At 60.1% G+C, this 57,671-nt stretch carries 45 protein-coding genes, 1 pseudogene and 1 riboswitch (1 of these 47 only partly in view); of the genes and pseudogenes, 22 read left to right on the forward strand and 24 right to left on the reverse strand.

The features are described from left to right. The 4 genes from asmA to alkA all read right to left on the reverse strand — a co-directional run. Positions 1-830 carry the beginning of an outer membrane assembly protein AsmA gene (gene asmA, locus ABLX76_RS12040; protein WP_348874556.1) on the reverse strand. 1,018 nt of this gene lie to the left of the window's left edge, so 830 of the gene's 1,848 nt are visible here — the first part of the coding sequence; it begins with the start codon at positions 828-830; its stop codon lies beyond the left edge, outside the window. 30 nt (positions 831-860) lie between these two features. Then, entirely contained in the window at positions 861-1,442 is a 582-nt protein-coding gene (dcd, locus tag ABLX76_RS12045) for a dCTP deaminase (RefSeq protein WP_004151145.1), read from the reverse strand. Positions 1,443-1,532: 90 nt separating this feature from the next. Then, positions 1,533-2,174 carry a uridine kinase gene (gene udk, locus ABLX76_RS12050; protein ID WP_002912442.1) on the reverse strand — a complete coding sequence of 214 codons (642 nt, stop codon included), beginning with the start codon at positions 2,172-2,174 and terminating at the stop codon, positions 1,533-1,535. 114 nt (positions 2,175-2,288) lie between these two features. Continuing rightward, entirely contained in the window at positions 2,289-3,137 is an 849-nt protein-coding gene (gene alkA, locus ABLX76_RS12055) for a DNA-3-methyladenine glycosylase 2 (protein WP_072420686.1), read from the reverse strand. Between the two features lie 137 nt (positions 3,138-3,274). On the opposite strand from alkA, the gene yegD reads away from it, so the two are divergent. The 5 genes from yegD to ABLX76_RS12080 all read left to right on the forward strand — a co-directional run bounded on the left by yegD (position 3,275) and on the right by ABLX76_RS12080 (position 8,598). Further along, positions 3,275-4,627, forward strand: a complete 1,353-nt coding sequence (gene yegD, locus ABLX76_RS12060) for a molecular chaperone (protein WP_023290387.1) — start codon at positions 3,275-3,277, stop codon at positions 4,625-4,627. Between the two features lie 289 nt (positions 4,628-4,916). After that, entirely contained in the window at positions 4,917-6,773 is a 1,857-nt protein-coding gene (locus ABLX76_RS12065; protein ID WP_101992260.1) for a sensor histidine kinase, read from the forward strand. Between the two features lie 14 nt (positions 6,774-6,787). Next, positions 6,788-7,492, forward strand: coding sequence for a response regulator transcription factor (locus ABLX76_RS12070; RefSeq protein WP_101978519.1), 705 nt, complete (start codon positions 6,788-6,790; stop codon positions 7,490-7,492). A 237-nt stretch (positions 7,493-7,729) separates the two neighbouring features. Next, complete coding sequence (locus tag ABLX76_RS12075; RefSeq protein WP_004146563.1) at positions 7,730-7,870, forward strand: small membrane protein; 141 nt, start codon at positions 7,730-7,732, stop codon at positions 7,868-7,870. 116 nt (positions 7,871-7,986) lie between these two features. Next, positions 7,987-8,598 (forward strand): transcriptional regulator, encoded by a 612-nt coding sequence (locus ABLX76_RS12080; protein WP_023290390.1) that lies wholly within the window; start codon positions 7,987-7,989, stop codon positions 8,596-8,598. Positions 8,599-8,872: 274 nt separating this feature from the next. Here ABLX76_RS12080 and ABLX76_RS12085 read toward each other — a convergent pair whose 3' ends face one another. Further along, on the reverse strand, positions 8,873-10,147 hold the full coding sequence (locus ABLX76_RS12085; protein WP_032453470.1) for a dicarboxylate/amino acid:cation symporter: 1,275 nt from the start codon (positions 10,145-10,147) through the stop codon (positions 8,873-8,875). A gap of 300 nt (positions 10,148-10,447) precedes the next feature. Between ABLX76_RS12085 and ABLX76_RS12090 the strand changes: the two genes are divergently transcribed. From ABLX76_RS12090 to yegS, 8 genes are all read left to right on the forward strand, one after another. Next, positions 10,448-11,686, forward strand: coding sequence for an MdtA/MuxA family multidrug efflux RND transporter periplasmic adaptor subunit (locus ABLX76_RS12090; RefSeq protein WP_023290392.1), 1,239 nt, complete (start codon positions 10,448-10,450; stop codon positions 11,684-11,686). After that, a complete protein-coding gene (locus ABLX76_RS12095; RefSeq protein ID WP_348874559.1) occupies positions 11,686-14,808 on the forward strand; it encodes an MdtB/MuxB family multidrug efflux RND transporter permease subunit in 3,123 nt (1,040 codons plus the stop codon). The genes ABLX76_RS12090 and ABLX76_RS12095 overlap by 1 nt, the downstream gene beginning before the upstream one ends. Next, complete coding sequence (gene mdtC, locus ABLX76_RS12100; protein ID WP_348874561.1) at positions 14,809-17,886, forward strand: multidrug efflux RND transporter permease subunit MdtC; 3,078 nt, start codon at positions 14,809-14,811, stop codon at positions 17,884-17,886. A gap of 1 nt (position 17,887) precedes the next feature. Then, entirely contained in the window at positions 17,888-19,303 is a 1,416-nt protein-coding gene (locus ABLX76_RS12105) for an MFS transporter (protein ID WP_086076036.1), read from the forward strand. After that, positions 19,300-20,796 (forward strand): two-component system sensor histidine kinase BaeS, encoded by a 1,497-nt coding sequence (gene baeS / locus ABLX76_RS12110; protein ID WP_172740246.1) that lies wholly within the window; start codon positions 19,300-19,302, stop codon positions 20,794-20,796. Before ABLX76_RS12105 ends, baeS begins: the two co-directional genes overlap by 4 nt. Next, entirely contained in the window at positions 20,793-21,515 is a 723-nt protein-coding gene (gene baeR / locus ABLX76_RS12115) for a two-component system response regulator BaeR (protein WP_023290397.1), read from the forward strand. The genes baeS and baeR overlap by 4 nt, the downstream gene beginning before the upstream one ends. Positions 21,516-21,835: 320 nt before the next feature. Then, positions 21,836-23,197, forward strand: a complete 1,362-nt coding sequence (gene yegQ, locus ABLX76_RS12120; protein ID WP_032428934.1) for a tRNA 5-hydroxyuridine modification protein YegQ — start codon at positions 21,836-21,838, stop codon at positions 23,195-23,197. Between the two features lie 242 nt (positions 23,198-23,439). Continuing rightward, positions 23,440-24,336: a lipid kinase YegS gene (gene yegS, locus ABLX76_RS12125; protein ID WP_348874564.1), complete on the forward strand. Its 897-nt coding sequence runs from the start codon at positions 23,440-23,442 to the stop codon at positions 24,334-24,336. Here the strand turns inward: yegS and ABLX76_RS12130 are convergent, their stop codons facing one another. The 12 genes and pseudogenes from ABLX76_RS12130 to dalD all read right to left on the reverse strand — a co-directional run bounded on the left by ABLX76_RS12130 (position 24,337) and on the right by dalD (position 37,670). Then, positions 24,337-24,807 carry a hypothetical protein gene (locus tag ABLX76_RS12130; RefSeq protein WP_080901730.1) on the reverse strand — a complete coding sequence of 157 codons (471 nt, stop codon included), beginning with the start codon at positions 24,805-24,807 and terminating at the stop codon, positions 24,337-24,339. After that, positions 24,794-25,604, reverse strand: a pseudogene (locus tag ABLX76_RS12135) (winged helix-turn-helix domain-containing protein). Before ABLX76_RS12135 ends, ABLX76_RS12130 begins: the two are co-directional and overlap by 14 nt. 418 nt (positions 25,605-26,022) lie before the next feature. Further along, a complete protein-coding gene (locus ABLX76_RS12140) occupies positions 26,023-26,796 on the reverse strand; it encodes an ABC transporter ATP-binding protein (RefSeq protein ID WP_348874581.1) in 774 nt (257 codons plus the stop codon). Between the two features lie 10 nt (positions 26,797-26,806). Next, complete coding sequence (locus tag ABLX76_RS12145) at positions 26,807-27,670, reverse strand: ABC transporter ATP-binding protein (protein WP_004103764.1); 864 nt, start codon at positions 27,668-27,670, stop codon at positions 26,807-26,809. Then, positions 27,642-28,547, reverse strand: coding sequence for an ABC transporter permease (locus ABLX76_RS12150; RefSeq protein ID WP_004103766.1), 906 nt, complete (start codon positions 28,545-28,547; stop codon positions 27,642-27,644). Before ABLX76_RS12150 ends, ABLX76_RS12145 begins: the two co-directional genes overlap by 29 nt. Beyond that, a complete protein-coding gene (locus tag ABLX76_RS12155; protein WP_049592941.1) occupies positions 28,544-29,581 on the reverse strand; it encodes an ABC transporter permease in 1,038 nt (345 codons plus the stop codon). Before ABLX76_RS12155 ends, ABLX76_RS12150 begins: the two co-directional genes overlap by 4 nt. Further along, entirely contained in the window at positions 29,578-31,200 is a 1,623-nt protein-coding gene (locus ABLX76_RS12160) for an ABC transporter substrate-binding protein (RefSeq protein ID WP_080901727.1), read from the reverse strand. Before ABLX76_RS12160 ends, ABLX76_RS12155 begins: the two co-directional genes overlap by 4 nt. A gap of 119 nt (positions 31,201-31,319) precedes the next feature. Continuing rightward, positions 31,320-32,474, reverse strand: a complete 1,155-nt coding sequence (locus ABLX76_RS12165) for a mandelate racemase family protein (protein ID WP_032728516.1) — start codon at positions 32,472-32,474, stop codon at positions 31,320-31,322. A gap of 297 nt (positions 32,475-32,771) precedes the next feature. Beyond that, positions 32,772-33,434 carry an HAD-IA family hydrolase gene (locus ABLX76_RS12170; RefSeq protein WP_348874583.1) on the reverse strand — a complete coding sequence of 221 codons (663 nt, stop codon included), beginning with the start codon at positions 33,432-33,434 and terminating at the stop codon, positions 32,772-32,774. Positions 33,435-33,482: 48 nt separating this feature from the next. Further along, positions 33,483-34,760, reverse strand: coding sequence for a D-arabinitol transporter (dalT, locus tag ABLX76_RS12175; protein WP_087849493.1), 1,278 nt, complete (start codon positions 34,758-34,760; stop codon positions 33,483-33,485). Positions 34,761-34,829: 69 nt separating this feature from the next. Next, positions 34,830-36,293: a xylulokinase gene (gene xylB / locus ABLX76_RS12180; protein ID WP_348874567.1), complete on the reverse strand. Its 1,464-nt coding sequence runs from the start codon at positions 36,291-36,293 to the stop codon at positions 34,830-34,832. 9 nt (positions 36,294-36,302) lie between these two features. Continuing rightward, entirely contained in the window at positions 36,303-37,670 is a 1,368-nt protein-coding gene (dalD, locus tag ABLX76_RS12185) for a D-arabinitol 4-dehydrogenase (protein WP_241516546.1), read from the reverse strand. Between the two features lie 206 nt (positions 37,671-37,876). Between dalD and ABLX76_RS12190 the strand changes: the two genes are divergently transcribed. Continuing rightward, the gene (locus ABLX76_RS12190) at positions 37,877-38,818 is read left to right on the forward strand and encodes a sugar-binding domain-containing protein (protein WP_348874570.1); all 942 of its coding nucleotides are present in this window, start codon (positions 37,877-37,879) and stop codon (positions 38,816-38,818) included. Positions 38,819-38,839: 21 nt separating this feature from the next. Here ABLX76_RS12190 and ABLX76_RS12195 read toward each other — a convergent pair whose 3' ends face one another. After that, the gene (locus ABLX76_RS12195) at positions 38,840-39,841 is read right to left on the reverse strand and encodes a LacI family DNA-binding transcriptional regulator (protein ID WP_032453485.1); all 1,002 of its coding nucleotides are present in this window, start codon (positions 39,839-39,841) and stop codon (positions 38,840-38,842) included. 255 nt (positions 39,842-40,096) lie between these two features. Here ABLX76_RS12195 and ABLX76_RS12200 point away from each other — a divergent pair, with 255 nt between their 5' ends. The 3 genes from ABLX76_RS12200 (at position 40,097) to ABLX76_RS12210 (ending at position 43,846) form a co-directional block, all read left to right on the forward strand. Continuing rightward, entirely contained in the window at positions 40,097-40,846 is a 750-nt protein-coding gene (locus tag ABLX76_RS12200; protein WP_004180592.1) for an SDR family oxidoreductase, read from the forward strand. A 27-nt stretch (positions 40,847-40,873) separates the two neighbouring features. Further along, a complete protein-coding gene (locus tag ABLX76_RS12205; RefSeq protein ID WP_064154334.1) occupies positions 40,874-42,481 on the forward strand; it encodes an FGGY-family carbohydrate kinase in 1,608 nt (535 codons plus the stop codon). Between the two features lie 81 nt (positions 42,482-42,562). Beyond that, positions 42,563-43,846 (forward strand): RbtT/DalT/CsbX family MFS transporter, encoded by a 1,284-nt coding sequence (locus tag ABLX76_RS12210; RefSeq protein ID WP_087849500.1) that lies wholly within the window; start codon positions 42,563-42,565, stop codon positions 43,844-43,846. Between the two features lie 60 nt (positions 43,847-43,906). Here the strand turns inward: ABLX76_RS12210 and fbaB are convergent, their stop codons facing one another. The 3 genes from fbaB to thiM all read right to left on the reverse strand — a co-directional run bounded on the left by fbaB (position 43,907) and on the right by thiM (position 46,677). Then, positions 43,907-44,959, reverse strand: coding sequence for a class I fructose-bisphosphate aldolase (gene fbaB, locus ABLX76_RS12215; protein ID WP_004201578.1), 1,053 nt, complete (start codon positions 44,957-44,959; stop codon positions 43,907-43,909). A gap of 147 nt (positions 44,960-45,106) precedes the next feature. Beyond that, positions 45,107-45,907, reverse strand: coding sequence for a bifunctional hydroxymethylpyrimidine kinase/phosphomethylpyrimidine kinase (gene thiD / locus ABLX76_RS12220; RefSeq protein ID WP_009307429.1), 801 nt, complete (start codon positions 45,905-45,907; stop codon positions 45,107-45,109). Continuing rightward, entirely contained in the window at positions 45,904-46,677 is a 774-nt protein-coding gene (gene thiM, locus ABLX76_RS12225) for a hydroxyethylthiazole kinase (RefSeq protein ID WP_348874572.1), read from the reverse strand. The genes thiD and thiM overlap by 4 nt, the downstream gene beginning before the upstream one ends. Before the next feature lie 34 nt (positions 46,678-46,711). Next, positions 46,712-46,809: riboswitch (TPP riboswitch) on the reverse strand. A 238-nt stretch (positions 46,810-47,047) separates the two neighbouring features. Here thiM and ABLX76_RS12230 point away from each other — a divergent pair. Beyond that, positions 47,048-49,024 carry an alkyl sulfatase dimerization domain-containing protein gene (locus ABLX76_RS12230; RefSeq protein ID WP_023290409.1) on the forward strand — a complete coding sequence of 659 codons (1,977 nt, stop codon included), beginning with the start codon at positions 47,048-47,050 and terminating at the stop codon, positions 49,022-49,024. Positions 49,025-49,089: 65 nt separating this feature from the next. Here ABLX76_RS12230 and ABLX76_RS12235 read toward each other — a convergent pair whose 3' ends face one another. Next, on the reverse strand, positions 49,090-49,725 hold the full coding sequence (locus ABLX76_RS12235) for a helix-turn-helix domain-containing protein (protein WP_080901721.1): 636 nt from the start codon (positions 49,723-49,725) through the stop codon (positions 49,090-49,092). Positions 49,726-49,926: 201 nt separating this feature from the next. Here ABLX76_RS12235 and ABLX76_RS12240 point away from each other — a divergent pair, with 201 nt between their 5' ends. Beyond that, positions 49,927-51,903: an alkyl sulfatase dimerization domain-containing protein gene (locus tag ABLX76_RS12240; protein WP_023290411.1), complete on the forward strand. Its 1,977-nt coding sequence runs from the start codon at positions 49,927-49,929 to the stop codon at positions 51,901-51,903. 140 nt (positions 51,904-52,043) lie between these two features. Next, positions 52,044-52,466, forward strand: coding sequence for a universal stress protein (locus tag ABLX76_RS12245; protein ID WP_023290412.1), 423 nt, complete (start codon positions 52,044-52,046; stop codon positions 52,464-52,466). On the opposite strand, the gene ABLX76_RS12250 is transcribed toward ABLX76_RS12245, so the two are convergent. Continuing rightward, positions 52,463-53,377 carry a LysR family transcriptional regulator gene (locus ABLX76_RS12250; protein WP_241516552.1) on the reverse strand — a complete coding sequence of 305 codons (915 nt, stop codon included), beginning with the start codon at positions 53,375-53,377 and terminating at the stop codon, positions 52,463-52,465. The genes ABLX76_RS12245 and ABLX76_RS12250 overlap by 4 nt on opposite strands. 120 nt (positions 53,378-53,497) lie before the next feature. Here ABLX76_RS12250 and ABLX76_RS12255 point away from each other — a divergent pair, with 120 nt between their 5' ends. Next, a complete protein-coding gene (locus ABLX76_RS12255; RefSeq protein ID WP_243806100.1) occupies positions 53,498-55,309 on the forward strand; it encodes an adenine deaminase C-terminal domain-containing protein in 1,812 nt (603 codons plus the stop codon). Positions 55,310-55,311: 2 nt separating this feature from the next. Next, entirely contained in the window at positions 55,312-56,655 is a 1,344-nt protein-coding gene (locus ABLX76_RS12260; protein WP_023290415.1) for an NCS2 family permease, read from the forward strand. On the opposite strand, the gene ABLX76_RS12265 is transcribed toward ABLX76_RS12260, so the two are convergent. After that, the gene (locus ABLX76_RS12265; RefSeq protein WP_032453496.1) at positions 56,645-57,544 is read right to left on the reverse strand and encodes a LysR family transcriptional regulator; all 900 of its coding nucleotides are present in this window, start codon (positions 57,542-57,544) and stop codon (positions 56,645-56,647) included. The genes ABLX76_RS12260 and ABLX76_RS12265 overlap by 11 nt on opposite strands. Positions 57,545-57,671: the final 127 nt, after the last annotated feature.

Here is a 57,671-nt window from a genome sequence, read left to right on the forward strand (position 1 = left end):
CCCAGCACCACGCTGCCGTTGCCGGTGAGGGTGCTGCCGCTGGCCATCAGGTTCAGATTATCAAAGCGCAGGGTCTTGCTATCTTCCTGCCAGCTGGCCTGCAGGCTCCCCTGACCATTGATGCCGTCGGGGGGCAGCTCGGCGCCGCGCAGCTGCCAGCTGAGCTGGCTAAAGTCGGCTTTTAACGAATGCGGATAGTCGCCGCCCTGCACGGTGGCGGAGAAGTTCAGCGCCAGGTCGCGCTGGTCGCGGTTGACGCGGCCGGAGAAATCGACGGTGGCCCGGTGGTTCTCATCCTGCTCCATCTGCAGGCGGATATCGCGCACCGTCACCTGCTCGCCGTTTTCATGCTGGAAGAAGAGCACGCTGTCGGCCACCTGCAGCTGGCGCACGTCGTAGGACCATCCGCGGTCCTCCGGGGCCAGCGGCAGGATGTTGTCATGCGGCACCACTGGCGCGGCGCTGTCGCGAACCGCCTCGGTTTTCGGGGTCAGCTGGATCACCGCCCCCTTGAGCATCACCTGCTTCACCTGCAGCTGATGCGAAAGCAGCGGCAGCAGCGCCACGTCGAGGCGCATGTTGTCGGCGCGGATCACCGGCTCTTCAGCGCCTCTGGCGGTCAGCGTCATGCGCCCGCTGAGAATGCTGAGCTGCGGCCAGACGTGCCAGCGCAGCGGGCCATCGAGTTCAAGCTGATAACCGCTGCGCTCTGCCACCTCATGCACCATATAGGCGCGAAAATCGTTGGGATTGACCAGCAATACCAACGAGGTAAGCCCGGCGACAATGACCGCCAGCAGGATCATCAGCGTTGTCAGTATTCGTCTCATGGCACCCTCAGCAACACCCCGTTGACGTTATCAATCCTTGTCGATTCGGCTCGCCACCGCGCCCTGCTGGTCGCGATATTTGGCGTCTTCACGGCGGTTATATGGCCGGGCCGCCGGGCCCGATAATGGTTCAAAGCTCAGCGCGCCGATGGGCATCCCCGGGCGCAGCGCCAGCGGCAGCTTGCCGGAGTTGTAGAATTCCAGCACGATGCAGCCGGACCAGCCCGGGTCGATGCGGTGCGCGGTCACGTGCACCATCAGCCCCAGGCGCGCCAGCGAGGAGCGCCCGTCAAGCCAGCCCACCAGGTCGGCAGGCAGGGTGACCGACTCATAGGTCACCGCCAGCGCCAGTTCGCCCGGATGCAGGAAAAAGGCCTCCCCTTCCGGCAGAACGATCTCTTCGCTCATCACGCGGTCCAGCGCGGCGCTCACCTCCGCCTTCGGGCCGCTTAAATCGATAAACGGCGCCGTGTGGCCGCGGAAGGTGCGGAATTTATTACCCAGCCGTACATCAACCGTCGCGCCATTAATACGCTCAACGGGCGGGCGCGGATTGATGGCCAGTCGCCCTTCATCCAACCAGGCTTCGATATCTCGGTCACACAGACGCATGGGCTTTCTCCTTATAAGGCTGCTTCCCGCACGCTTCGCGGCGGAGAGGGCAACAGGGCTACTCTTTGCACGTTACACAATTCGGCCAGGTTATTCAAAGAACTGACTGATTTTGGCCTTCAGAATATCAATCGCGATGCGGTTTTTGCCGCCGCGCGGCACGATGATGTCGGCATACTGCTTCGACGGCTCAATAAACTGCAGGAACATCGGGCGCACGGTCTTCTGATACTGGGCCATCACCGAGTCCATGGAGCGGCCGCGCTCGTTAACGTCGCGCTTAATGCGGCGCATCAGGCAAATATCGAGCGGGGTGTCGACGAAAATAGAGAAGTTGAGCTCGTTACGCAGGCGCGCATCGGTCAGCAGCAGGATCCCTTCAAGAATAATCACCTTCTTCGGCTCGACGTGAATGGTGTTCGGCGTGCGGGTATGCTCGACGTAGCTGTAGACCGGCAGTTCAATCGGCTGGCCGCTTTTCAGCATCTGCAGGTGCTGGAACAACAGACTGTGGTCCATTGAGCTCGGGTGGTCATAGTTAGTTTTGACACGCTCTTCCATCGACAGATGACTTTGATCTTTGTAATAGCTGTCTTCCGGAATGACGCCAATATGTTCGTCGCCAACTTGTTCACGCAATTCGCGATAGAGAGTACTGGCAATAAGACTTTTGCCAGAAGCCGATGCGCCGGCGATGCCTACAATGACGCACTGATGGGACATATCAGTCATAAATTTTTGCGACCTGATTAACCTGGATAGAGATGGAGGGTGGCGGCGGACCGCCAAACGCGGCAATTATAGGGATTTCAGCGTCCCGATACCAGTGGTATGCGCCCCGGACGGCTATTCCGCCGCCGGCGCCCAGTCATCGGTATACCAGATATGCAACAGCGCATAAGATCGCATCGGCTGCCAGCGGCGAGCATAGCGGGCGATGGCGGCCGGGGTCATTCCCGGAAAGCGCTGTTTAATCAGGTAGTCGTCCGGCAAAAAGATATCCTTCGCCTGCCAGCCGCGCAGGGCAAAATAACTGGCCGTCCAGCGGCCAATCCCGGGCAAAGTCTGCAATTGACGCAGCCCGGCGTCGATATCCGCCGGCGCGGTCAGGGGCAGCTCGCCGCTGAGCGCCGCCCGGGCGAGGTGGATCAGCGCCTCCGCGCGGCGAAGCGGCATCCCCAGCGCCTTCAGCGCCTGCGGATCGGCCCGGGAAAGCGCCTCCGGCGTGGGGAATAAAACATAGCCGGGGGCATCCGCCAGCGGTTCGCCCCAGCCGGCCGCCACTTTGGCGGTGAGCCGGGCGGCCATCGCCACGCTCACCAGCTGGCCGAGCACCGCGCGCACCGCCTGTTCGAAAGCGTCCAGCGCCCCGGGCAGGCGCAGCCCCGGCCGCGCCTGCGCCAGGTCGCCCAGCGTACGAGCGACCTGCTGCGGGTCGCAGGCCAGATCAAACAGCTGGCCAATTCGCGCATAGCAGATCTCCGCCACCGGCTGCAGCCCCGGGGAGAGCGTCACCCGCAGGCCCTGCGCCTCCTCGTCCGGCGCCAGATGAATCAGCCCGCCGTGGCCTGCTACGCGAAAGCTGCGGCTGTAGCCTCCGTCATGAAAACGCTCGACGCCGGCGACTGCGCGCGCCTGCAGAAAACCAACCATCCACCCCCAGTCGTAGGGCGGGGTCCAGGGTAACAACACCATAAGCTCTCCTTTATATAGCGTTTCAATGATAGTCGCCCTTCACCGTCAGCGCCTTGCTTTTAAATTCCGGTTGTCGGCATGACGGCGATCCGCTAAAGTCGCCCCCCTTCTTCACCGGCATGGGGATTTTGCAGACGATGTTTATTGGTTTTGACTACGGCACCGCCAACTGTTCGGTGGCCGTGATGCGGGAAAACAAGCCCCAGCTGTTGACGCTGGAAAACGGCAGCGCGCTGCTGCCCTCCATGCTCTGCGCGCCGACGCGCGAAGCGGTCAGCGAGTGGCTCTATCGCCATCACGAGGTGCCGACCCACAGCGACGAAAACCAGGCGCTGCTGCGCCGGGCCATCGCCGCCAACCGCGACGAAGACATCGAGGTGCTGCGCAACAGCGTGCAGTTCGGCCTCGCCTCCCTGCATCAGTATGTTGAAGATCCAGAAGAGGTCTACTTCGTCAAATCGCCAAAGTCCTTCCTCGGCGCCAGCGGCCTCAAGCCGCAGCAGGTGGCCCTGTTTGAAGACCTGGTCTGCGCCATGATGTTGCACATCAAGCTGCAGGCGGAAAGCCAGCTGCCCGAGCAGATCGACCAGGCGGTGATAGGCCGGCCGATCAACTTCCAGGGCCTCGGCGGCGACGAGGCCAACGCCCAGGCGCAGGGGATCCTTGAGCGGGCCGCCCTCCGCGCCGGTTTCCGCGATGTGGTCTTCCAGTTTGAACCGGTGGCCGCCGGGCTGGATTTCGAAGCCACCCTCAGTGAAGAGAAGCGGGTGCTGGTCGTCGATATCGGCGGCGGGACCACCGACTGCTCCCTGCTGCTGATGGGCCCGCAGTGGCGGGAGCGCGCCGACCGCCAGCAGAGCCTGCTCGGCCACAGCGGCTGCCGCATCGGCGGTAACGACCTCGATATTGCCCTGGCCTTCAAATGCCTGATGCCCCTGCTCGGCATGGGCGGCGAAACGGAGAAAGGCACCGCGCTGCCGATCCTTCCGTGGTGGAACGCGGTGGCGATCAACGACGTCCCGGCGCAGAGCGACTTCTACAGCACCGCCAATGGCCGTCTGCTTAATGACCTGCTGCGCAGCGCCCGGGATGCCGATAAAGTGGCCCTGCTGCTGAAGGTCTGGCGTCAGCGCCTGAGCTATCGTCTGGTGCGCAGCGCCGAAGAGAGCAAAATCGCCCTCTCCAGCGCGGACAGCGTCGAGACCGCGCTGCCGTTTATTCAGGACGAGCTGGCCACCGCCATCGCCCGGCAGGGGCTGGAAGCGGCGCTGGATCAGCCGCTGAGCCGCATTATGGAACAGGTGCAGCTTGCCCTCGACAGCAGCCAGACCACCCCGGACGTGATCTATCTGACCGGCGGTAGCGCCCGCTCACCGCTGATCAAAAAGGCGCTGGCAGCCAAGCTCCCGGGTATTCCGCTGGCCGGTGGCGATGATTTTGGCTCAGTAACCGCCGGGCTGGCCCGCTGGGCGCAGGTGGTTTTCCGCTAGCCCTTGCCCGGCGCTGCCGCGCAGCAGGTCTGTCCTGATCGCGGCGCTGCAGATTACGCTGGAATATTCCTGGTCTCCCACGCAAAATGGCCTGTTCGTCCGGACAGGCCTGTCCACTTTCCTCCGCTTCCGGGGGCGTATTATCCATACCGTAGCCAGTCGTCTGCGGTCAGTAATCTTTGCATGCCGCAAGGGGGCGTGATTGAAAAGGGTGTCTGCGATCTTCGCAGCGGTCCGGCGTTGCCGGCCGCGGTTCCTGGCAGGCTGGCTGGTCAGCTGCGGATTGCTCTTGCTGCTGATCGCCCCGCAGGCGCAGTCGGCGCCCCGACAACTGGGAACAGATATCCCCGTCGAATGGTACGCGGACGACAGCGGCCAGATGACCATCGATCGCTTTGCCGACCTGCCCGTGGACCAGCTCGCCACCACCCGGCAAATCCCCTCTTTCGGCTATTCACGCAAAACCCTGTGGCTGCGCAGCGAGCTGCCGGGTGATTGGTTTGCCGGCGAGTCGCGCTGGCTGCAGATTGGTCCCTCTTTCGTCGACCACCTGACTCTCTATTACCGGCCACTGGGCAGCGACGCGCCGTGGACCGCACGGACCTTTGGCGACCGTGACATCGCCCGGGAGAGCGATCTCCACTATCGGGAAAGCGTGCTGATCCTCCCTCCGCCGCCCACCGCCGCCGGCTATGAGATGGTCTTTCGCCTGCAGAGCACCAGCACCCTGATCCTGCTGGCCTCCCTCTCTTCTCCGCAGGCCTATCTGCAGCGGGCCACCGCCGACACCGCCTTCTGGAGCTTCTATTTTGGCCTCGCGGCGGTCGCCAGCGGCGTGGCGCTGTGGCTGGCCCTGGCCCTGCGCCGGCGTCTGCTGTGGGGCATCTGCTTCTTCTCGCTCAATTATCCGCTGGTAGCCGCCCTGCACGGCTTCCCGGAGTGGTTTTTCGGCCACGCCGCGCTGCCCTTCCAGGACTTTATGATCAGCAGCCTCTCCCTGTTCAGCTATGCCACCGCCCTGTGGCTGCACAGCGAGATATTTGATTTGAAGAAAAATATGCCGCGGCTTTACCGGCTGCTGATCGCCGCCGTGGCGCTCAACCTGCTGCTGCAGGTCAGCATTCCGCTGGGGTTTTACGGCCTCGCCATGCAGATTGAAGGGGTGATCTTTATCATTATCACTCCGGTGCTGCTGTTCACCTCCTGGTGGCTGTGGCGCAAAAAAGCTATCGACCGCAACACCCTCCTGCTGGGGCTCCTGCCGCCGTTTTATGTCGCCGCCGCGGTGCTGGTGCAGCTGTCGATCCACGGTATTATCCCGTTTCATATGGCGATCTATTCCCTCTGGCAGTATGCGCTGATCGTCCACATCATTACGGTGCTGATCATTGCCATCCTGCGGGTGCGCGCTGAAAACCGCCAGCTGGAGCAGAAGCAGCGCCTGGCGCGCGAGCTGCAGATCGAGCGCGAGGCCAGCTTCCACCAGCGGCAGTTTATGGGCATGGTGGCGCATGAATTCCGCACCCCGCTGGCGGTGATCCAGGCCGCGCTGGAGAATCTCCGCCTCTCGGCGGCGTCGGACAGCCAGGAGGCGCGCTTCGATCGCATCGGCCGCGCCGCCACCCGTCTGGTGCAGCTCACCGATAACTGCCTCGCCGACGCCCGCCTCGCTTCCCACGATCTGCACGTCGACCGCCAGCAGACCGCCCTGCTGACGGTGATCACTATGGCGGCCTCGGTAGTGGCTATCTCCCACGACCATTACCTGAACATTCGCCATCACGGCGCGGTGGAAAGCCCGCAGCTACAGGCCGACGCCGGCCTGCTGTGCATCGCCATCGCCAACCTGCTGGATAACGCGGTCAAGTATTCGCCGCCGGGCGAAATCACCATCGATATTCACGCCGATGCCGGGCAAACAGAGCTGCGCATTCGCGACTACGGTCCTGGACTCCCCGCCGGGCAGGCGGAACTGATCTTTGAGCGCTATCGGCGCGGAGAACATACGTCGCCAGTGCCGGGCGGCACCGGTCTAGGACTGTATGTTGCGCGCCAGATCGTGCAGGCTCATGATGGCAAACTGTGGCTGGCCGAGCATGGCCCGGACGGCTGCACCTTTATTCTCACCCTCCCCACGGTTGCTTAAGAGGAGAACGACGCATGGCTTTACGGCTGGCGATAATAGAAGATAACCCCGATCTGCTGGATGAACTGCTGGCCTGGCTGGGCTATCGCGGCTTCGAGGTCTGGGGGACGTGCAGCGCCGAAGCCTTCTGGCGGCAGCTGCACAGCCATCCGGTGGACATCGTGCTGATAGATATCGGTCTGCCCGGCGAGGATGGCTTCAGCGTGCTGAGCTACCTGCATGAGCTGGGCCACTACGGTCTGGTGGTGGTCAGCGCCCGCGGCCAGCAGCAGGATAAACTGCAGGCGCTGAGCCTCGGGGCGGATGCTTACCTGATCAAGCCGGTTAACTTCGCCCACCTCGCGGAGACCCTGACCGCCCTCGGCGCCCGCCTGCAGCAGGATCGCCCGGCGGCCTCCCCGCCGCCGGAGACGGCCAGCGCCCTCTCACCCCCCGCCACCGGGCTCTGGCGTCTGCACGAAGATAAACTGATCTCACCCGACGCCCGGACGCTGGAGTTAACCCAGCAGGAATATCGCCTGGTGGAACTCTTAATGCGCAATCGCAACGAAGTGTGCAGCAAGCTGGATCTCCATGCCTGCCTGTTCGCCCATGAAAGCGAGCCTGACCTGCACCGCATCGACGTGGTGGTTAGCCGCCTGCGCCACAAGGCTCGCCAGCAGGGGATCCACCTGCCCGTACGCGCCATCTTTGGTAAGGGGCTGGCCTTTATCTCCTGATGGACGGGGTATGTCGGCGGCCATGCTGGATATGAATGACTCGCAAGTGTTAATTTTTCTCATTTTCTGAGAGAAATGAGAGGAATGAGACTGACGATGACCTTAAGAACTTTCTTATAGTGCTACTACATAAGGATGATGTCGTATGATTTTCATTGGACAGAAAAGCATATAACAAAACGTATTAGCCGTTCGCGGCAAATTCTGACACCATGCAACACAAACAAGGTATAAACAATGGCCATGCAAACGTGGTTAGTTTTATTGCTATGCATTTTTTTCTTCAGCATCTCTGTATACAGTTTTATTTCCTATCTGAAAGACAGGAGACGGCAGAAATTTACCTTCAACGATAAGCGTTCAATGCGTCGTAAATAATTCACTTTAGAATAATAAAAACATATTGCAGGTACTTTAATACAGTCAACACACCGCATACGCCCGGAGGATGTGTCACAGCATGGCGTTATGTTTTTGCGTAAGGAAATAACGCCATGAGAAACATTAATGTCACCATCAATACCCGTAACACCTTTGTCCGTGAATCGCTGGTCGCCATGGTCAATGACCTCACCCGGGGCGATCAGCGGGCACGCTTTTCCTGGCGGAATAATGACCTGTCAGGGGAAGACATCATCATTTGCGAAGTGATCCCCGGCGAAATCTACCTGTGCAATACGCTGATTAAAAACAGGAAAAAAGGCAGTTCGCTGATTATCCTCCACAGCTACGACCAGCTGCCGGAAGAGGATTTCATGATTAACTGCCTGAAAGGGGTCATTTTTGTCTCGCTAAAGACGGCCAGTATTCCGCAACTGCTGACGATCATTAAAAGCGAGCTCCAGCATTGTATGGCGCCTTCGGCCACCGACGACGCAGGCCGGGAGCTCAGCTGCGCCAGCTGCCCGCATCGCGTGCTGTCGCGCTCCCAGACCGCCGTGGTGCACGGTATTCTCGAAGGTCTCGATATGAGTAAAATCGCCGCCCTGCAGCGCGTCAGCCCCCGCACCGCCGCTTATCATAAGAATAAGATTATGGAAAAATACAGCCTGAATAATAACCACGACTTTTTCCAGTTTATGAATCTGTTACGTGAGCGCTGGTAGGCAAATAGCGTGCAGAAGAAAATAAGATTTTCACCTGACTATATTGTCGGAAATCTGAAAATAGCCGCTGAATGCTAAAAAAGCGCCAGCGCTGCCAGACATAACGTTAAACTCTGACGCTTCCTCGGTATAAAGACGTTACCGCGCGCCTTTATATAAGAAAAAAGACTATTTACGAGGAAAACTGATACTTCGTCACATTGCCCCTGACGTGCCTGTCAGGGGTCTTTTTTTCCGTGTGGAATGGCGCCCTCTGCGCGAGGGCGCGGCAGGATCAGGCTTCCACTTTCTCCGCTTCCCAGTCCGGCTGCGCTTCCTCGTCGGTGAGCAGACCTTCGTTTTTCGACAGCATGGCGGTGGCGATGCCGTTGCCCAGCACGTTGATGGCGGAGCGCCCCATATCGAGGAAGTGGTCGATGCCCATCAGCAGCAGGATCCCGGCAACCGGAATATGGAAGCTGGGAATGGTGGCCGCCAGCACCACCAGCGCCGAGCGCGGCACCCCGGCGATGCCTTTTGAGGCCAGCATCAGGGTCAGCATCATGACCGTCATCTCGCTGAAGCTCAGCGACACGTTATAGGCCTGAGCGATAAACATCGCGGCGAAGGAGCAGTAAACCATCGAGCCGACGAGGTTAAATGAGTAACCAATCGGCAGGACGAACGAGACGATATTGCGCGAACAGCCAAACTTCACCAGCCGCTCGAGGGTCTTCGGATAGGCCGCTTCCGAGCTGCTGGTGGTAAAGGCCACCAGCACCGGATCTTTCAGCATGTTCAGCAGACGGAAGACCTCTTTCTTGAGCACCATATAGCCGACGGCAATCAGCACCGCGCTGGTCAGCAGCACCGCCAGGTAATAACCGCCAATGAACGAAGCGTAGTTGAGCAAAATTCCCAGCCCCTGCGAGGCAATCACCGACGAGATGGCGGCGAAGATGGCCAGCGGCGCAACGTACATCACATAGCCCGTCACCTTCAGCATAATGTGCGACACCACGTTAAGGGCCGCCACCAGCGGCGCATTAAACTTCTCCCCCAGCGACGCGCCGGCGATGCCAAAGAACATCGAGAACACCACAATCTGCAAGATCTCGTTGTTGGCCATCGCCTCGGTGATGCTGGTGGGAATGGTATGCGACAGGAACCCTTTCAGGGTCATGCCGCTGACCGCCAGGCCGGTATCCACCGCCTCTTTCGGTACCGTCAGGTTTAGCCCGGCGCCCGGGTGCTGGAAGGTAACGATCACCAGCCCGACGAGAATGGACAATACCGAAGAGGTGATAAACCACACCATCGCCTTACCGCCCACCCGGCCAATGGTCGCCGTCTCGCCGAGGCGCATAATACCGACCGTCAGGGTGCTGAACACCAACGGCGCGATGACCATTTTGATTAAGCGCAGAAACAGATCGGTCAGCAGCGTGATGTTGTCTGCCCATGCGGAGATAGTGGTCGGCGTCGCGTAGGCATGGATAGCCGCGCCGGAGAGGATCCCCATCAGCATAAAAATGACGATGAAGAGCGTGAGTTTGTTTGCGTTTGCCACAGCAATGACCCCTGATTATTCAACACGTTGATTTTTAAGTGCATATTTTATTATTATGGAAATGCACTGATTTATTCACCGCATAAATCTAATTAAAGCCCTTGCGGATACAACTATTTTTTACTTTTTTAAACTAAAAGTTGATATCACCCCGGAAATCGGCGGCGAGACCGCCCGCCATCGCCGCCGTTATCCAGACATTTCTCAACCTTCTTTTCATAATTCCTCCATTTTTACGGCCCCTTCCCTCACTAAACTAGTATCATTCAGCGAAACGCTTCAGGATGAGACCGTAAACTAATGAAAGGCAGTAACATACGTCGTTGGGGCGCCGCGCTGGCGGTAGTGATTATCGCCGGGACCGCCTACTGGTTCTGGCACGATCGTGGAACGAGCGGCAGCGGGACGCCCGCCGCCGGGCAGGGTCCGCAGGGGCCGGGCGGCGCGCGCCATGGTCGCTTTGGCGGCGCGCTGGCGCCGGTGCAGGCCGCCACCGCGACCGAACAAGCGGTGCCGCGCTATCTTACCGGACTGGGTACCGTGACGGCGGCCAATACCGTCACCGTCCGCAGCCGGGTCGACGGCCAGCTGCTGAGCCTTCACTTCCAGGAGGGGCAGCAGGTCAAAGCCGGCGATCTGCTGGCGCAGATCGACCCCAGCCAGTTTAAGGTGGCCCTCGCCCAGGCGCAGGGTCAGCTGGCGAAAGATAACGCCACCCTGGCCAACGCCCGCCGCGATCTGGCCCGTTACCAGCAGCTGGTGAAAACCAACCTCGTCTCCCGCCAGGAGCTCGACACCCAGCAGTCGCTGGTGGTGGAATCCGCCGGCACCGTGAAGGCCGATGAAGCGGCCGTCGCCAGCGCCCAGCTGCAGCTCGACTGGACGCGCATCACCGCGCCGATTGACGGCCGCGTCGGCTTAAAGCAGGTGGATATTGGCAACCAGATTTCCAGCGGGGATACCACCGGGATTGTGGTTCTCACCCAGACGCACCCGATCGACGTGGTCTTTACCCTGCCGGAAAGCACCATCGCCACGGTGGTGCAGGCGCAGAAAGCGGGCAAAGCGCTCAGCGTCGAAGCCTGGGACCGCACCAATAAGCAGAAAATCAGCGTCGGGGAGCTGCTGAGCCTCGACAACCAGATCGATGCGACCACCGGGACCATCAAGCTGAAGGCGCGTTTTAGCAATCTGGACGACGCCCTGTTCCCCAACCAGTTCGTTAACGCCCGCCTGCTGGTGGACACCCAGCAGAACGCGGTGGTCATCCCTGCCGCCGCCCTGCAGATGGGCAACGAAGGGCATTTTGTGTGGGTGCTGAACGATGAGAATAAGGTCAGCAAACACAGCGTCACTCCGGGGATCCAGGACAGCCAGAAAGTGGTCATCAGCGCCGGGCTTTCCGCCGGGGATCGCGTGGTCACCGACGGGATTGACCGCCTGACCGAAGGGGCGAAAGTGGAAGTTGTCACCGCCAGCAGCGGCGAGCAGGCGCAGCCCGCCCCGCGCCAGAGCGGTAAACACGGAGCGCGTTCCTGATGCAGGTGTTACCCCCAGGCCGCACCGGCGGCCCGTCCCGGCTGTTTATTATGCGTCCGGTGGCCACCACGCTGCTGATGGTGGCGATCCTGTTAGCCGGGATCATCGGCTACCGTTTTCTGCCGGTCTCCGCCCTGCCGGAGGTCGATTACCCGACCATCCAGGTGGTCACCCTCTATCCGGGCGCCAGCCCGGACGTGGTGACCTCCGCCATCACCGCCCCGCTGGAGCGCCAGTTCGGACAGATGTCCGGCCTTAAGCAGATGTCGTCGCAAAGCTCCGGCGGCGCCTCGGTCGTCACACTCCAGTTCCAGCTGACCCTGCCGCTGGACGTCGCCGAGCAGGAAGTGCAGGCGGCCATTAACGCCGCCACCAACCTGCTGCCGAGCGATCTGCCCAACCCGCCGGTCTACAGCAAGGTCAACCCGGCGGATCCGCCGATCATGACCCTCGCCGTCACCTCCTCGGCCATTCCGATGACCCAGGTGGAGGATATGGTGGAGACCCGGGTGGCGCAGAAGATTTCTCAGGTTTCCGGCGTCGGTCTGGTGACCCTCGCCGGCGGCCAGCGCCCGGCGGTGCGGGTCAAGCTGAACGCCCAGGCCATCGCCGCCCTCGGCCTGACCAGCGAAACCGTGCGCACCGCCATCACCAGCGCCAACGTCAACTCGGCGAAAGGCAGCCTCGACGGCCCGGCCCGCGCGGTGACGCTTTCCGCTAACGATCAGATGCAGTCCGCTGAGGATTACCGCCGGCTGATTATCGCTTATCAGAACGGGGCGCCGATCCGCCTTGGCGATGTCGCCAGCGTCGAACAAGGGGCCGAAAACAGCTGGCTGGGGGCGTGGGCCAACCAGCAGCGGGCCATCGTGATGAACGTCCAGCGTCAGCCGGGGGCCAACATTATCGACACCGCCGACAGCATTCGCCAGATGCTGCCGCAGCTCACCGAGAGCCTGCCAAAATCGGTGAAGGTGCAGGTTCTTTCCGACCGGACCACCAATATTCGCGCCTCGGTGCGCGACACGCAGTTTGAGCTGATGCTGGCCATCGCCCTGGTGGTGATGATCATCTATCTGTTCCTGCGCAACGTCCCGGCGACCATTATTCCCGGCGTCGCGGTGCCGCTGTCGCTGGTGGGCACCTTCGCGGTGATGGTGTTCCTCGACTTCTCCATCAACAACCTGACGCTGATGGCCCTGACCATCGCCACCGGCTTTGTGGTGGATGACGCCATCGTGGTGATCGAGAACATCTCGCGCTATATCGAAAAAGGCGAGAAACCGCTGGCCGCCGCGCTGAAAGGCGCAGGGGAAATTGGCTTCACCATTATCTCCCTCACCTTCTCGCTGATCGCGGTGCTGATCCCGCTGCTGTTTATGGGCGATATCGTCGGCCGCCTGTTCCGCGAATTCGCTGTCACCCTTGCCGTCGCTATTCTTATCTCGGCGGTGGTCTCCCTGACCCTGACGCCGATGATGTGCGCCCGCATGTTAAGCCACGAATCGCTGCGCAAGCAGAACCGCTTCTCGCGGGCCAGCGAGCGCTTCTTTGACCGGGTGATCGCCGTCTATGGCCGCTGGCTGAGCCGGGTGCTGAACCATCCGTGGCTGACGCTCGGCGTCGCCCTGAGCACCCTGGCGCTGTCGATCCTGCTGTGGATCTTTATTCCCAAAGGCTTCTTCCCGATCCAAGATAACGGCATTATCCAGGGCACCCTCCAGGCGCCGCAGTCGGTCTCCTTCGCCAGCATGGCCCAGCGCCAGCAGCAGGTTTCCGATATTATCCTCAAGGATCCGGCGGTGGAGAGCCTGACCTCGTTTGTCGGCGTCGACGGCACTAACCCGGCGCTGAACAGCGCCCGCCTGCAGATCAACCTCAAGCCGCTGGATGAACGCGACGACCGCGTTCAGACGGTGATTAGCCGTCTGCAGCAGGCGGTGGCCGGCGTCCCCGGCGTGGCGCTCTATCTGCAGCCGACCCAGGATCTGACCATCGACACCACGGTGAGCCGCACCCAGTACCAGTTCACTCTGCAGGCGAACTCCCTCGAGGCGCTGAGCACCTGGGTGCCGCCGCTGCTCAGCCGCCTGCAGGCTCAGCCGCAGCTGGCCGACGTCAGCAGCGACTGGCAGGACAAAGGCCTGGCCGCCTACATCAAGGTGGACCGGGACAGCGCCAGCCGCCTCGGTATCTCGATGGCGGACGTCGATAACGCGCTGTACAACGCCTTCGGCCAGCGGCTGATCTCCACCATTTACACCCAGGCGAATCAGTATCGCGTGGTGCTTGAGCAGGATACCGAAGCGACGCCGGGCCTGGCGGCGCTGGATAATATCCGCCTGACCAGCAGCGACGGCGGCATTGTGCCGCTGACCGCCATCGCCACGGTGGAGCAGCGCTTTACCCCGCTGTCGGTGAACCACCTCGATCAGTTCCCGGTGACCACCATCTCGTTTAACGTGCCGGACAACTATTCGCTCGGCGAAGCGGTGGAGGCGATCCTCACCGCCGAACAGTCGCTGGATTTCCCGACCGATATCCGCACCCAGTTCCAGGGCAGCTCGCTGGCCTTCCAGTCGGCGCTGGGCAGCACCGTCTGGCTGGTCGTGGCCGCGGTGGTGGCGATGTATATCGTGCTGGGGGTGCTGTATGAGAGCTTTATCCATCCGATCACCATTCTCTCCACCCTGCCCACCGCCGGGGTCAGGGCGCTGCTGGCGCTGTGGCTGGCGGGCAGCGAGCTGGATGTGATCGCCATCATCGGCATTATTCTGCTGATCGGCATCGTGAAGAAGAACGCCATCATGATGATCGACTTCGCGCTGGCCGCCGAGCGCGAGCAGGGCATGCCGCCGCGGGAGGCGATCTATCAGGCCTGTCTGCTGCGTTTTCGCCCGATCCTGATGACCACCCTCGCCGCCCTGCTCGGCGCCCTGCCGCTGATGCTGAGCACCGGCGTCGGCGCCGAGCTGCGGCGTCCGCTGGGGATCGGCATGGTCGGCGGTCTGATGTTCAGCCAGGTGCTGACCCTGTTCACCACCCCGGTGATCTACCTGCTGTTCGACCGCCTGTCGCTGCATCTGAAGCGCCGCTTCCCGCGTCAGGAAGAGGAGGCGTAAGTGAAGTTTTTCGCCCTCTTCATTTACCGCCCGGTGGCGACGATCCTTATCTCGCTGGCCATCACCCTGTGCGGCATTCTCGGCTTCCGGCTGCTGCCGGTGGCCCCGCTGCCGCAGGTGGATTTCCCGGTGATCATGGTCAGCGCCTCGCTGCCGGGGGCCTCGCCGGAGACCATGGCTTCGTCGGTGGCCACCCCGCTGGAGCGCTCCCTGGGGCGGATTGCCGGGGTCAATGAGATGACCTCCTCCAGCTCGCTGGGCAGTACCCGCATCATTCTCGAGTTTAACTTCGACCGCGATATCAACGGCGCGGCGCGCGACGTCCAGGCGGCGATCAACGCCGCGCAAAGCCTGCTGCCGAGCGGGATGCCCAGCCGGCCGACCTACCGCAAAGCCAACCCGTCGGATGCGCCGATCATGATCCTGACGCTGACCTCGGACACCTACTCCCAGGGTGAGCTGTATGATTTCGCCTCCACCCAGCTGGCGCAGACCATCGCGCAGATCGACGGCGTCGGCGATGTCGACGTCGGCGGCAGCTCCCTGCCGGCGGTGCGCGTCGACCTCAACCCGCAGGCGCTGTTCAACCAGGGCGTGTCGCTGGACGCGGTGCGCACCGCCATCAGCGATGCTAACGTGCGCAAACCGCAGGGGGCGCTGGAGGACAGCGCCCACCGCTGGCAGGTACAGACCAACGATGAGCTGAAGACCGCCGCCGACTATCAGCCGCTGATCGTCCACTACCAGAACGGCGCCGCGGTGCGGCTGGGGGATGTCGCCACCGTCTCGGATTCGGTGCAGGACGTGCGCAACGCCGGGATGACCAACGCCAAACCGGCGATCCTGCTGATGATCCGCAAACTGCCAGAAGCCAATATCATCCAGACGGTGGACAGCATCCGCGCCCGCCTGCCGGAGCTGCAGCAGACCATTCCGGCGGCCATCGATCTGCAGATCGCCCAGGACCGCTCGCCGACTATTCGCGCCTCGCTGGAGGAGGTGGAGCAGACGCTGGTGATCTCGGTGGCGCTGGTGATCCTGGTGGTCTTCCTCTTCCTGCGCTCCGGGCGCGCGACGCTGATCCCGGCGGTAGCGGTTCCGGTTTCGCTGATCGGTACCTTCGCCGCCATGTACCTGTGCGGCTTCAGCCTTAACAACCTGTCGCTGATGGCGCTGACCATTGCCACCGGCTTCGTGGTGGATGACGCCATCGTGGTGCTGGAGAATATCTCCCGCCATCTGGAGGCGGGGATGAAACCGCTGCAGGCGGCGCTGCAGGGGAGCCGCGAGGTCGGCTTTACCGTCCTGTCGATAAGCCTGTCGCTGGTGGCGGTGTTTTTGCCGCTGCTGCTGATGGGCGGCCTGCCCGGCCGCCTGCTGCGCGAGTTCGCCGTCACCCTGTCGGTGGCGATCGGCATCTCGCTGGCGGTCTCCCTCACCCTGACGCCGATGATGTGCGGCTGGCTGCTGAAAAGCGGCAAACCCCACCAGCCGAAGCGCAACCGCGGCTTTGGCCGCCTGCTGGTGGCCATGCAGGGCGGCTATGGTAAGTCGTTAAAATGGGTGCTAAAGCACAGCCGCCTGACCGGCCTGGTGGTGCTGGGCACCATCGCCCTCAGCGTCTGGCTCTATATCTCGATCCCGAAAACCTTCTTCCCGGAGCAGGACACCGGGGTGCTGATGGGCGGCATTCAGGCCGACCAGAGCATCTCCTTCCAGGCGATGCGCGGCAAGCTGCAGGACTTTATGCAGATCATTCGCGAAGATCCGGCGGTGGATAACGTCACCGGGTTTACCGGCGGCTCGCGGGTCAACAGCGGGATGATGTTTATCACCCTCAAACCGCGCGACCAGCGCCACGAGACGGCGCAGCAGGTGATCGACCGGCTGCGCAAAAAGCTGGCCAACGAGCCCGGGGCCAATCTGTTCCTGATGGCGGTGCAGGATATCCGCGTCGGCGGCCGGCAGTCGAACGCCAGCTATCAGTACACCCTGCTGTCCGATGACCTGTCGGCGCTGCGCGAATGGGAGCCGAAGATCCGCAAAGCGCTGGCGGCGCTGCCTGAGCTGGCGGACGTCAACTCGGATCAGCAGGACAATGGCGCCGAAATGGACCTGGTCTATGACCGGGATACCATGTCGCGCCTTGGCATCAGCGTTCAGGACGCCAACAACCTGCTGAACAACGCCTTCGGCCAGCGGCAGATCTCCACCATCTACCAGCCGCTGAACCAGTATAAAGTGGTGATGCAGGTCGACCCGGCCTATACCCAGGACGTCAGCGCCCTGGATAAGATGTTTGTCATCAACAGCGAGGGCAAGCCGATCCCGCTGGCCTACTTCGCCAAATGGCAGCCGGCCAACGCCCCGCTGTCGGTGAACCACCAGGGGCTGTCGGCGGCGTCCACTATCTCCTTTAACCTGCCCACCGGCCGCTCGCTGTCGGAAGCCAGCGAGGCGATTAACCGCGCGATGACCCAGCTCGGGGTGCCGCCCACCGTACGCGGCTCCTTTGCCGGTACCGCTCAGGTGTTCCAGCAGACCATGAACGCGCAGGTGATCCTGATCCTCGCGGCCATCGCCACGGTCTATATCGTGCTGGGGATGCTCTACGAGAGCTATGTGCATCCGTTGACCATCCTTTCGACGCTGCCCTCCGCCGGGGTGGGCGCGCTGCTGGCGCTGGAGATATTCGATGCCCCGTTCAGCCTCATCGCCCTTATCGGGATCATGTTATTAATTGGCATCGTGAAGAAAAACGCCATCATGATGGTTGATTTTGCCCTTGAGGCGCAGCGCACCGGCAACCTGACGCCGGAAGAGGCGATTTTCCAGGCCTGCCTGCTGCGTTTCCGGCCGATTATGATGACCACCCTCGCCGCGCTGTTCGGCGCCCTGCCGCTGGTGCTCTCCGGCGGCGACGGCTCCGAGCTGCGCCAGCCGCTGGGGATCACCATCGTCGGCGGTCTGGTGATGAGCCAGCTGTTAACGCTCTACACCACGCCGGTGGTCTATCTTTTCTTTGACCGTTTGCGGCTGCGTTTTTCGCGTCATTCCACTCAACCGGTAAGCGAATAAGATGACAGACCTCCCGGCCAGCGTGCGCTGGCAGCTATGGATAGTGGCGTTCGGCTTCTTTATGCAGTCGCTGGACACCACCATCGTCAACACCGCCCTCCCCTCGATGGCCAAAAGCCTCGGGGAGAGTCCGCTGCATATGCATATGATCATCGTCTCCTATGTCCTGACGGTGGCGGTGATGCTCCCGGCCAGCGGCTGGCTGGCCGACCGGGTCGGAGTGCGCAATATTTTCTTTACCGCCATCGTGCTGTTTACCGCCGGATCGCTGTTTTGCGCCCAGGCCAGCACCCTCGACCAGCTGGTGATGGCCCGGGTGCTGCAGGGTGTCGGCGGCGCAATGATGGTGCCGGTCGGCCGCCTGACGGTGATGAAGATCGTCCCGCGCGATCAGTACATGGCGGCGATGACCTTCGTTACCCTGCCGGGGCAGGTCGGCCCCCTGCTCGGCCCGGCGCTGGGCGGGGTGCTGGTGGAGTACGCCTCCTGGCACTGGATCTTCCTTATTAACATCCCGGTGGGGATCGTCGGGGCCATCGCCACCCTCTGCCTGATGCCCAACTACACCATGCAGACCCGGCGCTTCGATCTCGCCGGCTTTGTGCTGCTGGCGGCCGGGATGGCGACCCTGACCCTGGCCCTGGACGGCCAGAAAGGGCTCGGCATTTCCCCCGCCTGGCTGGCGGGACTGGTGGCCATCGGCCTCGCCGCCCTGCTGCTGTACCTGTGGCATGCCCGCGGTAACGCCCGGGCGCTGTTCAGCCTCAACCTGTTTCGCAACCGCACCTTCTCCCTTGGCCTCGGCGGCAGCTTCGCCGGGCGCATCGGCAGCGGCATGCTGCCGTTTATGACCCCGGTGTTTCTGCAGATCGGCCTCGGCTTTAGCCCCTTCCACGCCGGGCTGATGATGATCCCGATGGTGCTCGGCAGCATGGGGATGAAGCGGATCGTGGTCCAGGTGGTCAACCGCTTCGGCTATCGTCGGGTGCTGGTCGCCAGCACTCTGGGCCTGGCGGCGGTCAGCCTGCTGTTTATGTTTAGCGCCCTGGCGGGCTGGTATTATGTGCTGCCGCTGATCCTGTTTCTGCAGGGGATGATCAACGCCAGCCGCTTCTCCTCGATGAATACCCTGACCCTGAAAGATCTCCCCGACGATCTGGCCAGCAGCGGCAACAGTCTGCTGTCGATGGTGATGCAGTTGTCGATGAGTATTGGCGTGACCATCGCCGGGCTGCTGCTGGGGCTGTACGGCCAGCAGCATCTGAGCCTCGACGCCGCCGGCACCCATCAGGTCTTTCTCTATACCTATCTGAGCATGGCGGCGATCATCGCCCTGCCAGCGCTCATCTTTTCCCGGGTACCGGATGACGTCGGCAGTAATACCGTCATTCGTCGACGCAACAGGAGTGGATCGTGAAATTTTGGCGCCCGGGCATTACCGGCAAGCTGTTCCTCGCTATTTTCGCCACCTGCATCGTGCTGCTGATCAGCATGCACTGGGCGGTGCGCATCAGTTTCGAACGAGGGTTTATCGATTACATCAAGCGCGGCAATGAGCAGCGGTTAACCATGCTCAGCGACGCGCTGAGCGAGCAGTATGCCCAGCACGGCAGCTGGGCGTTTCTGCGCAACAACGACCGCTTTATCTTCCAGCTGCTGCGCACCTTCGAACGGGATAATGACGACCGCTCGCCGCCGGGGCACGCCATGAAGCCGGGGGCGATGGACGCGCCGGACGCCGGTCCGGACGGGCCGCCGCCGGATAGCCCCCCTGACGGCCCGCGCCCGAGGCCGGAAATGCCGCCCCACGGCTGGCGCACCATGTTCTGGGTGGTCGATCAGTCTGGCCGCGTGCTGGTGGGCCCCCGCGAGCGCGTGCCGGAGGACGGCAGCCAGCGCAGCATTTTGGTCAACGGCGTGGAGGTAGGCAGAGTGATCGCCTCGCCGGTGGAGCGGCTAACCCGCAATACCGACATTAACTTCGACCGGCAGCAGAAGCGCACCAGCTGGCTGATCGTTGCCCTTGCCACCCTGCTTGCCGCGCTGGCCACCTTCCCGCTGGCCCGCGGCCTGCTGGCGCCGGTGAAGCGGCTGGTGGAAGGCACCCATAAGCTGGCGGCGGGCGACTTTTCCACCCGCGTGACGGTGACCGGCGGCGATGAGCTCGGCCGCCTGGCGCAGGATTTTAACCAGCTCGCCAGCACCCTGGAGCGCAACCAGCAGATGCGTCGCGATCTGATGGCCGACATCTCCCATGAACTGCGTACCCCGCTGGCGGTGCTGCGCGGCGAGCTGGAGGCCATTCAGGACGGGGTCCGGCGCTTCACTCCTGAGTCCATTCCCTCCCTGCAGGCCGAGGTCGCCACCCTCACCAAGCTGGTGGACGACCTTCACCAGCTGTCGATGTCCGATGAGGGCGCGCTGGCCTACCAGAAAACCTCGCTGGATATCATCACCCTGCTGGAGGTGGCCGCAGGCGCGTTTCGCGAGCGCTTCGCCGGCCGGCAGCTGAGCATTCAGGTGTCGCTCCCGGAGCAGGCGATGATCTTCGGCGACCGCGACCGCCTGATGCAGCTCTTCAACAATCTGCTGGAGAACAGCCTGCGCTATACCGACAGCGGCGGCAGCCTGCACATTACCGCCCGCCGCAGCGGACGGATGCTGGTGATCGACTTCGCCGACAGCGCCCCCGGGGTCAGCGATGAGCAGCTGTCCCGCCTGTGCGAACGCTTTTATCGGGCGGAAGGATCGCGCAACCGCGCCAGCGGCGGCTCCGGCCTCGGGCTGGCGATTTGCCTCAATATCGTAGCGGCCCATGGCGGCACCCTGCGCGCCGACCATTCGCCTTTTGGCGGGGTTAGCATTAAAGTTGAGTTACCTCTGGAACATGATTTACCGAGAGACGTATGACTGAATTGCCTGTAGATGAAAACACCCCGCGCATTCTGATCGTGGAAGATGAACCCAAGCTCGGCCAGCTGCTGATTGATTATCTGCAGGCCGCCGGCTATGCGCCTACGCTGATTAACCATGGCGATAAGGTCCTGCCCTACGTTCGGCAGACCCCGCCGGATCTAATCCTGCTGGATCTGATGCTGCCCGGCACCGACGGCCTGACGCTGTGCCGGGAAATCCGCCGCTTCTCCGACGTTCCGGTGGTGATGGTGACGGCGAAAATCGAAGAGATCGACCGCCTGCTGGGGCTGGAGATCGGCGCCGACGACTATATCTGCAAGCCCTACAGCCCGCGGGAAGTGGTCGCCCGGGTGAAAACCATTCTCCGCCGCTGCAAGCCGCAGCGCGACCTGCAGGCGCTGGACGCCCAGAGCCCGCTGATTGTCGACGAGGGGCGTTTTCAGGCCTCATGGCGCGACAAGCTGCTGGACCTCACCCCCGCCGAGTTCCGGCTGCTGAAAACCCTCTCCCAGGAGCCGGGGAAGGTCTTCTCCCGCGAACAGTTGCTCAACCATCTGTATGACGACTATCGGGTAGTAACCGACCGCACCATCGACAGCCACATCAAGAACCTGCGGCGCAAGCTGGAGGCGCTGGACGCCGAACAGTCGTTTATCCGCGCCGTATACGGGGTTGGCTACCGCTGGGAAGCGGACGCCTGCCGGCTGGCGTAGTTAGCCTTTTCCCGGCTCGCGCTGCGCTTAGCCGGGCTACACGTTCACCGCCGTCTGCAATCCGTAGCCCGGGTAAGGCGTTTACGCCGCAACCCGGGGGAATTCCATAGAGCCTATCCCACCAGGCGTTATTAGTGCTGTCAGTACGAGCACTGCCCAGGTTCAAAATGGCAAACAAATTAGCCATGCTGAAAGATACCCATCTGATATTTACTCCCCTTCGCCGCGGCGCTACAATGCCCGCCCTTAATGTGGGGACACTCCCCCAACTCGCCGCACCAGGTGCGGCGAATCTGACCTGTCATCAGAACGAGAACACCATGTTTAAACCAGAACTCCTTTCCCCGGCGGGAACGCTGAAGAATATGCGTTACGCTTTCGCCTATGGCGCCGATGCCGTTTATGCCGGCCAGCCGCGCTACTCGCTGCGCGTGCGTAACAACGAATTCAATCACGAAAATCTGCAGCTCGGCATCAATGAAGCCCACGCGCTGGGTAAAAAATTCTATGTGGTGGTCAACATCGCCCCGCATAACGCCAAGCTGAAAACGTTTATTCGCGATCTGAAGCCGGTGGTGGAGATGGGTCCGGACGCGCTGATCATGTCCGATCCGGGTTTAATCATGCTGGTGCGGGAAAACTTTCCGGATATGCCGATCCATCTTTCGGTGCAGGCCAACGCCGTCAACTGGGCGACGGTCAAATTCTGGCAGCAGATGGGGCTGACCCGCGTGATCCTGTCGCGTGAACTGTCGCTGGATGAAATCGAAGAAATTCGCCGCCAGGTGCCGGAGATGGAAATTGAGATTTTCGTCCACGGCGCGCTGTGCATGGCCTACTCCGGCCGCTGCCTGCTCTCCGGGTATATCAACAAGCGCGACCCGAACCAGGGCACCTGCACCAACGCCTGCCGCTGGGAATATAACGTGGCGGAAGGCAAAGAGGACGACGTCGGCAACATCGTCCACAAATATGAGCCGATCCCGGTGCAGACGGTGGAGCCAACCCTCGGCATCGGCGCGCCGACCGATAAAGTCTTTATGATCGAGGAAGCCAAACGCCCGGGCGAGTACATGACCGCCTTCGAGGACGAGCACGGCACCTACATCATGAACTCGAAAGATCTGCGGGCTATCGCCCACGTTGAGCGTCTGACCCAGATGGGCGTTCACTCGCTGAAGATCGAAGGCCGCACCAAATCCTTCTATTACTGCGCGCGCACCGCACAGGTTTACCGCAAGGCGATCGACGACGCTGCCGCCGGCAAACCGTTCGATACCAGCCTGCTGGAAACGCTGGAAGGGCTGGCCCATCGCGGGTATACCGAAGGCTTCCTGCGCCGCCATACCCATGACGATTATCAGAACTACGAGTACGGCTACTCCCTCTCCGAGCGCCAGCAGTTTGTCGGCGAATTTACCGGGGAGCGTAACGGCCCGCTGGCGGCTGTGGCGGTCAAAAATAAGTTCAGCGTTGGCGACAGTCTCGAACTGATGACCCCGCAGGGTAACGTCAACTTTACCCTCGAGCAGATGGAAAATGGCAAAGGCGAAGCCATGCCGGTGGCCCCGGGCGACGGCTATACCGTATGGTTGCCTGTGCCGGATGACCTGCCCCTGCAGTATGCGCTGCTGATGCGCAACTTTACTGGTCAGACAACCAGAAATCCGCACGGTAACTAGTTAATTTGCGTTATTTTTTCACGATGTAAGGATATTAGAATCGGATCACATACCGTTTCGATCGAAACAGGTATCATCCATTTCGCTGAAAAACATAACCCATAAATGCTAGTTGTACCAGGAACCACCTCCTTAGCCTGCGTAATCTCCCTTACGCGGGCTTATTTTTTTGTCTCTCCTCCGGTCTTCGCTGGCGTCATGCGGTACACTTTATGCAACATTGAGCAATAAAGGTTCCCTTGATGATGTCTACGTTTCCTGCCAGCTTACTGATCCTTAACGGCAAAGGTGCCAATGAACCGCAGCTACGCGAGGCGGTTAACCTGTTGCGCGACGAAGGGATCGATATTCACGTCCGCGTCACCTGGGAAAAGGGCGATGCCGTGCGGTTTATCGATGAAGCCCTGCAGCTGAACGTTGAAACGGTGATCGCCGGCGGCGGCGACGGCACCATTAATGAAGTGGCGACGGCGCTGATGGAGCGCGGCAGCAGGATGGCGCTGGGGATTTTACCGCTGGGCACGGCCAACGACTTCGCCACCAGCGTCGGTATTCCGCAGGATCTGGCCAGCGCCCTGAAGCTGGCGATCGTCGGCCGCGATGTGCCGATAGATATCGCCCGGGTTAATGATAAGACCGGCTTTATTAATATGGCGACCGGCGGGTTCGGCACCCGGATCACCACCGAAACGCCGGAAAAACTCAAAGCCGCGCTCGGCGGTGTCTCTTATTTAATCCACGGCCTGATGCGCATGGATACCCTGAAGCCGGACCGCTGCGAGATCCGCGGGGAGAACTTTCACTGGCAGGGCGATGCGCTGGTCATCGGCATCGGCAACGGCCGCCAGGCGGGCGGCGGCCAGCAGCTGTGTCCGGAGGCGTTGATTAACGACGGCCTGCTGCATCTGCGCATTTTCACCGGCGAAGAGCTGATCCCTGCCCTCTTCAGCACCCTGGCGAATCCGGAAAACTCGCCGAATATTGTCGACGGCGTCTCCTCGTGGTTTGAGATCACCGCCCCTCATGAGATGACGTTTAACCTCGACGGCGAACCGCTGACCGGCAAAACTTTCCGCATGGAGCTGTTACCGGCGGCCCTGCGCTGCCGGCTGCCGCCCGACTGCCCGCTGTTGCGTTGATCAGGTTTCGCAAAGCAAAGACGGCGCCCGGCTGGTATACAGCAGCCGGGTTCGTTGATTGAGCCGCTGAATATTAAGGTAAAACGGCACCTGCGGCTGCAGGAAAAACTTGGGCAGGATGTTGTTAATATGCTTCTCCTGCTCGGTTTCGCCGATGCTGACAGAGACGGTTTCCGATCGCAGGAAGTAGTGCTGGCCGTCGCGGGTAAAGCTAAACCAGATGTTCTGGTTGATGGTAAACGATTCACCCTGCGGCGGCGTAATCTCTCCCCGGACAATCACCAGCCCACGGGTGCTATCAAATACGAAGCGTAATGAAATATCGCCCTGATAACCTGAGTTTAATAGCCGCATCTCACCGCTGCACTGGAAATGATTGCGCTGCCAGTATTGCCAGGATTTTATCGTCATACCGCTTAATACTCCGATAAATACGATAGCGATTAACCATTTAATTTCACGCCGGCGCATTGACTACCTCCTTAATGTAATATTTGGTGAGGCATTGATTATCACGCCATTGACTAAATGGCTGACGGCAGCGAATCACCGACACCCGCGCTTGCCCGGGATAAAGCGTCAAATAAATCCATGGATATTCTTCGCATTCAAATTTACTGCGCTTGATAAAATTGACATGACGAACATGGTCAACTACGTCATTATTGGCAAAGAAGTGACATTGTTGCGAAAATTTAGCAATTATGGGCGAATAACTTTGCAAATAACATTCGAATTCTGTTTGCCACGCAACAAATCCACAAACCAGACAACTCAGCAGCGCCGCAAGCCCCCACAAAAGAGAGCGTCGCGGCCTTAACCGCTTTTTTTCGGGCAAACTCGCAGCTGCGACCTCCTTATGAACAGGCTCGTCAACGGGCGCTTGTGGCTCCTCCGCCGTCGGTGCCTTCTCTACATCGCGCGGCTGAGATTCCGTAACCGTTAATGTTGCATCCAGCCTGACGCCTACCCTCGGCACCGTAATAATAATATCCTCGTCTACCCCCCAGCTCCTTAAATGCCCGACGTAACAGGGAAATATTCTGGTAAAAACCGTTGCTGGTTACCTGGGCGCCATGCTTTATCCACACTTCCTCAAAAAAGGTTTCGCGGGCAACAGTATTGCCATCATGCTGAATAAGCAGTAATAAACAGCGGCTGGCCGGCATATTTAAGGAAACCGTTTTCGTCTCGTCAGCAATAAGTATTAGAGCGCTACGCTGAGGAAAAAAGGCAATTCTTCCATTAATCGTATATATTTTTTCCATCCTGTTCTCTGAGAATAGTAATCACGTGGATGAGCGGCAGGGGGTACCCTACTATAAATAGGGTAATCCGCCATGACGTTGATGACATCTTAAGATTATTCGCAGGCGAGTTTACTCTATTACTCAGCAGATCTGGAGGCGTAATACGCAGTTTTCCTTGTTATTAGCAAGGTTTAAATGAATTTACAGAACGGAATATTTTGTACTTCGAATTGAAATTGGCTATTTATTTCAAAAAAAAAATAATAAATACAAGTTATAATTCGTAAAAGATGCATTCACACAACAGATACTTTCATTTTAGATCTAAATACCACATTTACATTAATAGACGATATTTATAACTATAACTACATATCGTTTCAAAGTTTTATCTATAAAATGGGCGCATTTCCCACGTGACAATGCGCCATAAAGCTTAGTATGCCGCCACCTCGCGCGCCATTTCGCGCGTATATTGCCGACTGGCGTTGACCAGCATCTGCGTATAGGCCGTCCGCGCCTCGCCGCTGACCAGCGCATCGACCGTCAGGGTTTCAAGGATCTTCCCGTACTGCATCACCGCCACGGTCTGGCATAAATGGGCAATAACCCCGAGATCGTGGGTAACCATCAGGTAAGTGAGCTTAGCCTCCTGCTGCAATTCTGCCAGCAGATTGAGGATCTCCGCCTGCACCGACACATCCAGCGCCGACGTCGGCTCATCCAGCAGCAGTACCTGAGGCTCAAGAATCAGCGCTCTGGCTATCGCCACGCGCTGCCGCTGCCCGCCGGAGAGCTGATGCGGATAGCGCTCACGAAAGGCACGGTTGAGGCCAACTTTGTCCAGCAGCGCATTGATCCGCCGGTCGCGGTCGTTGATACGATGGATCTGCAGCGGCTCTTCGAGGATATCGCCAATGGTGTGACGAGGATGCAGCGATCCGTAGGGGTCCTGAAATACCATTTGCACCTGACGGCAGCGCCTGCGGCTAATTTCATGCCCTAAGCGCTGACCATCGATGGCCAGCGCCCCCTGCCAGTGGGTAAACAGCCCCGCCAGGCTCTTGAGCACCGTCGTTTTACCGGAGCCGGACTCGCCTACCAGACCGTAGATCTCGCCGGGCTTAACGTGGAAACTGACGTCATACAGCACCTGGTTACGCTTCTCCCCCTCGCCAAACGCGAGGTTGAGATGTTGAACTTCAATCATCATCCGCTCCTTATTCCGTTAACCAGCTGGCCTGACGCTGCAGCACCGGCAGTATCGGGCGACGATGCTGCATATCCGGCAGCGAGTTAATCAATCCCTGAGTATAGGGATGACGGGCGTTATCGAGATCTTTAGCAGCGATGGACTCCACTACCCGTCCGGCGTACATCACCAGTACGCGGTCGCAGAAGCTGCGCACCAGGTTGATATCGTGGCTGATAAAAATCAGCCCCAGCCCGCGCGACTGAACCAGGTCATCCAGCAGGCCCAGCACCTGCAGGCGCACCGACACATCCAGCGCGGAGGTGGGCTCATCGGCAATGATCAGTTCCGGGTCGGTAATCAGCATCATGGCGATCATGATGCGCTGCCCCTGTCCGCCGGATATTTCATGCGGATAAAGCTGATAAACGCGCTCCGGCTGGCGAATACGCACTACCTCCAGCATCTCCAGCGCCCTGGCTTTCGCCTCATCTTTGCGCCCGGGATGATGAGTAAGCCAGGCCTCGGCGATTTGCTTACCCACGCAGACCACCGGATTAAGCGAATATTTCGGGTCCTGCATAATCATAGAGATACGTTTGCCGCGTACGCCGCGCATCTGCGCTTCGCTAAGATGCTGCAGATCGAGGTCGGCAAACTGCATGCGGCTGGCGCTGACGCGGGCCTTTTTCGGATGCAGCTGCAGCAGCGCGCGCCCAACGGTGGACTTACCCGAACCGGACTCGCCGACAATCGCCAGCTTTTCGCGCCCCAGCTGGAAGGAGACGCCGCGCACGGCATGGGTCACTGCGCTGCCGTTAACAAAGTCGACGCACAGATCGCGCACGTCGAGCAGCGGAGCATTATTCACTGCGGGGATCGAGGATGTCACGTAGGCCATCTCCTAAGAAGTTGAACGCTAAGCTGTTGATCAGAATCGCCAGCCCCGGAATTGTTACGACCCACCAGCACTCCATCATATAAGTGCGCCCGCTGGAGATCATCGCTCCCCACTCCGGCTCCGGCGGCTGCGCGCCGAGCCCGAGAAAGCCGAGACCGGCCGCGGTCAGAATGATCCCGGCCATATTCATGGTGATACGGATAATGACCGAGGGCAGACACAGCGGCACGATATGGCGCCAGAGGACGCGGGACGATGAAGCGCCCTGCAGACGCACGGCGGAGATAAAATCGGCCTGGCGCAGAGAGAGCGTTTCGGCGCGCGCCAGACGGGCTATCGGCGGCCAGGCGGTAAGCGTGATGGCGATAACCACATGCTCCAGCCCCGGCCCTAAGGCGGCGACAAACGCCAGCGCCAGAACCAGACTCGGGAAGGAGATGAAAATATCGGTGACGCGCATCAGCACCATATCGACTTTACCGCCGAAATAGCCGGCGCTGACGCCCAGCAGCAGCCCGAGCGGACCGACGGTCACCGAGACCAGCAGCACGATATAGAGCGTGATGCGCGAGCCGTACACCAGGCGACTAAAGATATCCCGGCCAAACTCATCGGTGCCGAACCAGTGCTGCGCATTCGGCGCGACCAGCGCGCTGTTCAGGTCCTGCACCAGCGGGTTATAAGGCGCAATCAGCGGCGCGAAAATCGCCACCACCAGCAGCAGAAAGATAATTCCTCCGCCGATGGCCGTTAGCGGGTTGCGCGCCATTTTGCCGATAAACCCGACGGCCCGCGCCGCCGCGCGTTGCAGCCGCTGACGGCCTTCGCCCGCACCGCCCGAAAGCGGCGAATCCAGAGAAACGGTCATGATTTTGTCCTCGGGTCAAAGAATTGATACAGCATGTCGGAGAGCAGGTTGAGCATCACGAAGATCACTCCCACCAGCAGCACGCAGCCCATCACCGCATTCATATCGCCCAGCAGCAGGCTACCGGTAAGATAGGAGCCGAAACCCGGCCATGAGAAGACGGTTTCAATCAGCACCGCGCCTTCCAGCAGCGCGCCGTAGGCCAGCGCCACCACCGTCAGCAGCTGCACGAGGATGTTACGAAACGCATGGTTCCAGATAACCTGACGCTCGGTCAGCCCTTTCACCCTCGCGGTAATAATGAACTCCTGCGACAGCTGGGCCAGCATAAAGCTGCGGGTCATACGGCTGATATAAGCCAGCGAGTGAAAACCCAGCAGCGAGGCGGGAAGAATCAGATGATTAATGGCGTTCCAGAACACCTGTCCGTTTCCTGCCAGCAGCGCATCAACGGTCATCAGGCCGGTACGGCGCGGCACAATGCCGTCCAGACCGAGGTCTACCCGCCCGGCGCCGCCCACCCAGCCGAGCCAGGCATAGAAAACCAGCAGCCCCATCATTCCGACCCAGAAAATCGGCGTCGAGTAGCCCGCCAGGCTGATAATGCGTACCACATAATCGGAGAAGCTATTGCGTCGCGCCGCCGCCAGCACGCCCAGCGGAATTCCGAGACCCGCGCCGACGAGAATCGCCATCGTCGCCAGCTCCATGGTGGCCGGGAAGACGCGGATAATATCGTCCACCACCGGTTTCCCGGTCAGCAGCGCATTGCCCAGATCGCCGTGCAGCAGGTTGACGAAATAGATGCCAAACTGGGTGGCCAGCGATTTATCAAACCCCAGCTGCTGGTAAACCTGCTGATAGGTACTCTGGTCAGCATCCGGACCGACGATCGCCAGCACCGGGTCGATAGGCATGACGCGGCCAATGGTAAAGGTCAGCAGCAGCAGGCCGAACAGCGTAATCACCACCTGCAGCAGCCGTTTGGATAAGCGCCGGCCGCGTGAGCCGGGCGCAAGGATTGCGGTACTCATCCTTTCTCTCCTTCGCGGACTTTATAGACGTCACGCAGAAAAGTGGTGGCGGAGGGGTGCGGCTGATACTCTCGTACCTCGTTGCGCACCACCACGGAATCGACCATCTGCGAAAGCGGAATTAAAGCCGGAACCAGCTGGTCGTAGCGCGCCTGGATGGCCTGGTAGTCAGCCACCTGTTTTTGCGGATCGCGTTCCAGCAGGGCCTGGTCAATCATCGTATTGAGCTGCGGGTCGTAAAAACCGGTACGCCAGCCCTGAAAGTTGGTCAGACGCGCCTCATCGCTGTTATCCGGGTTATAGACCAGCGCGCGCAGGCTGGAGTGCGGATGCGGCTCCATTCCGCTGCCGCCGCGTCCCACCAGCAGGTCAAATTTACGCTCGCGCATCGCGCCGTAGATCTGGTTACCGGTGCCGGTGATGATTTTGGCGTTAATCCCCGCCTGCATCAGCGTCGACTGCACGGCGATAGCGATGTTAAGAAATGGCTGATCGGAGAGGACCCGCAGCGTGGTATCAAAGCCGTTGGGATAACCCGCTTCCGCCAGCAGCTTTTTCGCCCGCGCCACGTCCAGCTTATAGCCAGGGTCAGGCAGCGTAGACGGTATGCCCGCCTTAATCGGTCGCTGGTGCAGCACACCGTAGCCCGGCATCAGCGCTTTATTGATACCCTGGTAATCAATCAGATAGCGCACCGCTTCGCGCACTTTCGGTTGGGCGAAGTGCGCCTCTTTCATGCTCATCGCCACGTAGTACATGGTGCCGCGCTGCACCGCATCGACGGTCAGCTGCGGGTCACTGCGCAGGGCGTTAATATCGGAAACCGCCATATTGTTGGCAATATCGAGGTCGCCTTTTTCGATCATCAGACGCAGGGTTTGCGACTCCTGGAAATGGCGCAGCACCACGCGGCTCATTTTCGCCTCGCCGCGCCAGTAGTCAGGATTGCGCTTCATGCGCAGCACATCTTTTGCCTGCCAGGTTTCCAGCGTAAACGGCCCGGAACCGGCTTCATGGGTGGTCAGCCAGCGGTTACCCCAGTCGTTATCCTGCTGGTGGCTTTGCACCGTTTTACTGTCCAGCACCCCGAGGTTGCCCAGCGCCGCCAGCGAGTAAATCACCAGCTGCGGATCGTTATCTTTGGGTAACTCGATTTGCACCGTGAAGCGGTCCGGCGCGCTGACCTGGCTGTCGATATTTTTCTTACTGAAGCCATAGGATTTCCATACCGAGGCCTGAGCCAGGTTGAGGTGCAGGATGCGCCGCATTGACCACACCACGTCAGCGGCGGTCAGCGGGTTGCCGGAGTGAAACTTAACGTCGTCGCGCAGATGAAAGGTCAGGGTTTTGCCGTCGGGGCTGATATCCCAGGATTTCGCCAGCGCGGGCCTAACGTCGGTGAGCTGTTCAGGGTCAAGCTCTACCAGCGAGTCGTAGAGGTTGACCACGATTCCCACCACTTCGTTACCGGTCATCGCCGCCGGGTCAAGGGTGAGCAGGTTATTCATATTCATGCCGATGATAAGCTGATCGGGCGGCGTTTTCGCCACCGCCGCCCCGCTTCCCATCGACACGGCGAGCGTGAATAAGCACGCTGCCAGTAGGGAGTTTTTTTTCATATCTCTGTTTGCCTGTACTGTAGGGTACATGTTGCCGGATGGCGGCATTTTCGCTTTATCCGGCCTACCGGGCCGCAGACCCGATAAGCGCAGCGCCATCGGGCATTTATTTTTTTGAATCAGTCGTGGCTAACGGTATTGGCTTCGATATACGCAAAATTAATGTCTTCGCCGAGGCCCGGACGTTGTGACAAATGCACAAATCCCTGGTCATCCATCGGGTCAACAATGCTATTGAGATAAGCCGCCGGTTCATCGTAGTCGAGGAACGGATGCAGCAGGCCGCGCTCGTACCAGCGGCAGTTGCGGATCGCGCCGACCACCGCCAGGCTTGCCGCGCCGTTGCCGTGGACTTCGCAATCCATGCCGAAAGATTCCGCCAGCGCCGCGACCTTCATGGTCGGGGTAATACCGCCCACGCCGTTAGCGCCGGCGCGCAGAATGTCGCAGGCTCCGGCTTTCACCCATTCGGCGCGCATGTGGTGCTTGCCGCCGAAGCTCTCCGGCCCGACGATGGGGATCGACAGGTTTTCCGCCAGCCACGCGTAGGAGGACATCGAATCCTCCTCCATCGGCTCTTCAAACCAGGCGAAATTGAGTTTTTCCAGCTCTTTGCCGATCCACAGAGCCTCGGCGCGGCTGTACCAGTGATAGCCGTCAATCATCAGGTCAATATCCGGCCCTACCGCTTCGCGCACCGCCGCGCAGGCTTTAATATCCATTTTGGGATTGGGCGCAAAAGAGATTGGCGGCATCCAGGTGTGCAGCTTGATGGCCTTGTAGCCGCGGGCGACCAGCTTTTCGGCAAAGGCGGCATACTCCTCCGGGGTCGACAGACCACCCGGCAGATCGTCGCCGCACATCGTGCTGCCGTAAGCCGGGACGGTGTCGCGATAGCCGCCGAGCAGCTTGTAAACCGGCATCTTAAGGCTGCGGCCTATCAGATCCCACAGCGCCTGTTCAATAAACGACAGCGCGCGCTCCGTTAACTGATGTGCACTACCGCGCTGCCAGTGGTTAAGATCCTGCCAGATACGCTCGCGGTTAAACGGGTCCTGCCCCACCAGCACTTTGCGGAAAAAAGTATTCACCACGAACGGGCGCACGACTTCCGGAGGCGCAAACGAAAAACCCTGCGCCCCATCATCAGCGGTGATGGTCAGCATCGCCATTTTGGCCATGCTTTCAGCCCCCGGATGGGAGTGCCCGGCGCTGTCGGAAACCCGACGTGTGGGATACTGGAAAACGGTGACATTCACAGATTCAATTTTCATGCTCAATCCTTATCACGGCCAAATCCGATCGATAGAAGCAAATCGGCAAAGTGGTTTCACATTATTGAAAATACGTTTCAATATCTAATCTAAGTACAATTACGTAGCAGTGCCTCGGACAAACACCGCTAAGCAAGGCAATAAATTTGGGCATTGGCACAACAAGACGTGACTGTTTTCACAAAAGATGAGTGAAATGTGAGGCGGATCGGCATGGAGAAAAAAGTGCGTGAGCGCAGAAGAGAGAGTGACCGACCGTGTACATCCCGGGATTTTCTGCGCTCACGAAAGCGTGAGTTATGCGACCGCCTCTGGCTCGGCGGTAAGCGCTTCCAGCAGTTCAGGCAGCGCCCGGTAGCGGCCCACGGCGGCCTGAAAACGCGCGTGCTGGCTATCTTCGGCAATCACCACCGTAGGAATACCCGCGGCCTGAGCCGCGCAAAAGCCGTTGAAGCTGTCTTCGATCACCAGGCACCGGCTGGCGTCGAGATTAAGCTTATCCAACGTCGTCAGATACACCGCCGGATGCGGCTTGCCCTGCGCTTCATCATCCGCGCTGGAGATCACGTCAAAAAAGTGCCACAGCGAGAGCTTGTTCAGCACGGCGGTGATAACCTGGCGGGACGAGGAGGTGGCGAGCGCAATTTTATAACCGGCATGGCGAAAATAGCGTAACGCCTCATGCACCCCGCGCATCGGCTCGCCTTCGGCGGCGATCAGGCCGGTGATGCGCTGCAATATGGCGGCTTCAAGCCGCTGCGGAACAAGCTCAAGCTGGCAATGGCGGCACCAGGTGCGGGCAATTTCGTCGAGGCGCTTGCCTTTGGTCAGGGTTTCACACTCAGCCACGCTCGCCGTTGCCCCCCACTGCGCGAGGGCGTCGATTTGCGCCTGCCGCCACAGGCTTTCGGAATCAATAATCACGCCATCCATGTCAAAAATCACTGCCTGAATACTCATCATTCACCTCATTAAGGCTGGCATGCCTGGCATGCCAGCCGCATCACCTTAAGAGAACTCCACCTGCTCGCTGGCAGTCGCTTGCTTGTGGGAAAATCCCGGCTGCTCGACGCGGATAAACGCACAGAGGAAAAAGGCCACCACGTACAATGCGGTATAGGCGATGACGACCCCAATGGTGCTGAAGAACGGCAGCAGCACCACGGCGATCGCCGGGGCGAGAAAGTTCGACATCCCCGCCGACAGGTTATACACCGAAATCGCCGCGCCTTTGTGCTTCGGCTCCAGCGCCGGGAACACGGCGGCCAGCGGCACGAAGGCGGCGACAAAGATCCCCAGGGCGATGGCCGGGATCAGCGCCATCGCAAAGCTGTGGCCAAAGTGCTGAGGGATGTAGTAAAACGCCAGGCTGGAGAGCGCCATCCCGATGCAGCCAAACCAGCGCACCACCTTCATCCAGCCCAGTTTTTCGCCCAGAATGCCCCACAGCACGTTAGAGAAAATGGTGGTGAAGAAGAAGACCGCCCACACCTGCAGCCATTCCGAGGTGCTAAAGCCCAGCTCATCGACGAACATCATCGGCATTATCACCGCAAAGCCGAACAGCGAGAGGGTATTGATGATCCTGACCATGCTCGACAGCAGAATATTGCGGTTGGTATAGAGTAGCGTCGCGGCGCGGCCCAGCTCGGCAAACTTCTCGCGGGTGGTCAGGTTCTGCATATGCTGCGGCGTTTTAATATGGCGCAGGGAAGCCAGAGCAATCACGCCCCCGGTAACGCAGAAGGCCAGCGCCAGCCACAGGGTGCCCATTTCGCCAATGCGCGGAATGGTGAAACTCGGAATATAGCTGCCGAAGACGCCGATGCCGATGGAATACACCGCCCAGAACCAGCCGATGGCCGAGCTGGCGTTGTCGCTTTTGACGTTATGGACAATCGCCACGATAAACGAGTAAAGGAATAGCGGATACGCGAAGCCGCGAATGCCGTAGAAAACCAGGATCAGCGCATAGTTGGCATGACCGAGGCCGAAAACGAGGAACAGCACGTGGAATACGCACCACAGCACGAAGCCAATCATCATGGTTTTCAGCGGCGTAATAATTTCCGCCACCACGCCGGAGATCCATGCCGACAGCGCGGCGGCCAGGCCGTAGAGGGTAAAGGCAAAGGAGGCCTCCGCCGGGGAGAATCCGAGCGCTTTGATATAGTGCGAGAGAAAGGCTAATTCAAAACCGTCGCCGGTCATAAATACGGCAATGGCGATGTATCCCCAGAGCAGGTTCAGGGGTAAACCGAGCCACTGTTTATTATTGATAGACATAATGACCTCGTTTTCAGGGTACAGGAGGCCGCTACGGTCAGTTCGCCGGAGCGGTTATGGTGATAAAAATTAATGCTGCCGATAGTGCAGATCGTTTAAATACAGGGCCTTAAACTGCGCGTAGCGTTGCATCAGGGTGTGGTGGCGAACGGGATCCGCACGCCAGGTCTGCCAGACTTCCGGTTTTTCACATACCGCGGCAACCGGTTTGCCCGCCGCCAGGCAGGCCAGCCGCGCCGCGCCCAGCGCGCCGCCGGTCTCTCCGCCTTTGTGGGTCACCACCGGCATAGCGAGAATATCGGCCAGCAGCTGGGCCCAGAACGGACTGCGGGCGCCCCCGCCCACCAGCGAGCACTGCGCGATCGGCGTCCCGCTCTCTTTCAATACCTGCAGGCCGTCGTTGATGCCAAAGCTCACCCCCTCCAGCACCGCGTAGCCGAGTTGGGCGCGCAGGCTGGAGTGGGTAATGCCCCAGAACATGCCGCGAGCGTCAGGATCGTTATGCGGGGTACGTTCCCCGGAGAGATAGGGCAGGAAGAACGGCGCGTTGGCTTTCTCCTCCTCGCTTAGCTCGGCAATCTCCGCCAGCAGCGCCACCTCCGTGGTGCCGGTCAGGCGGCAGAACCACTGTAAACAGCTGGCGGCGCTGAGCATCACGCTCATCTGATGCCACAGGTTCGGCAGAACGTGACAAAACGCATGGACCGCCGACTGCGGCGCCGGACGATAGGCGTCGGTCACCACAAACAGCACCCCGGAGGTGCCGAGCGAAATAAACGCGTCCCCCGGCGAGACCGCGCCGACGCCAATGGCGCTGACCGCGTTATCGCCGCCGCCCCCGGCCACCACCACCGAGGCGTTCAGCCCCCAGCGTTCGGCCACCTGCGGGTTAAGGGTGGCGGAAACCTCGCAGCCTTCCACCAGCGTCGGCATCTGGCTGCGCGACAGACCGCACTTGTCCAGCAGCGCATCGGACCAGTCGCGCTTAGCCACGTCCAGCCACAGCGTCCCGGCGGCGTCCGACATATCGGAGACTTTCTTCCCGGTCATCCGGTAGCGCAGATAATCCTTCGGCAGCAGCACCGTGGCGGTGCGCTGAAAGTTTTGCGGCTCGTGACGACGCACCCACAGCAGCTTCGGCGCGGTAAAGCCGGGCATCGCCAGGTTGCCCACCACCTGATGCAACTCCGGCGCCATCTCCTCCAGCTCCGCGCACTCTGCGGCGCAGCGGGTGTCGTTCCACAGAATGGCCGGACGGATCGTCTCCCCCTTTTCATCCAGCAACACCGCGCCGTGCATCTGTCCGGAGAGGCCAATCGCCTTGACGGCCGGCCAGTGCTGGGCGCATTTTTCCCGCAGCGTGGCCATCAGATACTCCGTCGCCTCCCACCATAACTCCGGTGATTGTTCTGACCAGTGCGGATGAGGCCGCTGAATGCTCAGCGGCGCGCTATGGCTGGCGATAACCTGATTGTTCTCATCAATGACCAGCGCTTTGACTTCCGATGTGCCAAGATCGATACCCAGATACATAGCCACCTCTTATTTAATCAGCGTGTAAACGGCGGCGACTTTCTCGCGCATCAGCGCCAGGAAATCCGCGTTGTCGGCCAGGTCACCAAACAGGGCTTTATCGCGGGCGAAGACAGCCAGCGGATCCTGAGCCTCATACATCTCATGCACCGCCTGCTCATCCAGGATGCCGTCCTGGTACTGATACGGCAGGGTTCCCTTATGCCACTGCTCCATAAAGACGAAGAACAGCGCCGGCAGCATGGCGGTCGCTTCCGGGCGGACGCCGCGCTGATAGCACTCCTGCAGGGTTGGGGCGATCATCGCCGGAATTTTCGAGAAACCGTCGGCGGCGACGCGCTGGTTGGTGTCCTGGATATGCGGGTTGGTAAAGCGCTTGAGCACCACATCGCGGTAGGTCGGCAAATCAATACCGTTATCGCCCAGGCATGGGATCACATCTTCCGTGACGTAGCGGTCGGCAATGGCGTAGATAACATCGGTGAGCGTGCTTTCGTGAATATACTGCTGGCCGATTAAGGTCCCCGCCCACGCAATGCAGCTGTGCGACGCGTTCAGGATGCGGATTTTCGCTTCTTCAAACGGGATAACCGACTCGACCATCTCCACGCCGACCGCTTCCAGGTTCGGGCGGGCATCGCGGAAGTTGTTCTCCACCACCCACTGGATAAAGGTCTCGCCCATGACCGGCGCCTTATCGTCAATGCCGGTTTGCGCTTTGATACGGGCCGGCAGATCGGCAGCCGGACGCGGGGTGATGCGGTCCACCATGGTGTTCGGACAGGTGGTATTGGCCGCCATCCAGTCAATCACCGCCTGTTTGCCGGTGAGCTGCAGGAACTCCACCATCCCGTCGTGGAAGCGCTCGCCGTTATGACGTACGTTGTCGCAGTTAAGCAGGGTCAGCGGCCCGGCGTTGTCCGCCATGCGCTTTTCCAGAATTCGCGCGAGGGTGCCGTAAATGGTTTTGCATTCGCCTTTCAGGTCAGCCTGCAGATCGGGGTTGCTGGTTTCCAGCTGATGGCGGGTATTCAGGTAGTACCCCCCTTCCGTCACGGTAAAGGCGATAACTTTGGTTTGCGGGTTGGCCCCTTCGTTAATCAGCGGTTGCAGCCCGGCCTGCCACGGCAGCAGTTTCTGAATTGAGGTGATCTCTTCATATTCACGCTCCCCTTCCGGGCTGACGGTCTCCAGGACGTAACGTCCGCCCTGCGCCGCCAGCGCCTGCACCACCTGCTCGGCGTCATTGCGAATATTGCCCGCCGCGATGCGCCAGCGCTTATCGCCGGAAGCGATCAGACGATGCAGATACCACGCCTGATGCGCGCGATGAAAAGAACCCAAACCGATATGAAGCCATGTGAATTGATTGTTCATGTTCTGCTCTCCTTGAGTGGATGGCGCCACTGTAATTGATCATTTGACCAAAATAAGAGCCACGGATCACAAAAGAGCAATTACCCAATTAAATTACAAATGACCATTAAAGAGCAAAAGCTTGCCAGTTATCCCAACCACGGCGAGAATGCGGATATTCGCCGGGCCAATTGCGTGCCCTGGCCAGCAACTTAGGGCGGGAAACCATGAGTAAAGAAGACGATATCCGGTTGGATCAGAAGGTGCGTGCCGCATGGATGTACTACATCGCCGGCCAGAATCAGAGCGAGATCGCCAGCCAGTTGGGCACCTCCAGACCGGTGGTGCAACGGCTGATCGCCGCCGCGAAAGAAGAAGGGATTGTGTCGATTAATCTGCACCATCCGGTGGCGAACTGCCTCGATTATGCGCAGTTGTTGCAGGAAAAGTACCGACTTCTCGAGTGCAATGTGGTCCCCGCCTTTAGCGAAGAGAGTACCCTCGACAGCGTATCGTTTGGCTGCTATCAGCTGATGGCTCGCTATCTGCAGGATGATAAAGAGAAAATCATCGGCCTGGGCTCGGGCCTGACCCTGAAAAAAGCGCTGCAGCGCATCGATTTCGACAGCCTGAATACCCGCTGCGTGGCGCTGATCAGCGCCATGGACGCCGACGGGCGGTGCAACTATTACGATGACGTGCCCCTGCTGCTCACCCGCAAAATTAAGGCCAAGTACTATCAGTGGCCTGCGCCGCGCTACGCCCAGACCGCGGAAGAGTATGAGATGTGGTGCACCAATCGCTTATTTCGCAGCGTCTCCGGCGTCGCCCGGGAGGCGGACGTCATTTTTGTCGGCATTGGTCCGCTGGGCACGCAAAGTCCCATCTTTAAAGACGGCTTTATCAATCAGGCGCAGATGGATGAGCTGACCGCCCGCGGCGGCATCGGGGAGATCCTCGGGCGGTTTATCGATGCAGAAGGCGAGGTGGTAGACAGCGAGATCAACCGCATGATCACCAGCTATGATATCCGCCAGAACCACTGCCCGCGGATTGCCGCGGCCTGTGGAGAATACAAACGACCGGCGATCCTGGCCGCCCTTAAAGGCGGCTGGATCAACGGTCTGGTGACCGATGAACATACCGCGCGCTGGCTGCTGACGCGCTAACGGCAATCAGCAGACGGCGACTCAGCTACTGCTCATCAATCGCGGCGGAATTTCAATCCGCTGCTGGCTGGCTTCGCCGGCGTCAATAATCGAAAAAACAGCGTCCAGCATCGCCGGTACGTCCTGCTGCACCATGTCGATATCGTGCCCCAGCAGATAGACAAACGGATCCCAGTCGAAGCAGCCCATCGGCGGCTGCTCGCTGCCGGTCAGCCCCACCTGCGACAGCCAGCGCACAACCCCTTCGAGAGATATCGTCGAGTTAACAAATATCCCCTGCAATAGCGTCTTCGCGCTGCCAAACCGCTCCTGCAGGCAGGCCTCAACGTGGCCTTTCGAATAGCCGGGAGCCAGAATATTCGCCTGCGGCACGCGCAGCCCCTGCTCGTGATGCGCATCGTGAAAGCCGCGTAAGCGCTCGCTGGTGTTATGGTCGTTGCTGCGCCCGCCGATGAAGGTCAGCGGCGCCAGCTCTCCCCGACGGCGGGCGCTATTAGCGAGGATCTTGTGGGTCAGCGCTTTCGCGCCGCCGTAGTTATCTGAAATCACCGAGGGAGAGAGAGACCCCGGCAGGTCGAGATTGATCGTGGGCACGCCCGCCTGCTGGCACAGCGCGGAGATTTTATCCGGATTGGTCGCCCCGGTCGCGATCACCCAGTCAACCTGCCAGGAGAGCATCGCTTTTACCGCTTCGAGCTCCAGATCCGGGCTTCGGCGCGTACAGGTGATAATCGGCAGCAGGCCACGCTCGCGGGCCATCTCCTCAAAGCGTTCGGCGACGGAGCCGAAGTAGCGGTTATCGTATTTGGGGATAATCATGCCAATGACGTGTGATTTTTTACTGCGCAGCATGCTGGCCTGGCGGTTAATCGCATAGCCCTGCTCCTCAGCAATCCGTGTCACCTTTTCGGCAAGCTTTGCGCTGATGCGGCGTTTTTTCCAGTTGCCGTTGAGGATAGCGCTCACCGCGCTCGCTGAAACGCCGGAAAGCTCCGCCAGGTCGTAAATCGTTATCTTCTTCATTTTTCCAACTTGCGTCACAAAATCATGTCGCTGTTAATTTCCCCACTTGCTCAATCGATGAAGCGAGAGCAACATAGCTTCATCGATTGAGCATCCATTTCACGCCAGGAAGTACGCGCGCATACCGCCTTAACATGCCAGCAAGCCTGAATAATGATGCTGATATTCAATAGGTTACCATGTTTTTGTCCATCACCTCGAACGCGATGCCCTCGGGTTCGATAGTTGCAACCAGACACGGCAAAGGATTATAAAATGAACCACTCTGTCTCCTCTATGAATACTTCCCTCAGCGGTAAAGTCGCCGCGATCACCGGCGCGGCGTCCGGTATCGGCCTCGAGTGCGCGAGGACCCTGCTGGGAGCTGGCGCAAAAGTGGTGCTTATCGACCGCGAAGGCGAAAAGCTCAACAAACTGGTCGCCGAACTTGGCGAAAACGCCTTCGCTCTGCAGGTGGATCTGATGCAGGCGGACCAGGTCGATAACCTTCTGCAGGGCATTTTGCAGCTCACCGGGCGTCTCGATATCTTCCACGCCAACGCCGGTGCCTATATCGGCGGGCCGGTGGCCGAGGGCGACCCGGACGTCTGGGACCGCGTGCTGCACCTCAACATCAACGCTGCCTTCCGCTGCGTGCGTAGCGTCCTGCCGCATCTGATCGCGCAAAAATCCGGGGATATTATATTCACCAGCTCCATCGCGGGCGTGGTGCCGGTGATCTGGGAGCCTGTCTATACCGCGTCGAAATTCGCCGTGCAGGCGTTTGTACATACGACTCGTCGCCAGGTGGCGCAGTATGGCGTGCGCGTCGGCGCCGTACTACCGGGCCCGGTGGTGACCGCTCTGCTGGACGACTGGCCAAAAGCCAAAATGGACGAAGCGCTGGCCAACGGCAGTTTGATGCAGCCGATTGAAGTGGCGGAGTCAGTGCTGTTTATGGTGACGCGTTCGAAAAACGTCACCGTACGCGACATTGTGATCCTGCCGAACAGCGTGGATCTCTGATCCGTAACCAGCCTGTGAGAGGATGTGATGCAAAACGATACGCAAAACATTATTGGTGTGGATGTCGGTTCGGGCAGTGTGCGCGCCGGGGTATTCAATCTGCGGGGCGAGCTTCTCGCCCACGCGACCCGGGAAATTACCCTCTTTCGCAGCGCCGGAAACAGGGTGGAGCAGTCGAGCCGTGAGATCTGGCAGGCGGTGTGCTACTGCATTAAAACCGCCGTGGCCAGCGCCGGCGTCCCGCCGTCATCGATCGCCGGGATCGGCTTCGATGCCACCTGTTCGCTGGTGGTGATTGGCGATAACGACGCGCCGCTGGCGGTCGGGCCTTCGGACGATCCGGACCGCAACATTATCGTCTGGATGGATCATCGCGCCACCGGGCAGGCGGAAAAGATCAACGCGACGGGCCACCCGGTGCTGCAGTACGTTGGCGGCAAAATTTCGCCGGAGATGGAAACGCCGAAAATTCTGTGGCTGAAGGAGAATCGCCCGCACATCTATCAGCAGGCGCGCCACTTCTTCGACCTTGCCGATTACCTTACCTGGCGCTCAACCGGCGATGAAGCCCGCTCGGTCTGCACTGTGACCTGTAAATGGACCTACCTGGCGCATGAACAACGCTGGGATGCAGGCTACTTCCGCCAGATTGGCCTCGAAGAGCTGGCGGATGAAGATTTTGTCCGCATCGGCCAACGGATTGTCGAACCTGGAACCCCCTGCGGCGACGGTCTTTGCGCCACGGCGGCGGAGGAGATGGGCCTGCCGATCGGCACGCCGGTGGCGGTGGGGATGATTGACGCCCACGCGGGCGGCATCGGCACCGTCGGGGTACTTAACGGCGCGGTCAACAATATGGCCTACGTCTTCGGCACCTCCTCCTGCACCATGACCACCACTGAGGAAGCGGTGTTCGTCCCCGGCGTCTGGGGCCCATACTATTCGGCGATGGTGCCTGGCTACTGGCTGATTGAAGGCGGACAAAGCGCCGCCGGCGCGGCTATCGACCAGCTGCTGAGCTTCCATCCGGCGGCGGCGGAGGCTCGCGAGCAAGCGAAAGCGGCGGGCGTCCCTCTGCCGGTCTGGCTGGCGGATCGCGTACTGGCGCAGACGGCTTCGCCTTCTGAGGCGGTAACGCTGGCCGCCGGTCTGCACGTGGTGCCCGAATTTCTCGGTAACCGCGCGCCGCTTGCCGACCCACACGCGAAAGCGCTGATTGCCGGGCTGGGGATGGAGCGGGACCTGGATAACCTGACCGCGCTGTACGTTGCCGGATTATGCGGGATTGGCTATGGCCTGCGACAGATCCTCGACGCCCAGCGCGCCTGCGGGATTGAGAGTGAAAATATCGTCATCAGCGGCGGGGCCGGACAGCATCCGCTGGTGCGTCAGCTGCTGGCCGACGCCTGCGGCGTTAGCGTCGTGAGCACCGTCAGCAGCGAGCCGGTGCTGTTAGGCTCCGCCATCCTCGGCGCGGTGGCGGGCAGAGTCGCGGCTTCGCTGCCGGAGGCCATGAAGCAATTCACTCAGGTGGATGCCACCTATCACAGCGAGACTGCGTTTAGCTCGTTACATCAGCGCAGATATGAGGCCTATAAGGCGCTACAACAGGCCGGCAGGCTGATTCGCGAATAACATCCCTCTTTTTTTAATAACAATAATGCTCCGCTGCTGTGCAGCGGAGACACTCATCTGCACTCTGAAATCGAGGTCAACATGTCCGTAAATAACAAACAGTGGTATGGTCTACCGCTCAACCTCATCTGGGGATATGTCGCCATCGCCGTGTTTATGACCGGCGACGGCTTTGAGCTGGCTTTTCTGTCGCACTACATCAAAACACTCGGATTTACCCCGGCGCAGGCTTCCTTTGCCTTTACGCTTTACGGTCTGGCCGCCGCCCTCTCGGCGTGGATTTCCGGCGTGGTGGCGGAAATCATCACCCCGCGCAAGGCCATGATGATCGGCTTCGTGCTGTGGTGTGTATTCCACGTGCTGTTCCTCGTCTTCGGCCTCGGTCGCGCCAACTATGCGCTGATCCTGCTGTTTTATGGCATTCGCGGCCTGGCCTACCCGCTGTTCCTCTACTCATTTATCGTCGCCATTATCCACAACGTTCGCAGCGACAGTTCCAGCTCTGCGCTGGGCTGGTTCTGGGCGGTCTACTCCGTGGGTATCGGCGTGTTCGGCAGCTATATTCCGAGCTTCACCATTCCCCACATTGGCGAAATGGGCACCCTGTGGCTGGCGCTGGTCTTCTGTGCCGCCGGCGGCATCATTGCGCTGGTGTCGATGCGTCATACCGAAACGCCGCGCCATATGCAGAACCTGACCACTCGCGAAAAAATCGCCGAACTGGGGCGCGCCGCGACGCTGATCTATACCAACCGCAGCATCCTGTTCTCCAGCATCGTGCGCATTATTAACACCCTGTCGCTGTTTGGTTTTGCGGTGATTATGCCGATGATGTTCGTTGATGAGCTGGGCTTTACCACCTCGGAGTGGCTCCAGGTGTGGGCGGCCTTCTTCTTTACCACCATCTTTTCGAACGTTTTCTGGGGGATCGTGGCGGAGAAAATGGGCTGGATGAAGGTGATTCGCTGGTTCGGCTGCATCGGGATGGCGCTTTCCAGCCTGGCGTTTTACTACATCCCTCAGCACTTTGGCCACAGCTTTGCGATGGCGCTGGTGCCGGCTATTGCCCTGGGTATTTTCGTCGCCGCGTTCGTGCCGATGGCGGCGGTGTTCCCGGCGCTGGAGCCGAACCATAAAGGCGCGGCGATTTCGGTCTATAACCTGTCTGCCGGGCTGTCGAACTTTCTGGCGCCGGCGATCGCCGTGGTGCTGCTGCCCTATTTCAGCACCATCGGGGTGGTGATTGCCTATACCGCCTTATATATTCTGGCCTTCTTCCTGTGCCCGTTAATCCGCGTTGAACAGCCTGGCATTACTCGCGCTCAGAGTGCGAAACCATTTACCGCCAACGCGGCGGAGTCTTAATAAACCCGACATCTGCTATGAACAACGAGCAATCCGGGCGGTGACGCCCGGATTTTCGCCTTAGGCGATAGTCACTTTGCCGTCCAGATAGACATCCTGCACGGCATTGATCAGCTTCACGCCGTCGGCCATCGATTTCTTAAACGCTTTGCGGCCAAGGATCAGCCCCATGCCGCCGGCGCGCTTATTGATCACCGCCGTGCGCACCGCGTCGGCAAGGTCGGTCTCTCCGCCCGCCGCGCCGCCGGAGTTAATCAGCCCGGCGCGGCCCATGTAGCAGTTGGCCAGCTGGTAGCGCACCAGATCGATGGGGTTATCGCTGGTCAGTTTGCTGTACACCCGGTCATCGGTATAGCCGAAGTTAACCGCTTTGTAGCCGCCGTTATTCTCCGCCATCTTTTGCTTGACGATATCGGCGCCGATGGTGGCCGCCAGGTGGTTGGCCTGACCGGTCAGGTCAGCGGAAACATGGTAGTCGACACCGTCTTTCTTGAATGCCGAATTGCGCAGATAGGCCCACAGCACGGTGACCAGGCCCAGCTCATGGGCCCGCTCAAAGGCCGCGGAGATCTCTTCTATCTGACGACGCGATTGTTCCGAGCCGAAATAGATCGTCGCGCCCACGGCCACCGCCCCCATATTGAACGCCTGCTCAACGCTGGCGTAGAGGGTCTGGTCGTACTCGGTGGGGTAGCTCAGCGTTTCGTTATGGTTGAGCTTCACCAGGAAAGGAATACGATGCGCGTAACGGCGCGACACCGAGGCCAGCACGCCGTAGGTCGACGCCACGCAGTTACAGCCGGCTTCGATCGCCAGCTCGACGATATTCTTCGGGTCAAAGTACAGCGGGTTGGCGGCGAAGGAGGCCCCCGCCGAGTGCTCCACGCCCTGGTCGACCGGCAGAATGGACAGGTAGCCGGTCCCCCCCAGTCGTCCGGTGTTGTACAGGGTTTGCATATTGCGTAGCACCGCCGGCGGTCGGTTGTTATCCACCATCACCCGATCAACATAATCTGCGCCAGGCAGATACAGCTGGTCGGCCGGAATGGTTATACAACGGTGCTGCAAAAGGCTCTCGGCATCTTTGCCCAGCAACTGCGTAATATCAGTCATAGCAATCTCCCGTAAGGCCGGCCGGAGCCGGCATGCATTATCCCAACCCAATTATTTTGGGCAGGTTAAGCCTGGTACCGACTTAGCCTATTTTCCAGCCGGGAGGGCATTTTTTCAGGAGATTCTGCTGTCCCGTTACGCTGCCATTTACCACCAGGCATGGAAATGGTGTACCGGCCCGATGCCGTGGCCCACCTCCAGGGAGTCGGCCTGCGCCAGGGCCGCCGACAGCCAGGCCTTGGCCTCGGTAACGGTGGCCGCCCAGTCGGCGTGACGCGGACGCAGCGCCGCCAGCGCCGCCGAGAGCGTGCAGCCGGTGCCGTGCGTGTTTTTGGTCTGTACTCGCGGCGCGGTAAATCGCTGTTCCCCTTCGCGGGTGAAGAGCCAGTCCGGGCTCTCGGCATCGTCGAGATGGCCACCCTTCATCAATACCGCACCGCAGCCCAGCGCCAGCAGCGCCCGCCCCTGCTCCAGCATTTCGCGCTCGTTGCGCGCATGGGGTGCATCAAGCAGGGCGGCCGCTTCCGGCAGGTTCGGGGTGATCAGCGACACCTGCGGCAACAATCGTTGACGCAGGGTCTCCACCGCCGAGGCCGACAGCAGCGGATCGCCGCTTTTCGCCAGCATGACGGTATCCAGCACCACGTTGGCCACCCGGTAGCGCGCCAGCCGCTCGGCCACGGCTTCCACAATATCGGTTTCCGCCAGCATGCCGATTTTGGTGGTATCGATGCGCACATCGCTGAACACCGAATCGAGCTGCGCCGCCACAAAGTCCGGTTCAATACGATAGACCGACTGCACGCCGCGGGTATTCTGCGCCACCAGGGCGGTGATCGCCGAGCAGCCGTAGGCCCCAAGCGCGGAGAAGGTTTTCAGATCGGCCTGGATACCGGCCCCGCCGCTGGGATCGGTGCCGGCGATGGTCAGAGCATTGATGCGTTTCATGCGCGCACCTTCTGATACAGCGCGTCGAGAAACGCCGGAACAAAGCTCCCGGGCCCCCCGTGATGGGCGGCAATTTCCCCGGCCTGCTTCATGAGCCCGCAGGCGGCGGCCACGTTTTCCAGCCGGTCTCCCGGCAGCGCCGCGCTCGCCGCCACCACCGCCGACAGCGCGCAGCCGGTGCCCACCACCCGGGTCATCAGCGCACTGCCGCCCGCCACGCTGAGCACCCGCTCGCCGTCGGTGACGTAATCCACCTCACCGGTGACCGCCACGACGGTGGTCAACTGACGAGCCAGCGCCTGGGCCGCCGGCAGCGCCGCGGCGGCCGTATCGGTGGTATCCACCCCGCGCCCGCCGGCGCTCATCCCGGCCAGCGCCAGAATTTCGGAGGCATTGCCGCGAATGGCCGCCGGCTGGAAGGCCAGCAGCGCGTGACAAAAGGCCGTGCGCACGGTCAGGGCGCCGACCGCCACCGGATCCAGCGTCCAGGGCTTGCCGGCCTGGCGGGCCTGCTTCACTGCGGCACGCATGGCCACTGCGCGATCTTCGGTCAGGGTGCCGACGTTGATTAACAGCGCATCGGCGATGGCGGCGAACTGCGCCGCTTCGCGGGGATCGATCACCATCGCCGGCGAGGCGCCGACGGCCAGCAGAACATTGGCGGTAAAGGTCTGCACCACGTCATTGGTCATGCAGTGCACAAGGGGGGAATGGGCGCGCAGCAGATGGCGCAGGTGCGCGACAGGCGCGGGATTCAACAGCTCAGGCATGGTTTGCTCCCGCCAGACGAGGTAGAAGCAATGACCCTGCGGTCTCTGACTTCCCTACGCTGGCATTATCCAGATCAGGTGGTACGGGTATTTCTCAGCCTTCATTTAAGAAGGGCACCCCGAGTCATAAAAGCGGTACAACATTTTCCTGAAGCAGGGTACGAAATGTGGCGGTGTAACACAAGCTGACCGGCTTTTTTCCCCGTTCGCCAGCTAATACAAAAGGCGTAATTTCTGATTAAAAATGTGTTTTTTGCAAGCAAAACTGGATGAATGTAAATGTGTGGTTATATTTAAAAAATCCGTAACAAACAGTCACCTGCGTTAAATCGGTAAAACCGAACGAACCATGCAATAAATGAGGATTCCAATGAAATTAACCCCGATAGTGAAAGGGTTAGCGTTAGCGGGCATGTTGAGTAGTCTCGCTTTCGCCGCCTGGGCAGATACGTCAGCCAAAGAGGCAACCGAAGCGACCAAAAAAGCGAACGATGCCCTCTACAACCAACTCCCCTTCTCCGATAACACCGATTTCACCAATGCGCATAAAGGCTTTATTGCCGCCCTGCCGCCAGAAGTCATCAAAGGCGAACAGGGCAATGTCATCTGGGATCCGGGCCAGTACGCCTTCATTAAAGAAGGGGAAAAAGCGCCAGAAACCGTAAACCCGAGCCTGTGGCGCCAGTCGCAGCTGATCAACATCAGCGGCCTGTTTGAAGTCACCGACGGGGTCTACCAGATCCGCAACCTCGATCTCTCCAATATGACGATCATCGAGGGCAAAGAGGGGATCACCGTCGTAGACCCGCTGGTCTCAGCTGAAACCGCCAAAGTCGGCATGGATCTCTACTATAAAAACCGGGGTAAAAAACCGGTCGTCGCGGTGATCTACACCCACAGCCACGTTGACCATTACGGCGGCGTGCGCGGCGTGGTTGATGAAGCCGACGTCAAAGCGGGTAAAGTCAAAATCTACGCGCCGTCCGGATTTATGGAAGCGGCGGTGGCGGAAAATATCATGGCCGGGAACGTCATGAGCCGCCGCGCCAGCTATATGTACGGCAACCTGCTGAAGCCGGACGCTAAAGGCCAGGTGGGCGCGGGCCTGGGGACTACCACCTCGGCAGGCACCGTCACCCTGATTGCGCCAACCAACATCATTGATAAGGATGGCCAGAAAGAGGTGATCGACGGCCTGACCTATGACTTCATGCTGGCGCCAGGCTCCGAAGCGCCGTCAGAAATGCTGTGGTATATCGAAGAGAAGAAATTGATCGAATCCGCAGAGGATGTCACCCACACTCTGCATAACACCTACTCGCTGCGCGGGGCGAAGATCCGTGAGCCGCTGCCGTGGTCGAAATATATCAACCAGGCGATCGTTCGCTGGGGCGATAAGGCTGAGATCATTATGGCCCAGCACCACTGGCCGACCTGGGGCAACGAGAACGTGGTTAACCTGCTGAAGAGTCAGCGTGACCTGTATCGTTACATCAACGACCAGACCCTGCGGATGGCTAACGAAGGCCTGACCCGCGATGAAATCGCCGCTAACTTTAAGCTGCCGGACGGCCTCGCCAATACCTGGGCTAACCGCGGCTACTACGGCTCGGTCAGCCACGATGTGAAGGCCACCTACGTGCTGTATCTCGGCTGGTTCGACGGCAACCCGGCCACCCTTGACGAACTGCCGCCAGAAGAAGCGGCGAAGAAGTTCGTCGAGTACATGGGCGGCGCGGATGCCATCCTGAAGAAAGCGAAAGAGGATTACGACCAGGGTAACTACCGCTGGGTTGCCCAGGTGGTGAGCAAAGTCGTTTTCGCCGACCCTAACAACCAGCAGGCGCGTCATCTGGAAGCCGATGCCCTGGAGCAATTAGGCTATCAGGCGGAGTCCGGCCCGTGGCGTAATTTCTACCTTACCGGCGCCCAGGAACTGCGCAATGGCGTGGTGAAAGGTCCGACCCCGAACACCGCCAGCCCGGACACCGTCCGCGCCATGACCCCGGAAATGTTCTTTGATTATCTGGCGGTCCATATCAATGGCGAAAAAGCGGGCAATGCGAAATCGGTCTTCAATATCGATCTGGGCAATGACGGCGGTAAATATAAACTGGAACTGGAAAATGGCGTGCTGAACCACACCGCCAATGCGCAAGCCAAAGAGGCGGATGCCACCCTGACGCTGGATCGCGCTACCCTGAATAAAATCATTCTCAAAGAAGAGACCCTGAAGCAGGCGGAAGATAAGGGGGAAGTTAAAATCAGCGGTAACGGGGCCAAACTCGATGAAATGTTAGGCTATATGGACCCGTTTGACTTCTGGTTTAACATCGTGACGCCGTAATGATTCGCTGACGGCTATCCTGGTAACAAGGCGGTGATCCCGCCTTGTTACCCTCTCCTGCCCGGTCAGTACTCCGCAGGCAGCGGTCGATCGATAGAGATCAGTTTGCCACGTTTCATCGTGATATATCCCCCCGCCTTTAAGTCCGCCAGCACGCGAAACACATGAGTGCGCGAAAGATTGGTACGCCGGATGATAAATAACGCCAGCCCCTCGTTTTCACCCTCATGCGTATGCTGCCGATACAAATAGCGATACAGCATCGGACGAATCGTCTGGTAGCTGGTGACCTGGCGACGTTCATTGTGCAGGTCGATGGTAAAGATACTCATGAACACCAACACCTGCGCCAGCGCCTCAACGCGCTGCGGGTGGGTAGCAATAAAAAGGCGATCAAAAGTGGCGTAGGAAATTTTACGCAGCGTCACGGTTGCGCTTCCGGTATATTCAAATTTCGCCAGCGGGCAATACCGCTCCATCAGGCCAATCGGCATATGCTCAATAGTATTACCGATATTCAATCCATCATCCGGCATTAATATGGATAGCGAACCCTCGGTGCAAAAATAAATATACCCCAGTTGCGGGCACCATTTTTTATTGGCGGAGAGAATAACCTCTTCACCTTCCACGAGGATATCGGCAAAAAAGTCGGCTATGGCTAACGTCTTATAATAACTATGTATTTCCTGGAAATTCATTCTCTGCCCTCGCCTGCGCCGTTAGCGACAGTATAGCAGTCCTCGCCTGCTAAAGACGAGGGGATCCTTTGGCGGCGCCGCGCCAGTCCCATATGGGACTATTCAGCGGAATATTAGTCTTTAGAATAAACGACAAGCCATTCACTTTTTAAGCGGGAGATATTTTTTATTTCCGCAAAATAAATTACCTGAGAGGTAGTGATGAAATTAAATCAGATAGCCAAAAATCTGGCGCTGGCCGGAATGTTATCGTCTTTGTCGGTAACCGCCTTTGCCGCCGCGCAACAACAGGATGCCACACCGGCCACGCGGGAGGCGAACCAGGCGCTATACCGTAAACTGCCGTTTGCGGATAAAACCGACTTTAACAACGCCCATCAGGGATTTATCGCGCCCCTGCCGCCGGCGATGCTCAAAGGTGACCAGGGAAATATTATCTGGGATCCGGCCAAATATAATTTCGTCAAAGAGGGCGAAAAGGCGCCGGACACCGTCAATCCCAGCCTGTGGCGACAGTCGCAGCTGCTGAATATCGGCGGTCTGTTCAAAGTCACCGACGGCGTTTACCAGATCCGTAATCTCGATCTTTCCAATATGACCATTATTGAAGGCAAAACCGGGATCACCATCATCGACCCGCTGCTAAGCGCCGAACCGGCTAAAGAGGCTCTGGCGCTCTATTTTGCCCACCGGCCGAAAAAACCGGTGGTGGCGGTGCTGTTTACCCACAGCCATGTGGACCACTACGGCGGTATCCGCGGGGTGGTGGATGAAGCCGATGTCAAAGCCGGAAAAGTGAAGATTTACGCCCCGGACGGCTTTATGAAAGAAGCGGTTTCCGAAAATATCATGGCCGGTACCGCGATGAGCCGCCGCGCCAGCTATATGTATGGCAACCTGCTGAAGCCGGACGCCAAAGGTCAGGTTGGCGCCGGTCTCGGCACCACCACCTCGGCGGGTACCGTCACGCTGATCCCGCCGACCAACTACATTACCCATACCGGTCAGCAGGAAGTGATCGACGGCCTGACCTATGACTTTATGATGGCGCCGGGCTCGGAAGCGCCGTCTGAGATGCTGTGGTATGTCAAAGAGAAGAAAATGATCGAGGCGGCAGAGGATGTCACCCATACCCTGCACAACACCTACTCGCTGCGCGGCGCCAAAATCCGCGATCCGCTGGCGTGGTCGAAATACATCAATGCCGCCATCGACCGCTGGGGCAACGATGCGGAAGTGATTATCGCGCAGCACCACTGGCCGACCTGGGGCAACGATAATATCGTTAAGCTGATGAAAGGTCAGCGCGATATGTATCGCTATATCAACGACCAGACTCTGCGGATGGCGAATTTGGGCATGACCCGCGATGAGATCGCCGCCAACTTCAAGCTGCCGGAGTCCCTTGAGAAACAGTGGTCCAGCCGCGGCTACTACGGTTCCGTCAGCCACGATGTGAAAGCGACCTACGTCTTCTACCTCGGCTGGTTCGACGGCAACCCGGCCACCCTCGACGAGCTGCCGCCAGAGCAGGCGGCGAAGAAGTTCGTGGAATATATGGGCGGCGCCGATGCCATCATGCAGAAAGCCAAAGCCGACTACCAGCAGGGGAACTACCGCTGGGTGGCGCAGGTGACCAGCAAAATCGTCTTCGCCGATCCGAACAATCAGCAGGCGCGTCATCTGGAAGCCGACGCCCTGGAGCAGCTCGGGTATCAGGCGGAAGCCGGGACCTGGCGCAACTTCTACCTCACCGGCGCTCAGGAGCTGCGTAACGGCGTGCAGAAACTGCCGACGCCGAACACCGCCAGTCCGGATACCGTGCGGGCGATGACGCCGGAAATGTTCTTCGATTATCTCGGGGTGCATATCAACGGCGAAAAAGCCGGGGCGGCTAAAGCGGTCTTTAACATCGACCTGGGTAAAGACGGCGGCAAGTACAAACTGGAGCTGGAAAACGGCGTGCTTAACCATACCGCCAATGCGGTAGCCGACAACGCAGACGCCAGCATCTCGCTCAGCCGCGACACCCTGAATAAGATCATCCTGAAACAGGAGACGCTGAAGCAGGCTCAGGCTAACGGCGAGGTTAACATTAGCGGCAATGGCGCTAAGCTCGACGAAATGCTGAGCTATATGGACACCTTTGCCTTCTGGTTCAACATCGTCACCCCGTAAGCGCCACGCGCCCCACGCTCCCCCGCCGCCTGTCAGGCCGCGGGGGAACTTTATCTTCAGACAAACGCGCCGAGGGTTTGCCATCCCCCCGCCCGCGGCTCAAAATACGCTGAGGACAACTTTTTTGCGCGGAGGTATTTATGGCGCTTTATCACCATGCGCTGGTACTGATTAACAGCAGTCAGGACGGCGTCCCGCTGCTCGAACATGCCGCCAGAATGGCGGAAGAGAACGGCATGCGCATCACTATCGCCCACATCAGCACCGACTACCGGGCGCTGAACTATGTTTCCGACAGCCTGCGCGACGATCAGGTCTCGCAGGAGGTGATCCAGGCCAAAGCCCTGCTCAACGAGCTGGCCTGCACCGTCTCCCTGCCGGTGGATACCCTCTCGCTGGTGACCACCCGCCGCTTTGAAGATGTCGAAACCTGCGTTCGACAGCGGCAGATCGATTTAATTATTGCCGGGCACCATAACCGGCTGCTGGGCGTCCTCTCCTCACACTCGCTGGAGTACATCAACCACTTAACCATAGACGTGCTGATCAAGCACCTGCCCTAGCGCAAGGCGGCCTGCAGCAGGGAAAAACAGGCTTCGATAAGCGGCGGCAGCGCCTGCGGCCCGCGCATCAGGGCCACCGTGCGGGTCAACGCCGGCTGCTGCAGCTCGGCGACCTTGAGCGCCGGGTCCTGCAGATGGGTGGTGTACAGCTCCGGCAGTATCGCCACCGCTAAGCGCGATCGCACCAGGCCATACAGGGTTTCGATATAGTCCACCTGGTAGCGGGTGGTCAGCGTCAGGCGATGGCTCTCCACTAATGCCGCCACCAGCCGCTGAATATTGCCCTTCGAGAAGACGGCAATGTCCCGCCCCACCAGCTGTTTCCACGGCAGATGCGCCTGCGCGGCCAGCGGATCGTCGCGGTGCAGCACCGCCACGAAGGGATCGTCGCGCAGCGGATAGACCAGCAGTTCTGCGGGCAGTGAGCTGTCGATCGCCCCGATGCCGAAATCAATCTCGCCGCGCAACAGCGCCTGGATGAGCGCATCGTTGGTCTGATCGTGAAATTCAATACGCAGGCGGGGAAAGGCCTGGGCCAGGGTCTGCGGCAGCAGCGGAAACAGCAGCGAACTGACCGACGGCACCAGGCCGATGCGCACCGTCCCGTCGCCGCCCGCCTCGACGATCTGCTGCATATCGAAAAAGGCCGCCTGCGCCACGCTGAGGATCCGCTGGGCGTGGGGTAAAATCGCCGCCCCCAGTTCAGTCAGGGTGACCGCCGAAGCGGTGCGGTTGACCAGCTTGCCGCCGAGCACCGTTTCAATCTGCCGCAGAGCGCTGCTCAGCGCCGGCTGGCTAATCGCCAGCCGACTGGCGGTATCGGTAAAATGGCGCAGCTGGGCCAGGGTGACGAAATACTGAAGCTGTTTAAGAGAGAGCGCGGGCAGCCGCTGCCAGGGTTCGTTCATCATCGGGTTCGCTACGGTGGTCCTGCACAATAACCCGAGCTTATCGGGTGATAAATTTATTCATCTGGGCAAACGTTTGCTGTGCCCCTAGAGTATCCGCATTATCCTTGTGCCGGAGTGGTTATGTCCAGCAATGCTCAAGTCCGCCGTCGCGCCGTGCAGGCCGCGCGCGGCGAATCCCCGTTTGATCTGCTGCTGGTCGATGCGCAGATCGTCGATATGGCCACGGGCGAAATCCGCCCGGCTGACGTCGGTATCGTCGGCGAGATGATCGCCAGCGTCCACCCGCGCGGCAGCCGCGTCGACGCCCATGAAGTGCGTTCCCTGTCCGGCGGCTACCTGTCGCCCGGCCTGATGGACACCCACGTGCACCTTGAAAGCTCCCACCTGCCGCCCGAGCGCTACGCCGAAATCGTCCTCACTCAGGGCACCACCGCGGTGTTTTGGGATCCGCATGAGCTGGCCAACGTGCTCGGCGTCGAGGGCGTGCGCTACGCGGTAGACGCCAGCCGCCACCTGCCGCTGCAGGTGATGGTCGCCGCGCCGTCGAGCGTGCCCTCCACCCCCGGACTCGAAATGTCCGGCGCCGATTTCGCCGGCGCGGAAATGGAGACTATGCTCGGCTGGCCGGAAGTGCGCGGCGTGGCGGAAGTGATGGATATGCACGGCGTGCTGCACGGCAGCGAGCGGATGCAGGAGATTGTCCAGGCCGGTCTCAACAGCGGAAAACTGATTGAAGGCCACGCCCGCGGGCTGAGCGGCGCCGACCTGCAGGCCTATCTCGCCGCCGGCGTCACCTCCGATCATGAACTGACCTCGGCGGACGACGCGCTGGAAAAACTGCGCGCCGGGCTGACGATCGAGATCCGCGGCTCGCACCCCTACCTGCTGCCGGATATCGTGGCGGCGTTGAAAACGCTGCCGCACCTCTCCTCGCAGATCACCGTCTGCACCGATGACGTGCCGCCGGATATGCTGCTGGAGAAAGGCGGGATCATCGCCCTGCTCAACCTGCTGATCGAGCATGGATTACCGGCGGTCGATGCGCTGCGTTTCGCCACCCTCAACGCTGCTATTCGCCTGCAGCGCCACGATCTCGGGCTGATTGCCGCCGGGCGACGCGCCGACCTGGTGGTGTTTGATTCCCTGGAGAAGCTGGCGGCCCGCGAAGTCTACGTTGGCGGGGAACGGCTGGCCCATGCCGGCCGCCTGCTGAAGCCGATCGCCCCGGCGCCGGGCGTGACGCCGCCGCGCGATACCTTGCAGATAGCCCCCCTCGCCGCCGATGACTTTATCCTGCGCATCAAGGGCATTCGCCACGGCGTCGCCCGCCTGCGCCATATCCGCGGCGCGCGCTTCACCCAGTGGGGTGAGGTCGAGGTGCAGATCCGCGACGGCCAGGTCCAGCTGCCCGCCGGCTTCAGCCTGATCTGGGTCAAGCACCGCCACGGCCGCCATCAGGCGACGCCGCAAATCGCCCTGCTTGAAGGCTGGGGCGAGCTGCGCGGCGCCATCGCCACCAGCTATTCCCACGATTCACACAATCTGGTGGTGCTCGGGCGCAATGCTGAGGATATGGCGCTGGCGGCCAACCAGCTTATCGCCTCCGGCGGCGGGATGGCGCTGGCGCAACGGGGCGAGATCCTCGCCCATGTGGCGATGCCGATTGCCGGCATGCTGTCGGATCTCCCGGCCGCCGAGCTGGCGCGTCAGTTCCGCGAGCTGCGCGATCTGAGCAGCAAAATCGCCGACTGGGAGCCGCCGTACCGGGTCTTTAAGGCCATTGAAGGCACCTGTCTTGCCTGTAACGCCGGGCCGCATTTAACCGATTTGGGTCTGACCGACGGCGGCAGCCGCCAGATAGTCGACCCGTTGATAGCCTGCCGGGAAACCCCGGTACCAACGCCTCACAACAATAATCCTCAGGGAGCCTGAGCATGGCCGATAACACACTTCACTCTTCCGCCCGCGATAACTGGCTGGAGCGCCGCTTTGCGCTGCGCTCGCGCGGCGGCACGCTGCGCAGCGAATGCCTGGCCGGGATCACCGGTTTTCTCGCCGCCGCCTATTTACTGGTGGTCATCCCGGGACTGCTGGCGATAGGCGGAATGGACAAAGGGGCCGCCACCACCGGCACCATTCTGGTCTTCGTCGTCGGCTCGCTGCTGATGGCGTTTTACGCCAACCTGCCGTTTATCGTCGGCCCGGGCATTGGCGGCTCGGTGCTGGTGGGGGTCACGCTGGCCGGTAGCGAGGGAATTGGCTGGCAGACGGGCCTCGGGATCGCCTGCTGGTCGGGGGTTCTCTTCTTCCTGCTGACCCGCTTTGGCCTGCGCGAAGTGGTCACCCGCTCGGTGCCGCAGTCGATCAAGCTGGGGCTGACGGCCTCCATCGGCCTGTTCGTCGCCGTCCTCGGCTTTCGCAACGCCGGGCTGGTGCTCGCCAATGCCAAAACCAACGCCCTGATGCTCGGCGACTTCCTCGCCCCCGGCGCGCTGGTGGCGCTGTGCGGCCTGTTCCTGGCGATAGCCCTGCAGGCGCGTAAGGTGCCGGGCGCCATTTTGTGGGCCATTCTGTGCGCTACCCTGGTGGGGATCCCGTTCGGCGTCACGAAACTGCCGACGCATTTTATCGATGTCCCCCACTCGCTGGCCCCGGTGCTGGGAGAGGTTGACCTGCTGGGGGCGTTAAACATCGCCTTCCTGCCGTTCCTGTTCGTCTTTTTCGCTTCTGAGTTTTTCTCCACCATGGGGACGACGCTGGCGGTGGGCGGCGAGGCGGGTCTGCTGGATGAAGAAGGCAACATGCCGCAGATTAATCGCCCGTTTATGGTCGATTCGATTGCCGCGGCGCTCGGCCCGTGGGTAGGTATTCCGGCGGCAACGGCGCTGATTGAGTCCTCGGCGGCGGCGGAAGCCGGCGGCAAAACCGGCCTCACCGCGCTGTCGGCGGCGGTGATGTTCCTGCTGATGCTGCTGTTCACGCCGGTGGCGCTGATGATCCCGAAGGAGGCCACCGCCCCGGCGCTGATCCTGATCGGCCTGAACATGTTCAGCGGCCTGCGCAAAGTGGATCTTGGAAACTTCACCGACGGCCTGCCGGTGCTGATGATGGTGATGATCACCCTCATCGCCAACAGCTTCGGCACCGGCATCGCCGGCGGGCTGCTGTTTTACATTGTGATCAAGGCCATCGCCGGCAAGTGGCGGGAAATCCCGATTGGCCTGTGGGTGCTGGCCGTCCCGCTGGTCTACTACTTCGCGACCTTAGTTAGACATTAAGCCCTTCACAATGTGATTTCACCTCTTCATATAACAAACGCACCGCAGCAGAGAGCTGTTTGCGGTGCGGACAAATCAGGTTCAACGGTACCACATCCCCCTGGTAACGCGGCAGCAGGCGCCGCAGGCGGCCCGCCCGCAGATCGTCGCTGACGTCGAGCATCGATTTATAGGCAATGCCCTCCCCGGCTACCGCCAGCCGGCGGATCACCTCCGCGTCGTCGCTCATCACCGTGCCGGAGACCTTCTGCTGCAGGACTTCGCCGTCGAGGCTCAGCGACCAGCGGTCGAACGGGCGGCCGCGCAATATGTAGATCAACGCATTGTGCTGGCCGAGCTCCTCAAGGGTCTGCGGCTCGCCGTGGCGGGCGATCCACTCAGGAGAGGCCACCAGCACCCGACGATTTTCCGGCGCCACCGGCAGCGAAATAAACGAGGCGTCATCGTTATTGCCATAGCGAAACGCGACGTCCACCGGATCTTTAAACACGTCGGTCAGCTGGTCGGAAAAGAGCAGCCGCAGGCGCAGCGCCGGGTGGCGTTGCCGAAAGTCGCGGAACAGGGTCAGGAGCAGGTTACGCCCGAGATCCGACGGCACGGCGATCTGCAGCATGCCGCGAATTTCATCGTCCGGGGTCTGGATCTTCTGCAGGCCGGCCTCGAGGGTATCGAGCATCTGGGTGGCATACGGCAGCCAGGTCTCCCCCTCCGGCGTCAGGCGCAGGCTGCGGGTCGAGCGGGCGAACAGGCGAATATTGAGGATCGTCTCCAGACGCTTAATCGCCGCGCTCACCTGCGCCGGTTGCTGCCCCGCCTCGCGCGCGGCGTCGCTAAAACTGCCCAGTGCCGCGGCGCGGACAAATAAGGTCAGATCTTCCAGCCTGAACATGCCGATACTCCCCTGCTTCAGATTGCTCCCAAAATAGGCATCACCGTCGCTGCAACGCAAGCGGCGCAGGACTTGCGCCGTGTTTTGCTTACACTTTTTAAAAATCCAGTGCTTGCCATTTCAGCAA

Source organism: Klebsiella sp. JB_Kp004 (genome assembly GCF_040065795.1).
Taxonomy (GTDB): domain Bacteria; phylum Pseudomonadota; class Gammaproteobacteria; order Enterobacterales; family Enterobacteriaceae; genus Klebsiella; species Klebsiella quasipneumoniae.

What these genes read in the sequence shown, in the direction of transcription:
- ABLX76_RS12080 (WP_023290390.1), top strand. Translation starts at nt 7,987, where the DNA reads ATGAGAAACATTAATGTCACCATCAATACCCGTAACACCTTTGTCCGT.
- ABLX76_RS12230 (WP_023290409.1), top strand. Translation starts at nt 47,048, where the DNA reads ATGAAATTAACCCCGATAGTGAAAGGGTTAGCGTTAGCGGGCATGTTG.
- baeR (WP_023290397.1), top strand. Translation starts at nt 20,793, where the DNA reads ATGACTGAATTGCCTGTAGATGAAAACACCCCGCGCATTCTGATCGTG.
- yegD (WP_023290387.1), top strand. Translation starts at nt 3,275, where the DNA reads ATGTTTATTGGTTTTGACTACGGCACCGCCAACTGTTCGGTGGCCGTG.
- ABLX76_RS12235 (WP_080901721.1), bottom strand. Translation starts at nt 49,725, where the DNA reads ATGAATTTCCAGGAAATACATAGTTATTATAAGACGTTAGCCATAGCC.
- ABLX76_RS12160 (WP_080901727.1), bottom strand. Translation starts at nt 31,200, where the DNA reads ATGAAAAAAAACTCCCTACTGGCAGCGTGCTTATTCACGCTCGCCGTG.
- ABLX76_RS12190 (WP_348874570.1), top strand. Translation starts at nt 37,877, where the DNA reads ATGAGTAAAGAAGACGATATCCGGTTGGATCAGAAGGTGCGTGCCGCA.
- ABLX76_RS12075 (WP_004146563.1), top strand. Translation starts at nt 7,730, where the DNA reads ATGGCCATGCAAACGTGGTTAGTTTTATTGCTATGCATTTTTTTCTTC.
- yegQ (WP_032428934.1), top strand. Translation starts at nt 21,836, where the DNA reads ATGTTTAAACCAGAACTCCTTTCCCCGGCGGGAACGCTGAAGAATATG.
- ABLX76_RS12205 (WP_064154334.1), top strand. Translation starts at nt 40,874, where the DNA reads ATGCAAAACGATACGCAAAACATTATTGGTGTGGATGTCGGTTCGGGC.
- ABLX76_RS12195 (WP_032453485.1), bottom strand. Translation starts at nt 39,841, where the DNA reads ATGAAGAAGATAACGATTTACGACCTGGCGGAGCTTTCCGGCGTTTCA.
- dalT (WP_087849493.1), bottom strand. Translation starts at nt 34,760, where the DNA reads ATGTCTATCAATAATAAACAGTGGCTCGGTTTACCCCTGAACCTGCTC.
- ABLX76_RS12170 (WP_348874583.1), bottom strand. Translation starts at nt 33,434, where the DNA reads ATGAGTATTCAGGCAGTGATTTTTGACATGGATGGCGTGATTATTGAT.
- ABLX76_RS12130 (WP_080901730.1), bottom strand. Translation starts at nt 24,807, where the DNA reads ATGCGCCGGCGTGAAATTAAATGGTTAATCGCTATCGTATTTATCGGA.
- dcd (WP_004151145.1), bottom strand. Translation starts at nt 1,442, where the DNA reads ATGCGTCTGTGTGACCGAGATATCGAAGCCTGGTTGGATGAAGGGCGA.
- ABLX76_RS12070 (WP_101978519.1), top strand. Translation starts at nt 6,788, where the DNA reads ATGGCTTTACGGCTGGCGATAATAGAAGATAACCCCGATCTGCTGGAT.
- fbaB (WP_004201578.1), bottom strand. Translation starts at nt 44,959, where the DNA reads ATGACTGATATTACGCAGTTGCTGGGCAAAGATGCCGAGAGCCTTTTG.
- ABLX76_RS12155 (WP_049592941.1), bottom strand. Translation starts at nt 29,581, where the DNA reads ATGAGTACCGCAATCCTTGCGCCCGGCTCACGCGGCCGGCGCTTATCC.
- thiD (WP_009307429.1), bottom strand. Translation starts at nt 45,907, where the DNA reads ATGAAACGCATCAATGCTCTGACCATCGCCGGCACCGATCCCAGCGGC.
- alkA (WP_072420686.1), bottom strand. Translation starts at nt 3,137, where the DNA reads ATGGTGTTGTTACCCTGGACCCCGCCCTACGACTGGGGGTGGATGGTT.
- ABLX76_RS12140 (WP_348874581.1), bottom strand. Translation starts at nt 26,796, where the DNA reads ATGATTGAAGTTCAACATCTCAACCTCGCGTTTGGCGAGGGGGAGAAG.
- ABLX76_RS12245 (WP_023290412.1), top strand. Translation starts at nt 52,044, where the DNA reads ATGGCGCTTTATCACCATGCGCTGGTACTGATTAACAGCAGTCAGGAC.
- dalD (WP_241516546.1), bottom strand. Translation starts at nt 37,670, where the DNA reads ATGAACAATCAATTCACATGGCTTCATATCGGTTTGGGTTCTTTTCAT.
- udk (WP_002912442.1), bottom strand. Translation starts at nt 2,174, where the DNA reads ATGACTGATATGTCCCATCAGTGCGTCATTGTAGGCATCGCCGGCGCA.
- ABLX76_RS12250 (WP_241516552.1), bottom strand. Translation starts at nt 53,377, where the DNA reads ATGATGAACGAACCCTGGCAGCGGCTGCCCGCGCTCTCTCTTAAACAG.
- ABLX76_RS12210 (WP_087849500.1), top strand. Translation starts at nt 42,563, where the DNA reads ATGTCCGTAAATAACAAACAGTGGTATGGTCTACCGCTCAACCTCATC.
- ABLX76_RS12150 (WP_004103766.1), bottom strand. Translation starts at nt 28,547, where the DNA reads ATGACCGTTTCTCTGGATTCGCCGCTTTCGGGCGGTGCGGGCGAAGGC.
- ABLX76_RS12095 (WP_348874559.1), top strand. Translation starts at nt 11,686, where the DNA reads ATGCAGGTGTTACCCCCAGGCCGCACCGGCGGCCCGTCCCGGCTGTTT.
- yegS (WP_348874564.1), top strand. Translation starts at nt 23,440, where the DNA reads ATGATGTCTACGTTTCCTGCCAGCTTACTGATCCTTAACGGCAAAGGT.
- ABLX76_RS12105 (WP_086076036.1), top strand. Translation starts at nt 17,888, where the DNA reads ATGACAGACCTCCCGGCCAGCGTGCGCTGGCAGCTATGGATAGTGGCG.
- ABLX76_RS12240 (WP_023290411.1), top strand. Translation starts at nt 49,927, where the DNA reads ATGAAATTAAATCAGATAGCCAAAAATCTGGCGCTGGCCGGAATGTTA.
- ABLX76_RS12265 (WP_032453496.1), bottom strand. Translation starts at nt 57,544, where the DNA reads ATGTTCAGGCTGGAAGATCTGACCTTATTTGTCCGCGCCGCGGCACTG.
- ABLX76_RS12255 (WP_243806100.1), top strand. Translation starts at nt 53,498, where the DNA reads ATGTCCAGCAATGCTCAAGTCCGCCGTCGCGCCGTGCAGGCCGCGCGC.
- xylB (WP_348874567.1), bottom strand. Translation starts at nt 36,293, where the DNA reads ATGTATCTGGGTATCGATCTTGGCACATCGGAAGTCAAAGCGCTGGTC.
- ABLX76_RS12090 (WP_023290392.1), top strand. Translation starts at nt 10,448, where the DNA reads ATGAAAGGCAGTAACATACGTCGTTGGGGCGCCGCGCTGGCGGTAGTG.
- ABLX76_RS12260 (WP_023290415.1), top strand. Translation starts at nt 55,312, where the DNA reads ATGGCCGATAACACACTTCACTCTTCCGCCCGCGATAACTGGCTGGAG.
- ABLX76_RS12165 (WP_032728516.1), bottom strand. Translation starts at nt 32,474, where the DNA reads ATGAAAATTGAATCTGTGAATGTCACCGTTTTCCAGTATCCCACACGT.
- ABLX76_RS12200 (WP_004180592.1), top strand. Translation starts at nt 40,097, where the DNA reads ATGAACCACTCTGTCTCCTCTATGAATACTTCCCTCAGCGGTAAAGTC.
- thiM (WP_348874572.1), bottom strand. Translation starts at nt 46,677, where the DNA reads ATGCCTGAGCTGTTGAATCCCGCGCCTGTCGCGCACCTGCGCCATCTG.